General features: G+C 70.0%; 52 protein-coding genes and 1 riboswitch (1 of these 53 only partly in view). Of the genes, 25 read left to right on the top strand and 27 right to left on the bottom strand.

Features of this window, described 5'->3' with window-relative positions:
* Window positions 1–87 carry the start of a cupredoxin domain-containing protein gene (locus BM013_RS30715; protein ID WP_093132178.1) on the bottom strand. The gene continues 393 nt to the left of window position 1, outside the view, so only the first 87 of its 480 coding nucleotides appear in the window; the start codon lies at window positions 85–87; its stop codon lies beyond the left edge, outside the window.
* A 186-nt stretch (window positions 88–273) separates the two neighbouring features.
* On the opposite strand from BM013_RS30715, the gene BM013_RS30710 reads away from it, so the two are divergent.
* Window positions 274–912: a hypothetical protein gene (locus tag BM013_RS30710; protein ID WP_093132176.1), complete on the top strand. Its 639-nt coding sequence runs from the start codon at window positions 274–276 to the stop codon at window positions 910–912.
* 42 nt (window positions 913–954) lie between these two features.
* On the opposite strand, the gene BM013_RS30705 is transcribed toward BM013_RS30710, so the two are convergent.
* A complete protein-coding gene (locus tag BM013_RS30705; RefSeq protein ID WP_093132173.1) occupies window positions 955–1,377 on the bottom strand; it encodes a cupin domain-containing protein in 423 nt (140 codons plus the stop codon).
* A gap of 388 nt (window positions 1,378–1,765) precedes the next feature.
* On the opposite strand from BM013_RS30705, the gene BM013_RS30700 reads away from it, so the two are divergent.
* From BM013_RS30700 to BM013_RS30685, 4 genes are all read left to right on the top strand, one after another.
* Complete coding sequence (locus BM013_RS30700) at window positions 1,766–2,011, top strand: hypothetical protein (protein WP_093132171.1); 246 nt, start codon at window positions 1,766–1,768, stop codon at window positions 2,009–2,011.
* A gap of 96 nt (window positions 2,012–2,107) precedes the next feature.
* A complete protein-coding gene (locus BM013_RS30695) occupies window positions 2,108–2,830 on the top strand; it encodes a helix-turn-helix transcriptional regulator (protein WP_093132169.1) in 723 nt (240 codons plus the stop codon).
* A gap of 34 nt (window positions 2,831–2,864) precedes the next feature.
* Complete coding sequence (locus BM013_RS30690) at window positions 2,865–3,236, top strand: VOC family protein (protein ID WP_093132167.1); 372 nt, start codon at window positions 2,865–2,867, stop codon at window positions 3,234–3,236.
* A 144-nt stretch (window positions 3,237–3,380) separates the two neighbouring features.
* On the top strand, window positions 3,381–3,767 hold the full coding sequence (locus tag BM013_RS30685; protein ID WP_093132165.1) for a hypothetical protein: 387 nt from the start codon (window positions 3,381–3,383) through the stop codon (window positions 3,765–3,767).
* A 66-nt stretch (window positions 3,768–3,833) separates the two neighbouring features.
* On the opposite strand, the gene BM013_RS30680 is transcribed toward BM013_RS30685, so the two are convergent.
* Genes BM013_RS30680 through BM013_RS30645 form a run of 8 tightly spaced genes read right to left on the bottom strand, consistent with a single transcriptional unit; the run spans window position 3,834 to window position 11,858 of the window.
* Window positions 3,834–4,625, bottom strand: a complete 792-nt coding sequence (locus tag BM013_RS30680) for a crotonase/enoyl-CoA hydratase family protein (protein WP_093132163.1) — start codon at window positions 4,623–4,625, stop codon at window positions 3,834–3,836.
* A 12-nt stretch (window positions 4,626–4,637) separates the two neighbouring features.
* A complete protein-coding gene (locus BM013_RS30675; protein ID WP_093132161.1) occupies window positions 4,638–5,621 on the bottom strand; it encodes an acyl-CoA dehydrogenase family protein in 984 nt (327 codons plus the stop codon).
* 14 nt (window positions 5,622–5,635) lie between these two features.
* Window positions 5,636–6,793, bottom strand: coding sequence for an acyl-CoA dehydrogenase family protein (locus tag BM013_RS30670; RefSeq protein ID WP_093132159.1), 1,158 nt, complete (start codon window positions 6,791–6,793; stop codon window positions 5,636–5,638).
* The gene (locus BM013_RS30665) at window positions 6,790–8,028 is read right to left on the bottom strand and encodes a CaiB/BaiF CoA transferase family protein (RefSeq protein ID WP_093132158.1); all 1,239 of its coding nucleotides are present in this window, start codon (window positions 8,026–8,028) and stop codon (window positions 6,790–6,792) included. The genes BM013_RS30670 and BM013_RS30665 overlap by 4 nt, the downstream gene beginning before the upstream one ends.
* Before the next feature lie 23 nt (window positions 8,029–8,051).
* Window positions 8,052–9,032 carry a Bug family tripartite tricarboxylate transporter substrate binding protein gene (locus BM013_RS30660; protein WP_371281236.1) on the bottom strand — a complete coding sequence of 327 codons (981 nt, stop codon included), beginning with the start codon at window positions 9,030–9,032 and terminating at the stop codon, window positions 8,052–8,054.
* Window positions 9,033–9,045: 13 nt separating this feature from the next.
* Entirely contained in the window at window positions 9,046–10,092 is a 1,047-nt protein-coding gene (locus tag BM013_RS30655; protein WP_093132154.1) for a tripartite tricarboxylate transporter substrate binding protein, read from the bottom strand.
* A gap of 51 nt (window positions 10,093–10,143) precedes the next feature.
* Complete coding sequence (locus tag BM013_RS30650) at window positions 10,144–10,644, bottom strand: MaoC family dehydratase (RefSeq protein WP_093132152.1); 501 nt, start codon at window positions 10,642–10,644, stop codon at window positions 10,144–10,146.
* Window positions 10,641–11,858 (bottom strand): CaiB/BaiF CoA transferase family protein, encoded by a 1,218-nt coding sequence (locus BM013_RS30645; protein WP_093132150.1) that lies wholly within the window; start codon window positions 11,856–11,858, stop codon window positions 10,641–10,643. Before BM013_RS30645 ends, BM013_RS30650 begins: the two co-directional genes overlap by 4 nt.
* An 89-nt stretch (window positions 11,859–11,947) precedes the next feature.
* Here BM013_RS30645 and BM013_RS30640 point away from each other — a divergent pair, with 89 nt between their 5' ends.
* From BM013_RS30640 to BM013_RS30620, 5 genes are all read left to right on the top strand, one after another.
* A complete protein-coding gene (locus BM013_RS30640) occupies window positions 11,948–12,823 on the top strand; it encodes a LysR family transcriptional regulator (protein ID WP_093132270.1) in 876 nt (291 codons plus the stop codon).
* A gap of 135 nt (window positions 12,824–12,958) precedes the next feature.
* Window positions 12,959–13,993 (top strand): L,D-transpeptidase family protein, encoded by a 1,035-nt coding sequence (locus BM013_RS30635; RefSeq protein WP_093132148.1) that lies wholly within the window; start codon window positions 12,959–12,961, stop codon window positions 13,991–13,993.
* Between the two features lie 11 nt (window positions 13,994–14,004).
* Entirely contained in the window at window positions 14,005–14,559 is a 555-nt protein-coding gene (locus tag BM013_RS30630; RefSeq protein WP_093132146.1) for a M23 family metallopeptidase, read from the top strand.
* Window positions 14,560–14,680: 121 nt separating this feature from the next.
* Entirely contained in the window at window positions 14,681–15,733 is a 1,053-nt protein-coding gene (locus BM013_RS30625; protein WP_093132144.1) for a sensor histidine kinase, read from the top strand.
* 18 nt (window positions 15,734–15,751) lie between these two features.
* Window positions 15,752–16,384 (top strand): response regulator, encoded by a 633-nt coding sequence (locus BM013_RS30620; RefSeq protein WP_093132142.1) that lies wholly within the window; start codon window positions 15,752–15,754, stop codon window positions 16,382–16,384.
* Window positions 16,385–16,439: 55 nt separating this feature from the next.
* Here BM013_RS30620 and BM013_RS30615 read toward each other — a convergent pair whose 3' ends face one another.
* Window positions 16,440–18,191, bottom strand: coding sequence for a carboxylesterase/lipase family protein (locus BM013_RS30615; protein WP_093132140.1), 1,752 nt, complete (start codon window positions 18,189–18,191; stop codon window positions 16,440–16,442).
* 196 nt (window positions 18,192–18,387) lie between these two features.
* Between BM013_RS30615 and BM013_RS30610 the strand changes: the two genes are divergently transcribed.
* The gene (locus tag BM013_RS30610) at window positions 18,388–18,744 is read left to right on the top strand and encodes a DUF2845 domain-containing protein (protein ID WP_093132137.1); all 357 of its coding nucleotides are present in this window, start codon (window positions 18,388–18,390) and stop codon (window positions 18,742–18,744) included.
* Between the two features lie 79 nt (window positions 18,745–18,823).
* Window positions 18,824–19,552 (top strand): DUF6882 domain-containing protein, encoded by a 729-nt coding sequence (locus BM013_RS30605; protein ID WP_218153703.1) that lies wholly within the window; start codon window positions 18,824–18,826, stop codon window positions 19,550–19,552.
* A 51-nt stretch (window positions 19,553–19,603) separates the two neighbouring features.
* On the opposite strand, the gene BM013_RS30600 is transcribed toward BM013_RS30605, so the two are convergent.
* On the bottom strand, window positions 19,604–20,332 hold the full coding sequence (locus tag BM013_RS30600) for an NAD-dependent epimerase/dehydratase family protein (RefSeq protein ID WP_093132133.1): 729 nt from the start codon (window positions 20,330–20,332) through the stop codon (window positions 19,604–19,606).
* 126 nt (window positions 20,333–20,458) lie between these two features.
* Window positions 20,459–21,550, bottom strand: coding sequence for a hypothetical protein (locus BM013_RS30595; protein ID WP_093132131.1), 1,092 nt, complete (start codon window positions 21,548–21,550; stop codon window positions 20,459–20,461).
* 192 nt (window positions 21,551–21,742) lie between these two features.
* On the opposite strand from BM013_RS30595, the gene BM013_RS30590 reads away from it, so the two are divergent.
* The 9 genes from BM013_RS30590 (at window position 21,743) to BM013_RS30550 (ending at window position 34,950) form a co-directional block, all read left to right on the top strand.
* Window positions 21,743–24,997, top strand: a complete 3,255-nt coding sequence (locus BM013_RS30590; RefSeq protein ID WP_093132129.1) for a HEAT repeat domain-containing protein — start codon at window positions 21,743–21,745, stop codon at window positions 24,995–24,997.
* Window positions 24,994–26,712 carry a hypothetical protein gene (locus BM013_RS30585; RefSeq protein ID WP_093132127.1) on the top strand — a complete coding sequence of 573 codons (1,719 nt, stop codon included), beginning with the start codon at window positions 24,994–24,996 and terminating at the stop codon, window positions 26,710–26,712. Before BM013_RS30590 ends, BM013_RS30585 begins: the two co-directional genes overlap by 4 nt.
* Window positions 26,713–27,001: 289 nt before the next feature.
* The gene (locus BM013_RS30580) at window positions 27,002–28,960 is read left to right on the top strand and encodes a reverse transcriptase family protein (RefSeq protein WP_256221784.1); all 1,959 of its coding nucleotides are present in this window, start codon (window positions 27,002–27,004) and stop codon (window positions 28,958–28,960) included.
* Window positions 28,961–29,336: 376 nt separating this feature from the next.
* Entirely contained in the window at window positions 29,337–30,440 is a 1,104-nt protein-coding gene (locus BM013_RS30575) for a GNAT family N-acetyltransferase (RefSeq protein ID WP_256221783.1), read from the top strand.
* Window positions 30,437–31,288 (top strand): PA4780 family RIO1-like protein kinase, encoded by an 852-nt coding sequence (locus BM013_RS30570; protein ID WP_093132121.1) that lies wholly within the window; start codon window positions 30,437–30,439, stop codon window positions 31,286–31,288. The genes BM013_RS30575 and BM013_RS30570 overlap by 4 nt, the downstream gene beginning before the upstream one ends.
* A gap of 23 nt (window positions 31,289–31,311) precedes the next feature.
* A complete protein-coding gene (locus tag BM013_RS30565; protein WP_093132119.1) occupies window positions 31,312–32,265 on the top strand; it encodes an ABC transporter substrate-binding protein in 954 nt (317 codons plus the stop codon).
* A gap of 53 nt (window positions 32,266–32,318) precedes the next feature.
* Window positions 32,319–33,569 carry a GAF domain-containing sensor histidine kinase gene (locus BM013_RS30560; RefSeq protein ID WP_093132117.1) on the top strand — a complete coding sequence of 417 codons (1,251 nt, stop codon included), beginning with the start codon at window positions 32,319–32,321 and terminating at the stop codon, window positions 33,567–33,569.
* Window positions 33,566–34,456, top strand: a complete 891-nt coding sequence (locus BM013_RS30555) for a GNAT family N-acetyltransferase (RefSeq protein WP_093132115.1) — start codon at window positions 33,566–33,568, stop codon at window positions 34,454–34,456. Before BM013_RS30560 ends, BM013_RS30555 begins: the two co-directional genes overlap by 4 nt.
* Entirely contained in the window at window positions 34,453–34,950 is a 498-nt protein-coding gene (locus BM013_RS30550; RefSeq protein ID WP_093132113.1) for an SET domain-containing protein, read from the top strand. Before BM013_RS30555 ends, BM013_RS30550 begins: the two co-directional genes overlap by 4 nt.
* A 16-nt stretch (window positions 34,951–34,966) precedes the next feature.
* Here the strand turns inward: BM013_RS30550 and BM013_RS30545 are convergent, their stop codons facing one another.
* The 9 genes from BM013_RS30545 to BM013_RS30505 form a co-directional block, all read right to left on the bottom strand.
* Entirely contained in the window at window positions 34,967–35,326 is a 360-nt protein-coding gene (locus BM013_RS30545) for a DUF1090 family protein (protein WP_093132111.1), read from the bottom strand.
* Between the two features lie 133 nt (window positions 35,327–35,459).
* On the bottom strand, window positions 35,460–35,969 hold the full coding sequence (locus BM013_RS30540; RefSeq protein ID WP_256219989.1) for a vWA domain-containing protein: 510 nt from the start codon (window positions 35,967–35,969) through the stop codon (window positions 35,460–35,462).
* A 140-nt stretch (window positions 35,970–36,109) separates the two neighbouring features.
* Entirely contained in the window at window positions 36,110–37,180 is a 1,071-nt protein-coding gene (locus BM013_RS30535; RefSeq protein WP_093132107.1) for a magnesium chelatase ATPase subunit I, read from the bottom strand.
* Window positions 37,177–41,004, bottom strand: coding sequence for a cobaltochelatase subunit CobN (gene cobN / locus BM013_RS30530; RefSeq protein WP_093132105.1), 3,828 nt, complete (start codon window positions 41,002–41,004; stop codon window positions 37,177–37,179). The genes BM013_RS30535 and cobN overlap by 4 nt, the downstream gene beginning before the upstream one ends.
* Window positions 41,005–41,016: 12 nt before the next feature.
* Window positions 41,017–42,084 carry a cobalamin biosynthesis protein CobW gene (gene cobW, locus BM013_RS30525; RefSeq protein ID WP_093132103.1) on the bottom strand — a complete coding sequence of 356 codons (1,068 nt, stop codon included), beginning with the start codon at window positions 42,082–42,084 and terminating at the stop codon, window positions 41,017–41,019.
* 189 nt (window positions 42,085–42,273) lie between these two features.
* A complete protein-coding gene (locus BM013_RS30520; protein WP_093132101.1) occupies window positions 42,274–42,951 on the bottom strand; it encodes an energy-coupling factor ABC transporter permease in 678 nt (225 codons plus the stop codon).
* 73 nt (window positions 42,952–43,024) lie between these two features.
* The gene (locus BM013_RS30515; RefSeq protein ID WP_093132099.1) at window positions 43,025–44,569 is read right to left on the bottom strand and encodes a PepSY domain-containing protein; all 1,545 of its coding nucleotides are present in this window, start codon (window positions 44,567–44,569) and stop codon (window positions 43,025–43,027) included.
* An 18-nt stretch (window positions 44,570–44,587) separates the two neighbouring features.
* Window positions 44,588–46,582, bottom strand: coding sequence for a TonB-dependent receptor (locus tag BM013_RS30510; protein ID WP_256221782.1), 1,995 nt, complete (start codon window positions 46,580–46,582; stop codon window positions 44,588–44,590).
* A 355-nt stretch (window positions 46,583–46,937) separates the two neighbouring features.
* A riboswitch (cobalamin riboswitch) is annotated at window positions 46,938–47,215 on the bottom strand.
* A gap of 37 nt (window positions 47,216–47,252) precedes the next feature.
* Entirely contained in the window at window positions 47,253–47,555 is a 303-nt protein-coding gene (locus BM013_RS30505; protein ID WP_093132096.1) for a hypothetical protein, read from the bottom strand.
* Between the two features lie 150 nt (window positions 47,556–47,705).
* Here BM013_RS30505 and BM013_RS30500 point away from each other — a divergent pair, with 150 nt between their 5' ends.
* The gene (locus BM013_RS30500) at window positions 47,706–48,110 is read left to right on the top strand and encodes a hypothetical protein (protein ID WP_093132094.1); all 405 of its coding nucleotides are present in this window, start codon (window positions 47,706–47,708) and stop codon (window positions 48,108–48,110) included.
* A gap of 20 nt (window positions 48,111–48,130) precedes the next feature.
* Here the strand turns inward: BM013_RS30500 and ybaL are convergent, their stop codons facing one another.
* From ybaL to phbB, 3 genes are all read right to left on the bottom strand, one after another.
* Window positions 48,131–49,831, bottom strand: a complete 1,701-nt coding sequence (ybaL, locus tag BM013_RS30495) for a cation:proton antiporter domain-containing protein (protein WP_093132093.1) — start codon at window positions 49,829–49,831, stop codon at window positions 48,131–48,133.
* Between the two features lie 37 nt (window positions 49,832–49,868).
* Window positions 49,869–51,212 carry a dicarboxylate/amino acid:cation symporter gene (locus BM013_RS30490; protein WP_093132091.1) on the bottom strand — a complete coding sequence of 448 codons (1,344 nt, stop codon included), beginning with the start codon at window positions 51,210–51,212 and terminating at the stop codon, window positions 49,869–49,871.
* A 124-nt stretch (window positions 51,213–51,336) separates the two neighbouring features.
* Complete coding sequence (phbB, locus tag BM013_RS30485) at window positions 51,337–52,074, bottom strand: acetoacetyl-CoA reductase (RefSeq protein WP_093132090.1); 738 nt, start codon at window positions 52,072–52,074, stop codon at window positions 51,337–51,339.
* A 271-nt stretch (window positions 52,075–52,345) separates the two neighbouring features.
* On the opposite strand from phbB, the gene BM013_RS30480 reads away from it, so the two are divergent.
* Both BM013_RS30480 and BM013_RS30475 read left to right on the top strand, forming a co-directional pair.
* A complete protein-coding gene (locus BM013_RS30480; protein ID WP_093132088.1) occupies window positions 52,346–52,996 on the top strand; it encodes a DJ-1/PfpI family protein in 651 nt (216 codons plus the stop codon).
* A complete protein-coding gene (locus BM013_RS30475) occupies window positions 52,993–53,520 on the top strand; it encodes a CinA family protein (RefSeq protein WP_093132086.1) in 528 nt (175 codons plus the stop codon). The genes BM013_RS30480 and BM013_RS30475 overlap by 4 nt, the downstream gene beginning before the upstream one ends.
* A gap of 82 nt (window positions 53,521–53,602) precedes the next feature.
* Here the strand turns inward: BM013_RS30475 and BM013_RS30470 are convergent, their stop codons facing one another.
* A complete protein-coding gene (locus tag BM013_RS30470) occupies window positions 53,603–54,082 on the bottom strand; it encodes an outer membrane protein assembly factor BamE (RefSeq protein ID WP_177225621.1) in 480 nt (159 codons plus the stop codon).
* Window positions 54,083–54,099: 17 nt separating this feature from the next.
* On the bottom strand, window positions 54,100–55,473 hold the full coding sequence (locus tag BM013_RS30465) for a YadA family autotransporter adhesin (RefSeq protein WP_256221781.1): 1,374 nt from the start codon (window positions 55,471–55,473) through the stop codon (window positions 54,100–54,102).
* On the opposite strand from BM013_RS30465, the gene BM013_RS41965 reads away from it, so the two are divergent.
* Window positions 55,460–55,860 (top strand): hypothetical protein (locus tag BM013_RS41965; protein WP_256221780.1); only part of this gene is annotated, 401 nt, incomplete at its 3' end. The genes BM013_RS30465 and BM013_RS41965 overlap by 14 nt on opposite strands.

Here is a 55,860-nt window from a genome sequence, read left to right as displayed (position 1 = left end):
GTCGGCATGCGAGCCCGATGCGGCGGCGCCGGCTGCGGCCATGGCGAGCAAGGTCGAGAGCGCGGAGGTGCGGAGTGCGTGTTTCATGGTGTTCCTGGTGAGCGGCAATGAATGCAAGGAGTGGGAAAGGAGCGAAAAGCAGCGGCACGCATCGCACTCTAGAAACCCAATCCACCGCTTGCCCGACAGCCAGATGACAAAGCTGTAATCGCCGCGCCCCGTCCGTAAGATCGCGCTCGCCCCCCGGTGGGCACACACAGAGGAGCGCAACGCATGTCACACCCTGTCTACCTGTCCAGCTCGGCCCTGCCCCGCATGCCCGAGGGCAGCCGCAACGAATGGCAAGGCTTCTTCGGCGACGGCACCGAGCTGGAGGCCAACGCCTTCTTCCCGCTGTTCTGGCGGGCCATGTTCAGCGAGAGCGACATTCGGCATGCGCGCTTCATCGACGGGTACGACATCGGCGACGGAGACGCCGCGGCCGATCGCGACGAATGCCTGGACGACTTCGGGCCCGACGCCACCTACCCCTACCTCGTCACGGACAACGCCAGCGCCGTGTCGCGCCTGGCGAGCCGGCGCGAGGCCGTGATCGCGGCCATCGGCGAGCGCTACCGCCCGATCTACGAAGCCTTCGAGGCGCTAGTCGCGCAGCGCTTTCCCGGCCACATCCTGCTGCGCACGCAGGGCCTGCCGGATGCGGCCGATGCCGAGCCTTGGCTGCGCAGCGACCTTGCCGAGACCGACCGGCTGAAAGACAGCAAGGCGCTCGCCAGCCTCATGCGCGACCTCGAACGGCGCGACGCGGACGCGGTGTGGACACTGGCAGGACTGAGCTCGTCGGCCGACGAGGCGTGGCCCACGCCGGCGCTGAGGGAGCGCTTTCCCGATCCGAGGCGGCGCCGGGCCTGAGCTTGCGTGACGCAGCGCCGATCGGCACCTCGTGCCGCGCACTCAAGGCCTGAAGACATCCACCGGCAGCAAAAGCACGGGCACCGTTCCCCGGTTCTCCCACCAATGCGACACATCGTGGGCGGCGCGAACCATTTCGCCCTGGTGATGCGCAATCTCCACGCCGTTGCGAATCTCGACGACGTCGCCTTGCACGACGTACTCCAACGTCGGGCGATCCGTGTGACTGTGGAACGCGGTGTGCCCGCCCGGTTCGATCGTCACGAGCCTCGCTCGAAGCTGACGCCCCAAGCCGCCCTCGAATTCCGCCGCGAGATCGATGCTTGCAAGCGCCGCCGTGCTCGATCCCTTGCCCTCGGAAGGCCCCTGGGTCTGCTGCGCATTCCCGATCGGCGCATGCACGAGGAGCGCAAAGCCGATGCCGGCGACGGCGGCCATGGGCAAGCAAAAAGTAGCGCTTTTCATCTGGCCTCCTGAGGACGGCACGGGCCGTCCGATGCGGCAGTGTCCCTACCTGCTGCTTACTTGCCACTGACCACCGGAAACGCCGGGCCTGCGATGGGGCACGGCGGCTGCCGCGGGCTGTCGGGATGCGAGACGGCTCATGACGGCTCTCCCCCCGCGCCAATACCGATCGCCCATCCACTTAAGTCTCCCCTAAGTTCCACAACAGACACTGTTCCCCGGCAGCCCGCTTTTCTTCTCCTCCTCCCTCCCTCGGGGGCTGTCATTGACCCGCTCCGGCGGGTTTTTCTTTGCCCGTTCGGGATGCTCGGTCGAAACGCCTGCTCGTGGCCGGCATCACGCCACGGGCGCGCGGATCAGTACCCTCCACCTTCCTGGCCTGACACCCATGGACAGCTTGCAGACACTGCAGTCGCTCGGCATCTCGCTCCCGAGCCCGGCGTACATCTTCGGGGCCGTCCTCTTCGGCCTCATCGGAATCGCCGTGTACCGCCGCGGAAAGCGCGCCGGCCGCCGGCGCAGCAGATGGCTCGGCGTCGCGCTGATGCTCTATCCCTATGCAGTTGCGCAGACCTGGTTGCTCTACGTCGCGGGCGTGGCGCTCTGCGTGGGGGTTTTCTTCGATCGCGGCTGAGCCGCAGTGACTGCGTCGCGCGCCATTGCTGTCGCCCGCCACGCCGACTGAAGTGCCTGAGAACGGACGCTTGTTCCACTGCCCTAACATCGCGCGATGTCGCGATCCGAACGTCTCTTGCAACTCATGCAGGTCCTGCGTCGCCAGCGCGGGCCCGTCAGCGGACAGGCGCTGGCGCGCGAGATGGACGTGAGCCTGCGAACGTTGTACCGGGACATCGCGAGCCTGAAGGCGCAAGGTGCCGAGATCGACGGGGAGCCGGGGTTCGGCTATGTGCTCAAGCCTGGCTTCGTGCTGCCGCCGCTCATGTTTCGCTCGGTCGAGATCGAGGCGCTGATGCTGGGCATGCGCTGGGTGGCCGAGCGCGGTGACCCGGCCCTTGCGGCGGGCGCACGCGACGCCGCGGCGCGCATCGCCGCCGTGCTTCCCCGCACCTTGCGGCGCGAGCTGGAAACCTCCGCGCTGCTCGTGGGCACCAGCCTGCGACAGGTGTCGACCGCCGCGGCGCTCGAGCCGATGCGCGCGGCGATACGTGACGGCCTCAAGCTGAAGCTCACCTACCGTGACAAGCAGGATGCGGTTTCGCACCGGGTGATCTGGCCATTCGCCGTGGTGTATTTCGAGCAGGCGCGGGTGTTGGCGGCCTGGTGCGAGCTGCGCGGCGACTTCCGGAATTTCCATGCCGACCGCATCGTTGAACTGGAGCCGCTGGACGAGCCTTCGCCGCGGCGGCGGGAGATTCTGCTGTACGAATGGCGCCGAACGCTCGCGGCCAGCGGGCTCACCATACTGCCGGAATCTGACAGCGTGCTTTTCTAGACTCGCGGCTCATTCCAACAGCGGGAGAACCCCCTTGAAATTTGCCTCGGTCCGCCTTGTGACGAACGACGTCGAACGTCTCGCCTCCTTCTACACCCGCCTGTCCGGCGTGCCCGCCATGCATCTTGCCGACGGCTTCTGCGAGTTGCGGTTGCCCGGCGCGACACTCGCGATCAGCGCGCAGCAACTGATCCAGCGCTTCAACGCGGGCGCGGCGCCCGCGGCAGCCAACCGCTCGGCAATTCTCGAATTCGAGGTCGAGGATGTGGATGCCTTGCTGCCGTCGCTGCCGACTTCCGCCGAGGTCGTTCAGGAACCCACGACGATGCCTTGGGGCAACCGCTCGCTGCTGCTGCGGGACCCGGACGGCAGCCTGGTGAACGTTTTTTCTCGCCCGCTGCCTTGATGCGAGCGCTGTGCACAGGCATGTGCTGCCTGGCTGCTTGCGGACATGGGCTGCGCGGTGAGCTGAGCAGTTCCAATGACGCGGCAGCGGCGAGGCCGGCGACTGCCGCGTAGAACTCGTCGGGGCATCAGGGAAAATCTGCGCATGACCCATCCACACCTCTTTGCCGCCGCCGTCCTTGCAATCACTCTCCTGACGACCGGAGCCGCCAACGCGGCGATCGCGCCCGGCGACGATGTCGTCGTGGGCATCGCAACCGATGACGACAGCTGCGACCGGTGGGTTGCTGCGCGGGCAGCTAACCGGGACGCCACCAGAAGAGTCGACGAATACCTCACCGTCACCTGGATGCAAGGCTATCTCTCGGGTGCGAACATGACCCACGCTTACGCCGACCCCAAGACGGCGGTGGCATTGCCGTCGGCCGTCAGGATTTCGGCCTGGCTGGACAAGGCTTGCAAGGACGAGCCTCGCACGCCGATGTTCTTCCTCGCCGACAAGCTGATGAAGGAACTGCAGAAGCGCCCCTGAAACCGGCTTCCCATCGGGAGCGCATCGCCCGAACCTCTGCGGCGCGCTGAAGGAAGAGCCGCCCCCTCACTCAAACCGCGGCGGCCGCTTCTCGACGAACGCACGCACAGCCTCGCGGTGATCGCCGGTCATGTGCGCGATCGCCTGGTAGCCCGCCGACATTTCAAGCAGCGATTCGAGCGTGCTGCGTTCGCCTTCGCGCAGCAGCCGCTTGGTCATGCGCAGCACGCCGCCCGGGTTGGCGGCAATGCGCGCCGCGAGCTTCAGGCTCTCTGCCATCAGCGCTTCATGCGGCACCACGCGCGACACCAGGCCGCAGGCCAGCGCCTCCTGCGCGTCGAGCGCGTCACCGGTGAACGCCATCTCCGAGGCCTTCGACATGCCCACCACGCGCGGCAGCAGCCACGCGCCGCCGTCGCCCGGCACGATGCCGACCTTGACGAAGCTCTCGGCGAAGGTCGCCCTCTCCGACGCGATGCGGATGTCGCACATGCAGGTCAGGTCCATGCCCGCGCCCACGGCGGGGCCGTTCACCGCTGCGATGACGGGCACGTCGAGGTTGTACAACGCCTTGGGCAGGCGCTGGATGCCGTTGCGGTACTCCTCGCGGATGACCTCGGGCGAGAGACCCTCTTTCTCGTAGCGCTGCATGTCCTTCACGTTGCCGCCCGAGCTGAACACGGGGCCGGCGCCGGTGAGCACCACCACGCGGATGCCGCGGTCCAGCGTGACTTGCGCGCAGGCCTGCACGATCTCGTCGACCGCGCTGTTGCCCGTGAGCGCGTTGCGGGTCTCGGGCTGGCTCATGGTCAGCGTGAGGATGGCGCCGTCGCGCTCGGTCTTCAGGAATGTGGTCATGGGTGTTCTCTTTCAGGCAAGGTCGGTGGTGTCGCGGACGAGGTCGAGCGCAAGGCCCTGGCGGCGGTCGACCAGCTCGCCGCCGACCACGTCGTGCCAGTACGACTCCGAGCCGCCGGCCTGGCGCCAGGTGTGCAGGCGGCGCGTGTACACCTGCAGGTCGAACTCCTCGGTGAAGCCGATGGCGCCGTGGATCGAATGGCTCAGCGCCGCCACCTCGAGCGCGGCCTCGCTGGTGCGGGCCTTGGCGATGGCCACGCGCAGGCGGTCGGTGCTGCAACCCATCTGCGCCGCCATGCGGGCAGCGAAGGCATGTTCCGAAATGACGCTGAGCTGGTGCTGGATGGCCTGGAACTTGCCGATGGGCCGGCCGAACTGGTTGCGGTCGTTGGCGTACTGCAGCGTGCGCGTGAACACGCTCATCAGCGCGCCCGCGAGCTGCGCGGCCAGCACGCAGGCCAGCGGCACGCGCACGTCGGCCACGCCCGGCACCGCTTGCGCCCCGGCCTGCGCCGATGCCGGCCACGCCAGCGTGGCGTCCAGCGCCGACACCGCAGCGGTGCGCGTGGCTGCGTCCGCCGGCAGCAGCAGGCAGGTCTTGCCCACGCCCGCGAGCACCCAGTCGGCCACGCGGCCGAAGCTCACGCGGTCGCACACCAGCGTGCCGTCGCCCTGCATGCGGCCTTGCGCCAGCGCAATGCTGCCGCCGGGCCGCGGCACGCCGGCCTGGGCCAGCAGCGCGCGCGCCAGCATGGTCTCGGCCAGCGGCACGGGCACCACGAAGGCACCGCAGAGCTCGAGCAAGGGAAACGCCTCGGCCAGCGAAAGGCCCGCGCCGCCCTCGGCCTCCGGCAGCAGCGCATCGGCGAAGCCCGATTCCTCGATCGCCTCCCACAGCGCCTCGGGCGATTGCCCGCCTTCGATGTCGCGCACGGCTTGCAGCGTGCAGCGGTCGCTCAGCACGCCACGCAGGGCGTCGATGTAGATCTCGTCCATCGTCCGGGTTCCTTTCAGCGCAGGCCGAGGCCGCGCGCAATCATTCCGCGCAGGATGTCGCGCGTGCCGCCGCGCAGCGAGAACGACGGCGCCACCTGCGTCACGTAGTCGAGCGTGCGCAGCAACTCGAGCGGTATGTCCTGCCCGTCTCGCGCATGGAGGTCGTCGGCAATGGCCGCGGGAATGAGCTGCTCCACGCCGGTGCCCAGGTCTTTCACGAGGGCCGCCTCGACGATGGGGCTCCCGCCCTGCGCCACCTTCTCGGTGACGGCCAGCGACATGGCGCGCAGCGGCGCGAGCTGGCTCAGGATCTTGCCCGCCAGCCGCACCGCAGCCGGCGTGCGGCCCGCCTCGGTGCGCACGAAGGCCAGCCATTCGTCGAACAGCACGATGCTGGAGAACAGGCGCTCGGGTCCGCTGCGCTCGAAGGCCAGTTCGGCCGTGACCTGCTCCCAGCCCTTGCCCTCCTCGCCGATGAGCGCGTCGGGTGCGAGCGCCACGTTGTCGAAGAACACCTCGCAGAAATGCGAGTCGCCCGACAGGTCGGTGATGGGCCGCACGGTGACGCCGGGCAGCGACAGGTCGACGATGACCTGCGACAGGCCCTTCTGCCGGTCCTGCGCGTCGCCGGAGGTGCGCACCAGCGCGATCATGTACTGGCAGTGGTGCGCGTTGGTGGTCCAGATCTTCTGGCCGTTCAGCGTGAAGCCCTCGGCCGTGCGCACGGCGCGGGTGCGCACGCTGGCCAGGTCGGAGCCGGCGTTGGGCTCGCTCATGCCGATGCAGAAGAAAGATTCGCCGCGGCAGATGGGCGGCAGGTAGAAGCGCTTCTGCGCCTCGGTGCCGTACTTCAGGATGAGCGGACCGCTCTGCCGGTCGGCGATCCAGTGCGAGCCCACGGGCGCGCCGAAGTTCAGGAACTCTTCCACCAGCACGTAGCGCGCGAAGGCGCTGCGGCCACCGCCGCCGTAGGCCTTGGGCAGCGTGATGCCGAGCCAGCCGCGCCGGCCCAGTTCACGGCTGAAGGCGCTGTCGTAGCCCGACCACGACTTGGCGCGCACATGCGCCGGCACATGGGCCAGCGCGTCGGACAGAAAGGCCCGCACGGGCGCGCGCAGCGCCTCGTCTTCGGGCGGAATCGCCGTCATCGACAGCGAGGTCAATGCACTCATTGCACCACTCCTTGTTGCATCAAATCGGCCACGGCCTCGGGCGTCATGCCCATCAGGTCGCGCAGCACGTCCTGCGTGTCCTGCCCCAGCAGCGGGGGCGCGTGGCGGTACTGCACCGGCGTCTGCGACATGCGCAGCGGGCTGGCCACCAGCGGGATCTTGCCGGCCACCGGGTGCGTCATGTGGATCTTCGTGCCGCGCGCCTTCACCTGCGGGTCTTCGAACACGTCGGCGATGGTGTTGATGGGACCGCAGGGCACGCCCACCTGTTCGAACAGCGCGATCCACTCGGCCGTGGTGCGCGTGACGGTGAGCGCGCGCATGAGCGCGATGAGCGCCACGCGGTTGGCGATGCGGTCGGCGTTGGTGCCGAAGCGCGCGTCCTCGGCCCATTCAGCGTGGCCGGCGGCGCGGCAGAAGTTGCCGAACTGGCCGTCGTTGCCGATGGCCAGGATCATGTGGCCGTCCTGCGTCGGAAAGTCCTGGTACGGCACGGTGTTGGGGTGCGCGTTGCCCATGCGCCGGGGCGAGCCGCCGTAGAGGTGGTTCATGCCCTGGTTGGCCAGGCATGCCACCTGCACGTCGAGCAGCGCCAGGTCGATGTGCTGGCCCACGCCCGTGAGGTCGCGCGACTGCAGCGCGGCCAGGATGGCGGTGCTCGCATACAGGCCGGTGAGGATGTCGGTGAGCGCCACGCCCACCTTCACCGGGCCCGCGCCCTCTTCGCCGTCGGCGCGGCCGGTGATGCTCATGAGCCCGCCCATGCCCTGCATGAGGAAGTCGTAGCCCGCGCGCTCGGCATACGGCCCGGTGTGGCCGAAGCCGGTGATGGAGCAGTACACCAGGCGCGGATTGACGGCGTGCAGCGACGCGTGGTCGAGCCCGTACTGCGCGAGGCCGCCGACCTTGAAGTTCTCGATGACCACGTCGCACCGCCTGGCCATGTCGCGCACCAGCGCCTGCCCCGCCGGCGTGGTGAAGTCGATGGCGACCGACTTCTTGTTGCGGTTGGCGCACAGGTAGTAGGCCGAGTCGCGCGTGTCGGCGCCCTCGCGGTCCTTCAGGAACGGCGGGCCCCACAGGCGCGTGTCGTCGCCGCGCCCGGGCCGCTCGACCTTGATGACCTCGGCACCCAGGTCGCCCAGCGTCTGGCTGGCCCAGGGGCCGGCCAGCACGCGCGACAGGTCGAGCACGCGAATGTGCGACAGCGCACCCGCGGCGGGCTGCTTCTTCATGGCTGGCTCCTCATGGCGCTCGCTCATTGCTGCTCGACGTTGGCCTTGACCGCGATGCGCTTCCACAGCTGGATCTCGGCGGCCTGGAAGGCGCGCATTTCCTCGGGGCCGCCGCGCATCACCTCGGCGCCGATGCGCTCGTAGAACTCGCGGGTCTCGGGCATCTGTTCGATCCTGGTGAGCAAGGCGGCCAGCTTGTCGGTCTCGGCCTTCGGCGTCTTCGAGGACACCATCGCACCGACCCAGGTGTAGGCCGCAAAGCCCGGCAGGCCGCCCTCGCTGGCCGTGGGCACCGAGGGCAGCGCGGGCACGCGCTTGTCGGCCGCCACGGCCAGCGCATGCACCTTGCCCGACTTGGCCAGTTCCTGCACGCTGGTGATCTCGGCAAAGGCCATGTTCACCGTGCCCGAGACCACCGCGATCGCCGCCTCGCCCGCGCCCTTGAACGGCACGTGGGCGGTGTGCACCTTGGCCGCGTCGTTGAAGAGCTCGGACATCAGCTGGTAGCCGGCCGAGCCCGCGCCGTAGTTGAGCGCGCCGGGCTTGGCCCTGGCGCCCGCAATGAGCTCGGGCAGCGTCTTGTACTCGGAGTTGCCGGGCACCACGAGCAGCGCGGGCGATCGCATCATCATCGTGAGCGGCGACAGGTCGGCCACCGGGTCGTAGGGCAGCGCCTTGAACAGCGCCACGTTCACCGCGAGCGTGGAGTTGCTGCCGACGAAAACGGTGTAGCCGTCGGCCGGTGCGGAGAGCACCGCCTTCACGGCGATGAAGCCGTTGGCGCCGGGCTTGTTCTCGACCACCACCGGCTGGCCCGTGAGCTCGGTGAGCTTGCGGCTGAAGTAGCGCGCCGAGGTGTCGGTGCCGCTGCCCGGCGGGAACGGCACGACGAACTTGATGGGCTTCGATGGGAAGTCGGACGCGGCCTGCGCCGCGGCGTGGCCGGTGCCGAACACGGCGGCCAGGGCCAGCAGGGGTGCGATGAATCGGGGCTTGAAGGACATGTGCATCTCTCCTTCAATCGAGCGTCACGCCCGTGGCCTTGACCACGCCGGCCCAGCGGGCCAGCTCCTTCTTCACGTAGTCGCCGTACTCCTGCGGCGAGGAACCCAGCGGCTCGGCACCCTGCAGCGCCAGGCGCTCGCGCACGTCGGGCGACTTCAGGGCCTTGACGATCTCGGCGTTGAGCTTCTCCACCACCGCCGGCGGCGTGCCCGCGGGCACCATCACGCCCTGCCATGCGCCCACCTCGAAACCGGGCATGCCCGACTCGGCCAGCGTGGGCACGCCGGGGAACAGCGACATGCGCTTGCCGGTGGTCACGGCCAGCATCTTCAGGCGCTTGTCGCGCACGAAGCCCATCACCGAGTTGACGGTGTCGGTCATGAACTGGATCTGGTTGCCCACCAGGTCGACGTCGGCCGGCGCACTGCCCTTGTAGGGCACGTGCGTGGCCTCAATGCCGTTGGCCTGCACGAACTGGAACGCGCCCAGGTGCGTGACGTTGCCGTTGCCCGCCGAGCCGTACGACAGCTTGCCCGGATGCGCCTTGGCGTAGGCCACGAACTCCTTGACGTTGTTGGCGGGCACCGACGGGTGCACCACCAGCGCGAGCGGCACCACGGCCACCAGCGCGACGGGGGCGAAGTCTTTCTGCACGTCGTAGGACACGCTCTTGTAGAGCGCCGGGCTCAGCGTGATCGACGAGGTGTTGTAGAGGATGGTGTAGCCGTCGGCCGGCGCCTTGGCCACCACCTGTGCGCCGATGTTGCCGTTGGCGCCACCGCGGTTGTCCACCAGGATGCTCTGGCCCATCTGCTCGCCGAGCTTCTGCGCGAGCACGCGCGCGACCAGGTCGGTCGGGCCGCCGGGCGGGAACGGCACGACCATGGTGATGGGCTTGACGGGGTAGGCAGCGGGGCCTTGCGCGAAGGCGGCCGGGCTCGCGAACGCGAAGCCGAGCAATGCGACGCCGGTGGCCAGCGTGAAGGTGCGCCGATGGGCAGCGCGTCGAATGGCCGAGTTGGCCGATGTAGCCGATGTAGCCGAGGTGGTGATCTGCATGTCTTCTTGTCTCCGTTGCTGTTTTTGAAATTCGTTCCGCGGTTGCCGGAATCAGGAAGCCGTGTCCGCGCGGCCCGCGAGCAGGCGGCGCGCGTCGTAGTGCATGACGCAGCGCCCGTGCTGGTTGAACACCTCGATGCGCGAATCGACGATGGCGCGGCCGCCTTTCGAGGTCGGGCGGATGCCGGTCACCTCGACCACGGCCTCGATGCTGTCGCCCACCCGCACCGGCGCGTGGATCTTCTGCACCAGCTCGAGCATGGCGAGCCCGGTGCCCTGGATCATGGTCTGCAGGATGAAGCCTTCGATCAGCGTGTAGGTGAGCGCGGCGGGCACCGGCCGGCCGGCGATGGCGCTGCCTTCGTAGCCGGCGTCGATGAAGATCGCCTCGAGCATGCCGGTCACGCCGATGAAGTTGACGAGGTCGGTCTCGGTGACGGTGCGGCGGAAGGTGCGCAGGCGCTGGCCCACGGCCAGGTCCTGCCAGACGAAGCCCTGCCCCAGGCGGGGCAGCGTGGCGAATTCGGGCGAGCGGTCTGCGGGTGCGTTCATCGTGTCGGTTCCGGGGTGGCGTTGAAAGAAGGAGCGCGCGCGGCGCCGTCGGTGATCAGCTGTTCGACCTGCGCGGCCGACAGGCCCGCGGCCTCGAGGCTCTGGCGCGTGTGCTCGCCCAGGCGCGGCGGCATGCCGACCGGCGCACGCGTGCCGTTGAACTTCACGGGCACGCCGGGGAAGCGCACGGTGCCCATGCGGGCGTCGTCGAGCTCGGTGAAGAAGCCGGTTGCCACCAGGTGCGGGTCGTCGGGCAGGTCGTCGAGCCGGCTGATGGGCGCGGCCGGAATCTCCAGCCGTTCGCAGGTGGCCAGCCACTGCGCGGTGGTGCCGCGCGCCACGAAGCGCCCGGCCAGCTCCAGCAGCTCGCCGATGTGCCGCGTGCGCGCCGCCATGTCGGCGAAGCGCGGGTCGCTCGCCACGGCCGGCTCGCCCACCTCGTTAAAGAAGCGCTGCCAGTGCTGCGTGGTGTACGGCATCATGCAGATGTGCCCGTCGGCCGTGCGCCACGGGCGGCGCCACGGCGTGAGCACGCGCGGGTAGCCGGCGGCGGCCAGCGGCGGCTCGAAGTGCCGGCCGTACAGGTGCTCCACGAGGTTGAAGGCCACCATGGTCTCGAACATCGGAATTTCCACGAAGCAGCCGCGCCCCGTGCGCTCGCGCTGGAACAGCGCCGCAAGAATGGCCTGCGCGCCGACCAGCGCACAGGTCTTGTCGGCCGCGATGGTGGGCAGGTAGCGCGCCTCGCCGCCTTGCTGCTCCATGAGCGCGGACAGGCCCGACATGCCCTGGATCACGTCGTCGTAAGCCGGCCGCCCCGCATACGGCCCGCCCTGCGCAAAGCCGTGCAGGCCGGCATACACCAGCCGCGGGAAGCGCTCGGTGAGCGTCTCGGGGTCGATGCCCAGCGGCGCGAGCTTCTGCGGCCGCATGCTGTGCATGAACACGTCGGCATCGGCCAGCAGCGCCATCAGCGCCTCGCGCGCCGCCGGGCGCTTGAGGTCGAGCACCACGCTCTTCTTGCTGTGGTTGCTGCCCAGGAACACGGCCGACATGCCGGCCTCGGCGGCCGGGCCGGTGTGGCGGGTGGAGTCGCCCTCGGGCGGCTCGATCTTGATCACCTCGGCACCGTAGTCGGCGAGCGTCTGGCTCGCCAACGGTCCGAACACCACGCTCGAGAGGTCGAGCACTTTCACACCCTGAAGGGGAAGCATCGTCTGGTTGTCTCCTGGCGCCCATTCTGAAAAAGTGCAGCGCTGCCGTCCAATATCAAATTTCCGCCCTGTGATACCTTTTGGAGATCATGGACACACGCCAACTTCGCCACTTCATCGCGCTGGCCGAGACGCTCAACTTCCACCGCGCGGCCGAGCGGCTGCACATGGCGCAGCCGCCGCTGTCGGCCTCGATACGGCGGCTCGAGGAGCAGGTGGGCGTGCCGCTGTTCCTGCGCAACCGGCGCGGCACCGAGCTCACGCCGGCCGGCGCGGCGGCGCTGGAGAACGCGCGGCGCGCCGTGTTCCACAGCGAGCAGTTCGCACTGGCGGCGCAGGCGGCGTCGCGCGGCGAGGCGGGCACGCTGCGCGTGGGCTTCGTGGGCTCGGCCACCTATGCGCTGATGCCGCGCGTGCTGCCGAGCTTTCGCGCGCGGTATCCGGGGGTGCACCTGCAGCTGGCCGAATCGACCACCGCGCGCATCGTCGGCATGGTGGAGAACGGCGACGTCGACGTGGGCCTCGTGCGCTTTCCCATCGGGCGGGCCTGCAAGGCGCGCATCTTTCCGGCGGAGCGCGACGTGTTCATGGCGGCGCTGTCGGTCGACCATCCGCTGGCGCGGCGCCGGCGGCTCACGCTGGCCGACCTGGCCGACGAGATCTTCGTGATGTACGGCGCCATGGAGGTGCCGGGCCTGCACGCCGCGGCGCTGCTGGCCTGCCAGCAGGCGGGCTTCATTCCCAACGTGCAGCAGGAGGCGGTGCAGGTGCAGACGCTCATCAGCCTGGTCGAGAGCGGCCTGGGCGTGGCGCTGGTGCCCTCGGTCGCGGCGCGGCATGTGGCGCGCAACATCGTCTTCAAGAAACTCTCAGGGCCGGGCGCGCAGACGGCCATCGGCATTGCGCTCGCGCTGCCGCCCGGCGGGCAGACCTCGGCGGCGCAGCGCTTCCAGGAGTGCATCTAGAAGCGCCCCTGAAGACGGCCGCACGGGCCCGCGAACCATGGGGTGTGAACCTAAGCCGCGAGCCGGCGCCAGACTACAAGGCGACGGGCGCCGCGTGGCTAGGTTGAAGCCTGGACTTCTTCCCATCGAGACCACATGCCGCATTCCACGCTTTCCCGCCGGTTCTTCCTGGCGAGCTCGGCCGCAACGGCCGCCTTGCTGACGCCCTGGGCCGCATGGGCTGCCCGGTCTGCGTCCGCTCCCGCTTCCACATCCGCCAGCGCCAGCATCGAGAAGCTCGAGGCCGCCAAGAGCACCCCGACGCTCGCCCAAGGCACGCGCGGCGCGGCGGTGGTCCGCGCGCAGATCCTGCTCGACCGCGCCTGGTTCTCCCCTGGCGAGATCGACGGTGGCTTCGGCGCCAACATGCGCCGCGTGGTCACGGCCTTCCAGGAAGCCAGCGGCATCGCGACCACGGGCAAGGTCGACGCGGCAACCTGGGACGCGCTGACGAAAGACAGCGCCCCGCTGTTCGTGGCCTACACCATCACCGAGAAAGACGCGGCAGGCCCGTTCACCGCCACGCCGAAGGACATGGCCGAACGCGCCAAGCTCAAGTCGCTCGACTACGAGAACATCCACGAGGCCCTGGCCGAGCGCAACCACATGTCGCCGCGCCTGCTCAAGGACCTGAACAAGGGCTCGGGCTTCACCGCCGGCGACACCATCGTCGTGGTCAACGCCACGACCGGCGCCGACGCCGGCGTGGTCTCGGCGGCCAAGTCGATCGAGATCGACAAGGGCAACCACATGCTCTTCGTGCTCGACCGCGCGGGCAAGCCGCTGGCCGGCTTTCCGATCAGCATCGGCGGGCCGCTCGACCCGTTGCCGCTCGGCAAGATGAAGATCACCAGCGAGGTGAAGAACCCCACCTTCACCTACAACCCCGCCCTTCTGAAGAAGGGCGTGCCGGCGAATGCGCAGAAGGTCGACGTGGCGGCGGGCCCGAACAACCCGGTGGGCGACATCTGGATGGGCCTGTCGAAGCCGCACTGGGGCATCCACGGGACGCCGGCGCCGGACCGCGTGGGCCACGAGGAAACCAATGGCTGCATCCACCTGACCAACTGGAACGCCGCGCGCGTGGCCCAACTGGCCAAGCCGGGGTTCGCGGTCGAGGTGAAGGCCTGAGCGCGCGGGCCATGCACGGCGCCATGTTCAGGCTGGCGGGCTGCGCGTTCGGCCTGGTCGTGTCGGCCTCGTGCGCCATGGCCCAGCCGGCGGCAACGCAAGACGCAACGGCGTTGCTCGATGCCCGCCCGCTCGCCATGCCCGTCGACGGCGTGCGCCCGCAGGCGCTGCGCGACACCTTCGCCGACGGCCGCTCGGGCGGGCCGCATGAAGCGCTAGACATCATGGCGCCGCGCGGCACGCCGGTGCGCGCGGCCGACGACGGTACGCTGGTCAAGCTGTTCAACAGCGTGCCCGGCGGCATCACGGTCTACCAGTTCGACCCCTCGGGCAAGCTGGCCTACTACTACGCGCACCTCGACCGGTATGCAGAAGGCATTCGCGAGGGCATGGCGTTGAAGCGGGGCGACCTCATCGGCTATGTCGGCAGCACGGGCAACGCGAGCGCGGATGCGCCGCACCTTCACTTCGCCGTGTTCGTGCTGGGGCCGGAAAAGCACTGGTGGCAAGGCGTTGCGATCAACCCCTACCCGGCGCTGCGGCGACTGCCCGACGCGCGGCCATAGGAATCTTCCGCCCTCTCCTCCAGACAAGCCCGCTGCTCGCAAACCCGCAACCGGCCGCCGCAGGCGCGCAGCGCCGCCCTATCATGCCCACGCCCCTCGCTACGCGCGCCTTGCGACAGACGTGACCGACCTCACCGATCCCGAACGCAGCAGCCTGCCCGACCTCTCCTTCCACACCCTCGTGGAGCAGATGGTCGCGGGCATCTACGTGATCCAGGACGACCGCTTCGTCTACAGCAACGCCACCTGGGCCGGCATTGCGGGCTACACGGCCGAAGAGGTCACGGGCATGTCGCTCGCGCAGATCGTGCCGCCCGACTTCCTGGAGGTGGTGCGCTCGCGCATCCGCGACCGGCTCGCGAGCTCGCCGCCGAGCATGCACTTCATCACGCGCGGCATGCACCGCGACGGCGGCGTGCGGCTGGTGGAGGTGCACGGCTCGCGCATCACCTACCGCGGCCGGCCGGCGGTGATGGGCGTGGGCGTGGACGTGACCGACCGCGTGCGCAACGAAGAAGAGTTGCGCCGCTCGCGCGAACAGCTGCAGGCGCTGGCCGCCTACACCGCCAACAAGCTCGAGGAGCAGCGCCTGGCCATGGCGCGCGACGTGCACGACGTGCTGGGCGGCATGCTCACCTCGATCAAGATGGACGCGACCCGCATCCAGCGCCGCGCGGAAAGCCCCGAGATGCAGGCGCTCACGCAAGGCCTGATCGCGCTCACGCAGCAGACCATCGACACCGTCAAGCAGATCTCCGAGGCGCTGCGCCCCAGCGCGCTCGACCATCTCGACCTGTCGGCGGCGCTGGCCAACGAGCTGCGCGAGTTCACGCGCCGCTCGGGCGTGCCGCACAGCCTCGACGCGCAAGCGGACACGCTGCGCCTGCTGCCGCGGCGCACGATGGCCGTGTACCGGATCTTCCAGGAGGGCCTGACCAACGTGTCGCGCCATTCGAAGGCACGCCACGTGGCCGTCACGCTGCGGGTGGCGAACGAACAACTGCACCTGGCGCTGCACGACGACGGTTGCGGCTTCGACACCGCCGCGCCCGGCGGCAGCGCGCTCGGGCTGCTGAGCATGAGCGAGCGGGCGCGCGAGATCGGCGGTGAGCTGCACATCGCTTCGGCGCTGGGCCAGGGCACGCGCCTGAGCCTGCGCGCGCCGCTGCTGTAGGCCATCGAAGGAAGCCGAATGATCGACATCCTCATGGTCGACGACCACACGATCTTTCGCTCGGGCCTGCAGCGCCTTCTGCTCGACGAGGCCGACATCCGCACCGCGGCCGAGGCCGCCAACGGCGCAGACGCGCTGGAGCACGTGCGCCACCGGCGCTTCGACGTCGTGCTGCTCGACATCAACATGGAAGGCCGCAACGGCCTGGAGGTGCTGGCGTCGATCCGTGCGGTGCAGCCCGCGCTGCCGGTGCTGATGCTGTCGATGTACGCCGAGGAGCAGTACGCGCTGGTCGCCATCCAGGGCGGCGCGCGCGGCTACATCGCCAAGGACGCGGAGCCCGCCGAGCTGGTGCGCGCCATTCGCCGCGTGGCCGGCGGCGGCCAGTACCTGAGCGCGCGCGCCGCGCCGCTGGTGAGCGGCCAGCTCGAAGGCCGCGACGACCGCCCCGCGCACCAGCGCCTCACGGTGCGCGAGCACCAGATCATGCTGATGATGCTCAAGGGCCTGTCGCTCACCGTCATCGGCGAGGAGATGCTGATCAGCGTGAAGACCGTGAGCACGCACCGCACCCACATCCTCGACAAGCTGGGCGTGGCCAGCACCGCCGAGCTGGTGCTCTACGCGGTGCGCCACGGCCTGGTGCAATAGCCGGAGTGTTCGATGCCGCCCGCCACACGGTGGACGGTGAACGGCCGGGGTGTGTTCAGCGCGGCCCGCTGCGCAGCGGGTCGACCGACTCGGGCAGCGCGTTGAAGTCGACCTGCTGGAGCACGAAGTCGCGCTGCTGCGGCGACAGCAGCGTGTAGCGCGGCCAGAAGAACAGGTAGTCGTCGGGCGACATGGCCGACTGGTTGTCGAACACCATCCGCTTGCTGCACAGCAGGCAGACGAAGTTGGTCCAGTTGTTCCACGGCGTCTTGCCGTCGAACAGCCGGCTCGGTGCGCCGTAGCGCGCGAAGCTGGCCGTGTAGTCGATGAACTTGTCCGACAGCGCCTTGCGGCTGGTGGCGTTCGCCGGGCTCCAGGCAAAGCGCATGAAGTTGGGCTGGTCGGTCACGAAGTTGCCGAACAGCGCGGCCACGTCGATGGCGTGGAACGCGCCGAAGGTGTCCTTCCAGGGCTGCGGCGTGTCGTCCCAGTTGTAGTTGTAGCGGTAGATGTCGCCGTTCTGCAGCCGCAGCACGCGAATGACGTTGTCGATCACGTTGTCGATGGCATAGGTCAGCACCTCGTGCGTCTGCGTGTACACCGGGCGCCACTCGGGCTTGATGAGCTGGTCGAAGGTCACGGCGCCGGGCGGCGCGAAGTTGCCGAGGTTCCAGAACTCCTGCTGCGTGGGCTGGCCCATGCCGAAGAGGAACGCGAAGTACGAGCCCTCGTCGTGCGTGGAGCCGATCATCAGCGGCATCTTGTTGTAGTTGCCCAGCAGCAGCCCCGGCAGCCCGGCCGCACGGATCACGGTGCCGTCGGTGAAGTGGCCGGGCACCACGGGGCTGGGCGTGAACTTCATGATCTGCGCGGCGCTGGCGTTGCGCAGCAGCGCGGCGGTGTCGCCCTGGCCCATGCCGGCGCGCTGCGCGGCCGCCTGCGCCAGCGTGGAGGCGCGGCCGGTGTCGACCAGCAGGTTGTCGATGAGCGACTCGGCCGCCAGCGTGCCCACCACCGGCGGGTACGCATTGGGAATGCCCGACATGCACACCGCGCGGTGGAACTTGCCCTCGGCCAGCGGCGACTGCAGCAGGCCCCAGGTGTTGATGCAGCCGGCCGACTGGCCCGCCACCGTCACCTGCTGCGGGTTGCCGCCGAAGGCACGCGCGTTGGCCTTGACCCAGTCGAGCGCGCGCACCAGGTCCAGCGTGGTGAAGTTGCCCGAGTCGTCCAGCGCGTTGCCTGTCTTCAGCGCCGGATGGTTGAGCCAGCCGAGCATGCCCATGCGGTACTGCACGGTCACCACCACCATGTTGGCCTTCTGCGCGAGGTAGGCACCGTCGTAAGTCGGGTCCTTGGCCGAGCCCTTGGTGTTGCTGCCGCCGTGGATCCAGAAGAACACCGGCAGGTTGTCGGCGCTGGAGTTCGGCCGCCACACGTTGAGGTACAGGCAGTCTTCGCTGCCCACGGGCAGGCCGAAGGTGGCGGGGTCGGGCTCGCCGAAGGGGTTGCCGACCTGCGCGCACATGCCGGCCAGCGTGGTGGCCGCGCGCGAGCCGCTCCACGGCGCGGGCGGCTGCGGCGCGCGCCAGCGCAGGTTGCCCACCGGCGGCTGCGCGAACGGAATGCCGAGGAAGGCCTGCGTGTTGTTGGCGGCGGCCTTGCCGTAGATCTGGCCGGCGTCGAGCGTGCGCGTGAGGCTCTGGTTGTAGGCGGCAAGTGCGGGGAAGGCACAGAGCGTGGAAGCCGCAAGGGCCCACAAGGCCACGCCGCGCAGCACGCGCAGCCACTGGTGCAGGGAATTCATGTTGTTTGTCTCCTGGTGAATGCCTCGGGCTCTGGGGCACGGGTCATCGCAGGATTTTGCGGACTGCAGGCGCCCGGCGGGCTCGGTGTCATCGCAGGGGGCGGGCAAGAATTCTCCGATTGACACGGGGGCCGGCAAGGGCCATGAACGCGCGCCCGGCTAAAGTCGTGAACTGTTCACGAAGCAACGCCCGCCCATGCACACCTTCGCTACAAGCGCCCTCCTGCTGCTGGCCGCCGCCACGTTCGGCGCCGGCGCGTCGGCCCAGTCGCTGAGCTGCGGCGGCCGGCTCTCGGGCGTGGGCGACTCCAGGTTCTCGGTGGTGCAGAGATGCGGCGAACCGGTGTCGCGAGACTTCGTCTGCGTGCCGCGCCCGCAGGTCGTGTGGATACCTTCGCAGTACCCGGGCGGCCCGCCACAGCAGGTGGTCACGCAGCAATGCGTGCCGATGGAAGACTGGACGTACGACCGCGGCGAAGGGAACTTCCTGGGCATCGTGCGGTTCTTCAACGGGGCGGTGGAGTCAGTGCGCGACGGGGAGAAGGTGCGGTAGGCCGCCGCACTCCGCCACGCGCCGCACTGTGCCGTACCGTGCCGCACCACGAAAAAACCGATATCAGGGAAAGATCGACATGAGCACATTGCAGGACCACTTCGCGGACCACGCAGCTTCCTCGCTCGCCAGGCAAATGGCCTTGGGCGATGTGATCGGTGAGCGCGCCTGGGGCCTCGACATCCAGAAGGGCTTGCTGCGCTTCGGCAACGACCTGGAATACCGCGTCCAATTGCTGGGCTCGCATGCCTTCGAGCCCGGCACGTGGCTCTGGATCTGGGCCAATGCGCAAAGCAATATTCCGCCGCAGTACACCGAGGCGGCCGTGCGCATGCGGCAGCGTGGCGAGACCGAGGGCATCGCCGCTTTCACCGAAGCGACGGTCCCGCTGGGCACGGTCACCGATCACATGATCGCCATGACCTGCAGCGGCCTCGAGGGCGGGCGCTGTTACTACCGCGCCCCCTACGACGGCGGCGCGCTCTTCATGCTGCTCGACGACGTGCCCGCGCAGGTGCTGGCGCCCGTGCCGCTGGCGCGTGTCGGCACGGTGCTGATGGAAGTGATTTCGCAATTCGAGATCGACCATCGCCGGTTGGTGACGGGCTTCTTCGAACAGCAGGGGTTCGACGCGACCGCGACCGGCACGGGTGCCATCCGCGCCACGAGGGCGGGCGAAGGGCATGTCGACATCAGCTTCGACGAACTCGGCCGCATTTCGAACATCGCCGGCAAGCTGACACCGGCCGTGACGCCAGCGAACGAGCCGGCCGTGCCGAAGAAGCCGCGGTGGCAGTTCTGGAAATGACCCGCAACCGAGCCCCCGGCGCATTCGCCTGAGACCGGCGCCGGTTCAGGTTCAGGGCCGCGATGCGTTGGCGGCCCAGCGCCAGGCACGCTTGGCCTTCTCGCTGCTGACTTCCGCGCCGTCTTCGGCGATGTTGAAGACACCGCCCGTCGTGTGCTGCAACGCGAGCAACGCCGCCCGCGCCGCCGCCTCGACATGCAGCGGCATCGCGCCCTTGGGCTCGGCCGTCGACGTGCCGGGCCCGTAGAGCTGTCCATAGCGCAGCACCGTGCCCACCAGGCCTTGCGCGCCGAGCACGGCCTGCTCCAGCGCCGCGACGCCCCCCACGCTCACGCGGCGCGGGCCTTGGGCATCGATGTCGAGCGGCTGGTCTTCCGTGAAGGGCCTGGGGCCGGGCGCATAGGCCCACGCGATGCTTTGCGCGATGAGGCGCTTCGCACCCGCGGCCTGTGCGGCGGCCACGAGGTTGCGCGTGCCTTCGGTGCGCACGCGCGCGTTGAGCGCCGCCGCCTCGGCCATGCGCGCCGGGTCGAGGTCCTTGGGCAGGTCGGTGAGCTGGTGCACCACGGCCCACGGCGCAATGCGCACCAGCGCGGCGCGCAAGGCCTCGGCATCGAACACGTCGACCACCACCGGGTGCACGCCCTGCGCTTCCAGCGCCGCCGCGCGGCCGGCGCGCCGCGTGCTGCCGTAGACGGTGTAGCCCGCGCCGGTCAGCAAGGGGATCAGCGCCGTTCCCACCGCGCCGGTGGCGCCCGCCAAAAACACGATTTCACTCATCGCTCGTCCTGCAAGATGTTCATGCGGGACAGCTTAGGCCGGCGGCGGAGCCGCGGACAGGGCCAAGAATGGCGAAGGCGACTGGGCCATGCGCGGCGGCCCGCGCTTCGAGCCCCTCAGAGCTTTTCAGGCCTCTTCGTCTTCCGGCACGGCGCTGCGGTCCTTGATGCGCGTGACCTGCGACAGCACCGCGTCGGCCGGCGTCATGTCGGGCCGCTGCCCCTTGTAGACCGGCTGCTCGAACTTGCCGCCCGCGTAGCGATACAGGTAGCGCACCTCGACCAGCGTGCCCGCCGGCGGCAGCACCTCGTTGGGCGGCACGGTCACGTTGCCCAGGTCGATCATGGTCCCCGCCTCGTCGCGCAGGCCCACGGCCACCGAGCGCTGGGCGTTGACGCGGATCACCTCGCAGGTCGCGCTCTGGTTGAACTTGAACTTCAGGCTGCTGGTGCTGCGGCCCGCGCTGAACGGCGCGTCCAGCGCCTTCAGCACATAGCCTTCGCCGTGCACGGCCAGCAGCTGCGCGGCGCGGTTGCGCTTGCCCTCGGCGCTGAGCTCGAGCGCGAGCACCGCCATCCACGGCACCCGCGCGGCGGTTTTCTGCAGGTGCCCGAAGCGCTCGATGAACGGCGCGCCGCGCAGGTCCTGCCCGTCGAGCTCCAGCAGGTCGAAGGCCAGGAAGGCTTCGCCCACGTGCTCGCCGGCAATCACGGTGCGGCCCGCGGGCACTTGCGCGCCGCCGGCCCAGGCCTGCGGAATGTCGACGAACAGGCCGCGGCGGTTGGTGCCGCGCACGCTCTCGCCTTCGATCAGCAGGATGCGGTTCTCGCCATCGGCCTTTTCCTGCAGGCCCCAGCCCGGGTCGTCGAAGTAGCGCGCCACCTGCTCCTCGAGGATCAGCGTGGGCAGTTGCGGCAGCTCGCCGCTCATGCGGCCGGCCAGGTCGCTCGAGGTGTAGAGCGCGCCGGACTGGTCGGGCGTGTAGCCCTTGGAGGTCTTCTCCTTCACGACCTTCTCGTAGATCTTCAGCGCGGCCTCGAAGGCGACCGGGCTGCTGGTCTTGGTGCCGGTGGCCAGCGTGCCGCCGCGCCGGCCGTTGCCGTAGTCGACCACCCAGCCTTCGTCCTTGGGGCGCAGGTGCACCTGGTAGACCTTGTCCGAGCCCTGGCCCGTGAAGTAGAGAAAGCTCGACTGGGAGACCTGTTCCGTGTTCGCCATGTGCGGGTGTGAAGACAAGATTAAGAAGAATCTCTACGCGCGATCGGATGAATGCGGGCACTCGTGCGAGGCATTCATGCGGCGTGGATGCGAGCCGGCGATGCTACACACGCATGCCCGCCATCAACCGCCGCTAAGATGCGCGGCGATACAAAAAAACAAGCACCCAACCGAAGGCAGGGAGGCCTCCGCGTGAAGCGCATTCGCTCCGAGATATTGATCCGCATGAAGCCGGGCGCCCTCGGCGCCACGGGTTTCTGCACCGTGGAACTGTTCGCCCTGCCGGAAGCACCGGGCCCCGCACTGCATGTGGTGCACCTGAGCATCAGCACCGACGGCAAGCAGTGGAAGGAAACGGTCTACACGCCCTCCCCGCTGCCGCTGGAGCCGGCCTCCGCCGCGTTCGAGCGCGCCGTGGCGGCACACATGGCGCAGGGCTATGCGATCGAGGGCACGCCGCTGCCGTCCGCCGCCGCAATGGCCATGGCGGCAGCGCCTGCCGCACCACACGTGGCACACCCCGGCGACGCGGTGCTGCTCGCCGCCCTCGCGCCCGACACCTGGCGCCTGTTGCCGCCGGTGCGCCAGAGCCGCGTGGTGTGGCGCATCGGCGAGCGCCGGCTGGCTGCGGCGGTGCCGCGGCTCGTCGAGCTGCTGGAAACCGGCGAGCCGATGCTCGACTACTGCATTGCCTGGGCCATCGGCCGCTGCGGCGACGCGGGCGCGTTCGAGGCGATGCGCGAGCTGTCGCAGCGCGGCCGCACGCCGGTGGTGACGCGTGCCGCGCGCTGGGCGGCGCTGAACCTCTGGCCGGCCGGCACGCGCGCGAGCGAATCCGCGCGCATCGTCGACGACTGGCCCGCCGCGCTGCGCCGCGCCTGGGCCGGCATGCAGGAACTGCCCGTCGAAGAGGCCCTGCCGCGGCTGCAGCAGCACCTGGGCGACCCGGCGCTGTGGAACGGCCTGAAGTACGCGGCGTGGGTCGAGCAGCTGTTCGACCTGTCGCTGCTCGAGGGCCAGGGCGCGGGTGCCGACGGCCTCGCGCACAAGGCGCTGCTGGAAATCGCGCCCACGCTGCAGCTCGCGGCCGGCAGCTTCCGTGCCTGGCGCCGGCTCTACAAGGGTGCCGAGTTCGCGGGCGACTACGTGCTGCTCGGCGTGCTGCACCAGCGCCTGGAAACGCAGCGCGCGGCCTACCGCGCCGGCGGGCGCTGGGCGCAGGCCAACGGCCGCTACCTCGAGATCGCCAAGGAAGTCGTGCGGCCCGACAGCCGCCTGGCCTACAGCCAGCGCACGCGCGACTACCTGCGCCGGCGCACCTGGCGCAACCTGCGCCGGCTCGCCATGGCGGGCACCGCCGACGAGCCGAGCTGGCTGCAGCTGGCCATGGGCGTGCTGCTCGCGGCCGACGACGCCGACGCGGGCACCGCCGGCCAGCAACGCGAATCGCGCTGGACCGAGGAACCCCGCAGCTGGCACACCGGCCCCTACAGTCGCTGGCTGGTGCTGATGCAGCTGCTGCACCGCCACGACGCCGAATGGGAAGCCCAGCGCGGCGGCCTGCGCTGGCGCCGCCACACGCCGCTGCCCGAGCGGCGCACCGAGCGCACCGAAGCCTGGCCCGAGCGCTGGGACCGCCACCCGCAAGCGCTGCTGCAGCTCATGCAGCAGGGCCGCTGCGCCGCGGTGCATGCCTTTGCGGCGCGCGCGCTGCAGGACAACAAGCCCTTCTGCGAAGCCCTCGAGACGCCCGAGGTCGCGCGCCTGCTGGCCAGCCCCTGGGACGACACCGCGCGCTTCGCGCTTGCGCTGGCCAAGGCACGCATCGCGGCCGGCGCGCCGGCCTTGCCCTGGCTGCCCGCGCTGCTGGGTTCGCCGCTGGCCGAGGCGCGCACGCTCGCGCTCGAATGCATCGCGCGAGACCCCGGCCTGTACAGCCAGCAGGTCGACCTGCTGCTGACGCTGCTGACCTCGGCCGATGCCGAAGTGCGCCGCGCCTCGCGCCTGCTGCTGCAGGCCGCCGCGGCGAACCTCTCGGTGCTCGATGCGCTGTGCGTCGAGCTGCAGCCCTGGCTCGAGGCACGCGATTCCGAGGCGCCGGAACTCGGCGCCATCTGCGAGAACGTGCAGTGGGCGCTGCAAGGCCCGCTGCGCAGCGCGGCCGCGAAGGCGCCGTTGCCCGAGCTGCTCGCGCTGTTCGAACACCCGGCCGCCGACGTGGTGGCCACGGCCGCCGAATGGCTGCTGCTGCACCCGGCCTCGGTGCACGGCCTGCCGGTGGAGGTGCTCACGCGCCTGCTGCAGTCGGACGACGCGCGCCTGCGCGGCGCCGGCGTGCGGCTCTTCACCGCCCTGCCCGACGCCACGCTGGTCGCGCAGCCCGCACTCTTCGCCGCCTTCTGCAGCAGCCCGATGCCCAGTGTGCGCGCGGCCGTCGCGCCCAAGCTCGCGCAGCTGCTGCCCGAGCACCCGGCTTTCGGTGCCGCGCTGATGCCGATGCTGCGCGACGAACTGTTCCGCGCCGAAGCCGCCGAGGGCGTGTTCGACGCGCTGCTGCAATGGCTGTGCGGCCCGCTGGCCGCGCGCACGCGCGCAGGCGAGCCGGCCGTCACGCTGCGCCTGCTCGAGGCGCGCAGCAAGGGCGCGCAGCGCCTGGGCGCATGGCTGCTGCCGCAGCAAGATGCGCAAGGCTTCAGCGTGCTGGAGACCGCCAGCATGGGCCTGGTCGACACCGCCGCCGCGCGCCGCTGGGCCATGGAGCAGCTCGGCGCGCAGCCGCAGCGCACGCTGGCGCAACTGGGCGACGCGCTGCGCATGTTCGACAGCCGCTGGGACGACGCGCGCGACTGGGCCCGCCAGTGGTTCGCCGCGCAAGGCGGCGCCGAGCAATGGACGCCCTCGCTGCTGGTGCGCCTGTGCGACCACAAGGACCCGGGCGCGCAGCGCCTGGGCCGCGAGCTGCTCACCACCCACTTCGACGTGACCGACGTCACCACCTACATGCTGCAACTGAGCCAGCACCCCTCGCCCGGCATGCAGCTGTTCGTGACCAACTGGCTGGCCTCGGCCGCCGGGCAGAAGCCCGAGGTGCTCGCGCGGCTGGAGCCCTACTTCCTCAGCGTGCTGTCGCAGGCCAACCGCGGCCGGCTGGCCAAGGCGCGCGTGATGCAGTTCCTGGCCGCGCAGGCGGCGCACTCAGAAGACATCGCACGCATCGTGGCGCGCGTGTTCGCGCGGCAGGTGGTGACCGGCGCGATCACCGAGCGCGCGCAGTACGTGGCGGGGCTGCGCAGCATCCAGGAAGCCTTCCCCGATCTCGACAACCCGCTGCAGACCGCGCCGGTGCGCAGCGTGGCGCCGCGCCGCGCACCCGCACCCGCAGCGGCATCGGCATCGGCATCGGCACCCCCAGCCACATCGGCACCCGCCGGAGGCAACGCCGCATGAGATTCCAGTACCGCTACTTCGGCCACTCCGGCGCGCAGCACACGGCCGACAGCACCGCGCTGCAGTTCGCACCCGACACGCTGCGCGCGCCGGTGCATTTCGTGGCCGACGTCAACCGCCACCTGCCGTTTCGCGAAGGCATGTCCGCGCTGCACGACGTGGTGGTGGGCGACCTGCGCTTCCAGCCGCGCGACAAGAGCGCCTACCTCGAATGGCTGGCCGGGCAGGAGAGCGAGCTGCTCGCGCAGTTCATGGCGCGCAGCGACTCGCTGAAGGCGCAGATGGCGCCAATCCGCGAGGAACTGGGCGAGCTGCGCAAGCGCAAGCAGGCCGTGCTGCAGCCCTTCATGGGCGCGCAGAAGCGCTACTTCGACCACATCTACAAGGTCAACCGCGAAGCGTGGTTCGTGCTCGACCCCGTCATCACGGTGCACCCCGACCGCGTGTTCTTCGAGTGCTTCAGCCAGGACGAGTCGAGCTACGGCATGTTCTCGTGCAGCCACGAGGCCTTCGACCGGGTGAGCGACCACGCCTTCGGCACCACCAACGTGGACTACTCCGAATCGCTGTACGACGAGTTCCAGAAGATCCGCGACTACAAGGCCACGCGCCTGGCCATCGACCCCGGCGGCTTCCAGGTGCAGAGCGACAACGACCCGGCCTTCCACGAGCCGAAGATCGACGTGCCCGACAGCTGGGTGCGCGGCTTCCTGCAGGTCAGCAGCGCGACGCTGCTGCCCGCGCAACGACTGCAGCTGCACCCGATGGACATCCACAACATCTGCCTGGTGCTGCGCCGGCGCAAGGAGCGCGTGGGGCCGCGCTCGCTGCGCTTCATCCTGCGGCCGGGGCAGCCGGTGCGCATCCTGTTCGAGCCCTGGGGCCACGAGCTGGTGTGCCCGCGCTCCACGCACAGCGCCACGTCGGACACCGACATCCGCGTGTGGGGCCGGCGCCGGCTGCTGCAACTGGAGCGGCTGGTGCCGGTGGCGCAAGGCTTCACCGTGCACCTGCTGGGCACCGGCATGCCGAGCTTCTGGGTGGCGCAGCTGCCCGACATGGAATTCACGCTCGGCCTCTCGGGCTGGACCGCCAACGACTGGTCGCGCAACAGCCACTTCGAGCTGCTGCAGCCGCGCCACACGGTCGACCAGGACAGCCAGCTGCGCGTGTTCGCGGCGCTGGGCGAACGCTGGCGCGCGACCACGGCCGAACTTGCGGCGGCCACCGGCCTGTCGACGCTCACGGTCGACGCCGCGCTCGGCGGCTACGTGCAGGCCGGGCGCGTGGTGTACGACCTGGCGCACGGCGTGTGGCGCCTGCGCGAGCTGAGCCGCGAGCCGCTGCCCATGGACCAGCTGCGCTACGCCAGCCCCGAGGAAGAAGCCGCCGCCGCGCTGGTGCAGGCGCGCCGCATCGCCAACGTGAAGACGCAGGCGCGCGCCGACGGCGGCCTGGCGCTCAGCGGCAAGTGCAAGGGCGCCTCGGGCGAGCGCGAATACCTGGTGGGCCTGCAGCTGGACACAGACCAGCGCGTGGCCTCGGGCGACTGCCAGTGCAGCCACTTCGTGCGCCACCGCATGACCAAGGGGCCGTGCGAACACATGCTGGCGCTGCGCCTCGCGGCCACGCCCGACATGCAGGGCATGCTGGACATGGCAGGCGCCGCAACGAAAACGACGACAGATCAGGAAAGGACCGCACGCATCGGCTGATACACTGCTTTTTGCGAACGGAGCGGGAAGGCTCTTGCAATCCGGGTGGCGTATCGCCACCCTCGCACACAGCACTTCCCAAGCGTCACTGGACGTCTCTTCACTGTGCCGTACACGCATGGTGACGCGACAACAGTGCGGCTTCCTCGAAACTCATCGGCGTCACCATGCGTGTACGGCGTCGAGTGGAGCCCTCCAGTCCCGAGGCTCTTCGACGAGATTCCCGCTTCGTTCGCAATTTTTTCCAGCAGTGCATCGGCCGGTGGCGCAGCGCCATGACCCCATGACCATGCAGTCTCCCCCCGCCTCTTCCATTCCCGACTCGGCCCTCACGCGCGAGCAGCTGTACGAGCGCATCCGCAAGGGTTCGAAGCAGGAAGTCATCCTCGAGGAAATGCAGCGCCTGGGCTTCTGGCCGCAGGACGCGGCGCAGCCCTCGGTCGAGGTGCAGCTGATCCGCCGCGAGAGCGAACTGCAAGGCGCGCTGACGCAGCTCGGCGACGAGCTGCGCGGCATCGAGGACCGCGACCGCGCGCTGAAGATGATGCGCAAGGAGCGCATGGCCAAGGCCCGCGAGCGCCGCGAGGAAACCCGCCAGCGCCTGGCGCAGGGCCGCCATGCGCGCGCCGTGGCCTGGCACGACCGGCGCCAGCGCGAGCTGCTCTATGTGGGCGACGGCGTGTCGGGCGGCCTCAACGAAGCGCACAGCGACAGCCAGGCGCTGGCGCGCAACGCGCTGCCCGCCATGGACGTGGCGAGCGATCTTGCGCAGGCCATGGGCATCGGCCTGGGCGAGCTGCGCTTCCTGGCCTGGCACCGCGAGGTGGCCAGCGTGAGCCACTACCAGCGCTTCACCATCGCCAAGAAGAGCGGCGGCGAGCGCCACATCTCCGCGCCCATGCCGCGCATGAAGCGCGCGCAGTACTGGGTGCTCGACAACATCCTGGCGAAGATGCCGGTGCACGAGGCGGTGCACGGCTTCCTGCCGGGCCGCTCGATCCTCAGCAACGCGGCGCCGCACGTGGGGCAGGACGTGGTGATCAACCTCGACCTGAAGGACTTCTTTCCGTCGATCGGCATGCGCCGCGTGCGCGGCGTGTTCCGCCAGCTCGGCTACTCCTCGCAGGTAGCGAGCCTGCTGGCGCTGGTGTGCACCGAGGCGCCGACCGACGAGGTGCAGCTGGACGGCCGGCGCTACTTCGTCGCGCGCGGCGAACGCGTGCTGCCGCAGGGCGCGCCCACGAGCCCGATGCTCACCAACCTGCTGTGCCGCCGGCTCGACGCGCGGCTGGCCGCGAGCGCGGCGAAGCTGGGTTTTCGCTACACCCGCTATGCCGACGACCTGACCTTCTCGGCCGACCCCGCGCACAGCCGCGACGCCGGCAAGCTGCTGTGGCGCGTGAAGCAGATCGTGGCGAGCGAAGGCCTCACGGTGCACCCCGACAAGCAGCAGGTGATGCGCCGGCACCGCCAGCAGCACGTGACGGGCATCGTGGTGAACGACAAGCTCTCGACCGACCGCGACACGCTGCGGCGCTTTCGCGCGGTGCTGCACCAGGCCGAACGCCACGGGCCGCAGGGCCTGCAATGGAACGGCAACACCGACGTGATCGGCGCGCTGCGCGGCTATGCGAACTTCATCGCGATGGCCGACCCGGCGCGCGGCGCGCCCTATCTGCAGCGCGTGCGTACGCTGGCCGACAGGCACAAGGGCGGCGCAGCGGCAACCGCACCTGCGGCGGCACCGGCCGCGCAGCCGCCCGCACAGCGCAAGCTCCCCGCGGGCCATTTCCGCGCACAGTCCGCCGCGGGCCAGGCACCCTGGCCGGCATGGTGGCAGCCCGCGCAAGCGGGCGCGCCGGTGCTGGAGAAAACCGCCGAGCAGATCGCCGAGGAAAAGAAGGCGCAGCGCGAAGCCGCGCGGGCACAGGCCGCCGCGGCGGCGGCGCCACCGGCGTCCGCAAGGCCAGCCGCGCCGACCTCCTCTGCACCTGCTGCACCTGCTGTGCCCGGCGCACCCGCCGCGCCAGGCCCCACCTCCCACATCGCCTGGATCTTCAGCATGATGGTGCAGGCGCTCTACGTGGTCTCGGTGTTCCTTTCAGGATCGAGCCCGTTGATCTGGCTGCTCACGGGCGGCGTGTTCGTCGGCAACTTCCTGCGGCGCAAGACCGGCTGGGGCAACTTCATCGCGGCGGTGGTGGTGTCTTCGGCGCTGGCCGCGCTCGTGCACGGCATGAAGAACTGAAGGCATGCCGACGGTGCCGGGCTGCGCCAAAAACCACACGCCGCTTCACAGCGCAGGGCAAGGCCGCTACATTCGTCGCTTCGACAACCACACAGAAAGCGGAGGTGCGCAATGGAAGACACTGCAATTCAAGCCCCTACCAACGTGCGGTTTGTCGGGCCTGTGCTGAACTGACTCCGAACCTGTAGTTCGCGCGTTCGTCGCGTCGTCGGTCTGCCCCGCGGAGCCTTTCGGCCTTCGCGAGCACCTCGCCCCAAGCCGCTCCTTTTCAAAAAAAACGCCGCCGCCCGCACGCATGTGCCGGCGGTGCCCCGTTCATTTTGTCGAGCCAAGGCCCACCATGCTTGAAACCCGTGCCGCACATGCGCGGCATACCGTGACCGCTGTTTTCGATCCCCAGCGCGCGAGCGAAGCCGACTGGGGCCGCGCCCTCGCGTACTGGCGCCTGCGCCATGAGGAAGACCATCCGGGCGAGCCCGTGCCCAACGATGCCGACACCCGGCACAACGTGCTCAGGGCAGACCCGCTGTACGTTTCCCACCGCATGCTGGCCGTCGGCCCGCACGGTGAATTGATGGGCAGCCTGAATGCGAGCTTTCGCCGCGAAGGCACGCCCGACTGCGAAGCCTTCGCGCCCTTCATCGACGCATGGGGCGGCGTGCTGCGCGCGCACCAGCGGCGCGGCGTGGCCACCGCCCTGCTGCATGCGTTGCTGGCGTTGATGGATGCGCACGGCAAGCGCGTGGCAACGCTGCGAACGCACCTGCCCGAAGGCCATGCCTTCCTGCAGGCCATCGGCGCCACGCAGAAGTACCGCAGCGTGGAGAACCGCATGGCCTTTGCCGGGCTCGACTGGCAGGCGCTCGCCCGCTGGCGCGCCGAAGGCTTCGCGCCCGCGCACGGCCTGCGCGCCGAGGTGCACGCAGGCCGCGTGCCCTTCGAGCGGCTGGCCGCGCTGATGGCGCCGCTGTCCGCGCTGCTGGACGACGCGCCCACCGGCAACCTCGAGCGGCCGCCGCTGCGCTACGACCTGGAGGGCTACCACACCTGGTATGCCGACCTGGACCAGCGCGGCGGCGACCACCTGCTCGTGCTGCTGCTCGACGGCAACGACGAAGTGGCCGCCGTGTGCGACGCCAACTGGAGCCCGCGCTTCCCCGAGCGCATGTACCAGAACCTCACCGCCGTGGCGCGCCGCTGGCGCGGCAAGGGACTGGCCAAGGGCGTGAAGGCCGCGATGCTGCAGCTCGTGCGCGAGCGCCACCCGCAGGTGACGCTGGCCGTGAGCAGCAACGCCGAGGTCAATGCGCCCATGCTCGCCATCAACCGGCAATTGGGCTTTGCACCGCACAGGCATGATGGGGCGTACCAGGTCGGCAGGGAGCGCCTGAGCGCATTCCTCTCGACCCGCCAGGCCAGCCCGACCCGGCCGGCAAACCCCATGGCAACCCAACAAGAAACACAGGAGGAACGCCCATGAAAGCGCCCCAACGACTGCAGGCATTGATCGACGAAGGACTCATCGACACCGTCGTGCGCCAGCTCATGAGCGGCAAGGAGGCCATGGTCTACGTGGTGCGCTGCGGCGAGGAGACGCGCTGCGCCAAGGTCTACAAGGAGGCCGACAAGCGCAGCTTCCGCCAGGCCGTCGACTACACCGAGAACCGCCGCGTGAAGAACACCCGCGAGGCGCGCGCCATGGCCAAGGGCACCAAGTTCGGCCGCCAGGTGACCGAGGCCATCTGGCAGAGCGCCGAGGTCGATGCGCTCTACCGGCTGGCCGCCGCCGGCGTGCGCGTGCCCACGCCGCACAACTTCCTCGAAGGCGTGCTGCTGATGGACCTGGTGACCGACGCCAACGGCGATGCCGCCCCGCGCCTGAACGACGTGGCGTTCTCGCCCGAAGACGCGCTGCGCCACCACGCCAGCCTGCTGCGCGAGGTGATGCGCATGCTGTGCGCGGGCGTGGTGCACGGCGACCTCTCGGAGTTCAACGTGCTGCTGGCCGAGGACGGCCCCGTCATCATCGACCTGCCGCAGGCCGTGGACGCCGCGGGCAACAACCACGCCCGGCGCATGCTGCTGCGCGACGTGGAGAACCTGCGCAACTTCTTCGGCCAGTACGAACCCGCGCTGCTGCGCACGCACTACGGCGACGAGATCTGGCAGCTGTACGAGCGCGGCCTGCTGCGCCCCGAGACCGAGCTCACGGGCACCTTCGTGCGCGAGAGCGGCCCGGTCGACCTGGGCAACGTGCTGCGCGAGGTGGAAGACGCGCGCATGGAAGAAGCGGCGCGCCTGCTGCGGATGCAGACGCCGCGACAATAGCGCGGCCCTCTTTCCTGCCGCCGATGACCTCCGCCGCCCTGCCGAACCCCGCCCCGAACTGGCGCCAGCCGCTGTCCGCCACCGCCCGCCGGGTTGCGAAGGCAGCGGCCTTCGTCGCCTTCCTGGCGCCAGGCCTGGGGCCGGCGGCGCAGGCCGCACCCGGCATCCGCCTGGAGGACGACCGCGGCACCACGGTCGAGCTGCAGGGGCCGGCGCGGCGCATCGTGTCGCTGATGCCTTCGCTGACCGAGACCGTCTGCGCGCTGGACGCCTGCGACCGGCTGGTGGGCATCGACCGCCACGCCAACTGGCCGGCCTCGGTGAAGGGCCTGCCGCAGGTGGGCGGCATCGACGACGCCAACATCGAGCGCATCGTCGCGCTCAAGCCCGACCTGGTGCTGCTGCGCCCGCGCAGCCGCGCCGCCGAGCCGCTGGAGCGCTTGGGGCTGAAGGTGCTGGCGCTCGACGCCAAGACCCATGCCGACATGCGCCGCGTGATGGAGACCGTGGCCCGCGCCACTGGCCGCCCCGGCGCGGGCGAGGCCTTCTGGCGCAAGCTCGACGCCGGGCTGGACGCCGCGCGCGCCCGCGTGCCGGCCGGCTGGCAGGGCCGGCGCGTGTACTTCGAGGTGCACGGCGGCATGGCGGCGGCCAGCGAAAGCTCGTTCATCGGCGAGACCCTGGCGCGCCTGGGCCTGGGCAATGCGGTGCCGGGCACGCTCGGCCCCTTCCCCAAGATGAGCCCCGAGTTCGTGGTGCGCGCCAACCCCGACGTGCTGATGGTGTCGGCACTGGGCGAGATCTCGGCCATGGCCGGGCGCCCCGGCTGGTCGGCCATGTCGGCCATCCAGCGCGGGCGGGTCTGCAGCTTCGCCTCGGCGCGCTTCGACCTGATGATGCGTCCCGGCCCGAGGCTGGACGAGGCGGCCGACGCCATCGTGGCTTGCCTGGCCTCGCTGGGCGATGGCAAGCCCTGAGCGCCCTGGCACGGCCCCACAGGCTGCGGGCCCTGTCGTACCATTGACTTACCTTGACGCCCAGCTCCGCCCCTTCCGACCGCCCCGACCACTCCGACCGTCCCGGCCTTGTTGAACTCGTCGACTCCGCCGAAGCCATCGCGCGGGACGTGGCGGCCATCGGGCGCATCAGCGCGGTGCCCTCGCTGCTGAAGATCATCTGCCAGAACACCGGCATGGGCTTTGCCGCCGTGGCCCGCGTGACCGACGGCACCTGGACCGCCTGCGCGGTGGAAGACAACATCCAGTTCGGGCTGCTGCCCGGCGGCCAGCTGAAGGTGGAGACCACGCTGTGCAGCGAGTCGCGCGCAGCGCGCGAGCCGGTGGTGATCGACCGCGCCAGCACCGACCCGGTGTACTTCGACCACCACACGCCGCGCATGTACAACATCGAGAGCTACATCTCGGTGCCCATCATCCACAGCAACGGCGACTACTTCGGCAATCTGTGCGCCATCGACCCGCGCCCGGCGGTGCTGTCCGACGCGCGCGTGGTGTCGATGTTCACCGCCTTCGCCGACCTCATCGCGCGCCAGCTCGAGAACGAAGACCGCCAGGAGCGCACCGAGAGCGCGCTGCGATCCGAGCGCACCACGGCCGAGTTGCGCGAGCAGTTCATCGCCGTGCTGGGCCACGACCTGCGCAACCCGCTGTCGGCGGTGGGCGCCACGGCCGAGCTGCTGGTGCGCCGCGAGTCGGAGCCCGAGCTGGTGAAGCTCGGCACCCGGCTCAAGGCCAGCACGCGGCGCATGTCGGGGCTGATCGACGACGTGCTCGACTTCGCGCGCGTGCGCCTGGGCTCGGGCATGGGCCTGAGCCTGCGCGAGGCCGACTTCCTGGCCTCGGGCCTGAAGGACGTGGTCGACGAGGTGCGCGCGGCCAACCCACAGCTCGACATCCGCGACGACATCGCCATCAACGGCGCGGTGCGCTGCGACCAGGGGCGCATCCAGCAGGTGCTGTCCAACCTCATCGGCAATGCGGTGACGCACGGCGCGCCCGACCGGCCGATTGCGGTGCGCGCCGCCATCGAGGGCGACAAGCTCGTGCTCTCGGTCACCAACGGCGGCACGCCGATCCCGCCGGACGACCTGGCCAAGATCTTCCAGCCCTACTGGCGCCCCGCGCACAGCAAGCCCGGCGGCGGGCTCGGGCTGGGCCTGTACATCGCATCGGAAATCGTCGCCGGCCATGGCGGCACGCTGCAGGTCACGTCCTGCGCGGACCAGGGCACACGGTTCCTCGTGACGATCCCGGCGGCATGACGGTGGCGGGCACTGCGGCGGTTCCCGCGTCGGACTTCGGGCGGGACGAACTCACCGAACTCTGGAACCGCGCCTACGAAGGCTATTTCGTGCCGATCGCGTTCGACGCGCAGCGCTTCGAGCGCCACCTGCGGCGCGCCGGCGTCGAGCTGGCGCTGTCGCGCGTGCTGGTGGCGGCCGATGGCCAGGCTTGCGGCATCTCGCTGGCCGGGCGCCGCGGGGAGCGCGGGTACCTCGCGGGCTTCGGCATCGCCGGCTCGCACCGGCGGCAAGGGCTCGGCCAGCAGCTGATCGGCGCGCAGGTCGCGGCCTTCTCGCAGGCCCGCATCCGGCAGGCCTTGCTCGAGGTGATCGAGCAGAACCCGGCCCGCGCGCTGTACCGGCAGGCCGGCTTCGAGGCGCTCCGCACGCTCGAGGTGCTCGAGTGGACCGCCGAACCCCGCGCCCCGGCACCCGCGACCGCCCATGCGCTCGACGCCGCCACGCTGGCCGCCGTGCACCACGCCTGCAGCGCCCTGTGCCGCCCGACGTGGCGCCGCGAGCTGCCCACCGTGCAGGACGCCATCGCCCGCGAAGGCGCGCTGGCGCTCGGCGTGCGGCAAGGCGCGGCCACGCTGGCCTATGCCGTCCTGCCGCGCCCGGAAGACCCGCAGGGCGTGCTGCTCGACGCGGCCGCCGTCGGCGAAGACGCGGCCCACCGGCTGCTCGACATGCTGGCCCTCGCGCGCCCCGGCGTGCGCTGGCGGCTGGTCGACGAGCCCTGCGGCAGTCCTTTTTTTCGTGCTGTTACCGCGCGCGGCGCGGCGCCGGTCATCCGCCAGGTCGAAATGGCGTTGACACTTCAGGCTGCGCCCGACGCCCCCACCGTTTTCCCTCTTTCCCCATGAAGCATCACAAGCGAACCTCGTCCACCCCTTTCGTGCGGGTGGGCCCCAGCGGCGTGCACGGCCTCGGCGCCTTCGCCACGCGCGACCTGCCGGCCGAGGCCTTCCTGGGCCTCTACGAAGGCCGCCGCTACACCAAGGCCGAGATCGCCACCAAGGTGTGGGACGACCAGCTCACCTACCTGTTCACGCTGACGAACCAGGAAACCATCGACGGCGCCAAGGGCGGCAACGCCACGCGGCACCTGAACCATTCGTGCGAGCCGAACTGCGAGGCGGTCGAGGAATACGACGAAAGCGGCGAGCTGGTGCTGAGGTTCCAGACGCTGATGGAAGTGGACGCGGGCGACGAGCTGTTCATCGACTACTCCCTGACGGCCGACGACGGCTCGCCGCCGTCGAAGTACCCCTGCCATTGCGGCGCGCCGGGCTGCCGCGGAACGATGCTGGCGCCGGCCGACACCGTGGCGGAGGAAGCCGGACCGACCGCGTCCTGACGCTCCGGCGGGGCCGTCAGCGCGGTTCGGCGCGCAGCGTGCGCAATTGCGCTTCCGCCTGCTCGAGCTCCGAGCGCAGCATGCGGATGTCCTGCTCCAGCCGTTCGATGCGCGCTTCGCGGCCCTGCGCCACGGCCGGCAGCTTGCACTGCGCCTGCAGCGTGCCCAATGCATCGGCCAGCTCGCGGCGGCGCAGCATCTGGCCCCGGGAGCGGGCCAGGTCCATGTCGCGCTCGAGCAAGGCCTCCTGCGCCTTGCAGTCCTCCCCTTGCAACGACGGCGCGGGCAATGCGCGTGGCGCGGATGGCCCCGGCTGTGCGAAGGCAGGCGCGGCCAGGGTCAACGCAAGGGCCAGGAAGCAGGGTTTCAAAAGCATGCCGCACGGTACCCGAACTTTCCCGCTCCAGCGCCGTACAGCCCTCGGGCAGCACCGGCCATGCATTTCGTCTCGGGCCACCCGTCCGCACACGCCCGAGCGGGCGGCCTGAAGCAGCGCTGGGGCCCGCGCCTCAGGCCGCCGAATCCGGCGTGAGGTAGCGCGCGTCCCAGCGCTCGGCAAGCTGCCTCGCACGGTGCAGCGGCACGCGCGCCGCCTCGAAGTCCACCACGCAGGCCACGTCGGCCGCTTCGGGCCGCGCGGGGCTTTCGCCGGTGCGGCCGTCGGTCAGGAGCCACAGCCAGCGCTGGCGCGACTCGCTCTTCGCCAGCAGTTGCTCGGCGCGCAGCACCCCCAGCGCCAGCGGCGTGCCGCCGCCCGCCGCAATGGGCGCGACCCAGTCGTCGTTCCAGGCGCTGGCGCGGCGCGGCGGCAGGCGCAGCTCGACCACCTCGCCGGCAAAGCACAGCAGCGCCACATGGTCGCGGCGCTGGTAGGCCTCCTGCATCAGCGCGAGCAGCAGGCCCTTGGCGCGCGCGAGGTTGCCGTCGTCGCGCATCGAGGCCGAGCAGTCGAGCAGGAAGCAATGCAGCGCACCGCTGCGCGCCTCCCGCGGGCGATGGCGCAGGTGCTCGGCGCGCAGCGCGCCGGCGCCGCGGGCCGCGAAGGTGCGCGGCCAGTCGAAGGCCGTGCCTTGCGGCGCGGCCCCGTGCCATGCGTCCCTTTGCGTGCCCTGCCTCCGTTCACCCTGGCGCGCGCCAGCGGGTGCGGTGTCCCGGAGGCTCAGGCTTTTTTTGGGGCGGCCTGCTGCTGCGCGGAAATCAGCGGACGCAGCGGCTTCACGCGCTCGATGCCGACGGGCTCGGGCGGCATGGCGCCCCAGTCTTCATCAGCGGCGCCGGTCGAGCCCTTCGGCGGCGCATTGCGCGGCGCCGCCGAAGGCGCGGACATGGGCGCAGCCGCCGGCGGTGCGCTGGCCGATCCGGGCTTGCGGCGATGCAGCAGCACCGCCTCGGCCGCGCGTTGCACATGGTCGACGGCGATGGCCGCCGCCTCTTCCCATGCCGCGAGCGCGCGCGCCGAGCGCAGCATGACCAGGTCGGCGCGCAGCCCGTCGACACCGGCCTCGATGCACAGCGCGCCGACCGCCTCGTGCACCGCATCGCCGTAAGGCAGCGCGGACGCATCGGCCAGCCGCGCACGGGCACGAACCAGCGCGTCGGCCAGCTCGGCTTCTTCCTGCGCATGCTTCGCACGGAAGCCCTGCGGGTCGGCATCGAAGGCCAGCCGCGCGCGCACGATGGCCTTGCGCTCGGCCGCGTCCTCGATGTTGCGCAGCTGCACGCACAGCCCGAAGCGGTCGAGCAACTGCGGGCGCAGCGTGCCCTCCTCCGGGTTCATGGTGCCCACCAGCACGAAGCGCGCGGCATGCCGGTGCGAGATGCCGTCGCGCTCCACCACGTTCACGCCGCTGGCGGCCGCGTCGAGCAGCGAATCGATCAGCGCGTCGGGCAGCAGGTTGATCTCGTCCACGTACAGCACGCCGCCGTGCGCGCGCGCCAGCAGGCCGGGCGCGAACTTCAGTTCGTGCCCCGCCAGCGCCTGCCCCAGGTCGAGCGTGCCGACCAGGCTTTCGAGGCTCGCGCCCAGCGGCAGCGTGACGAAGGGCGCACCGGGCAGCAGCTCGGCCAGCGCACGCGCGGCCGTGGTCTTGGCGGTGCCGCGCGGGCCTTCGATCAGCACGCCGCCCAGTGCGGGATCGACCGCCGCCAGCAGCAGCGCCTGGCGCAGCCGCGGCTGGCCCGCGATCGCGGAAAAAGGGAACGGCACCGGCATCGGGGCGGCAGTGGTCATCGGGGGCTTCCTTCCATCTGTTGCTCCTGGTTGAGCAGCAGATTTTCCAATTGGTCTTTGTAGTCGCCGGGCTCCTGCCACAGGCCGCGCTGCATGGCTTCGAGCAGGCGGCTGAGCATGTCGTGCAGCGCGCGCGGATTGTGCTCGCGCACGAAGTCGCGCGTGGCGTCGTCGAGCACGTAGGCGTCGGCCACCATGGCGTACTGGTGGTCGCCGACCACGCGCGCGGTGGCGTCGAAGCCGAACAGGTAGTCCACCGTGGCGGCCATCTCGAAGGCGCCCTTGTAGCCGTGGCGCTTCACGCCGTCGATCCACTTCGGGTTGACCACGCGCGAGCGGATCACGCGGCTGATTTCTTCCTTCAGCGTGCGCACGCGCGGCGCCTGCGGGTTGCCGTGGTCGCCGTGGTACATGGCCGGCTGCCGGCCGCTCAGGTGGCGCACGGCAGCGGCCATGCCGCCCTGGAACTGGTAGTAGTCGTTGGAGTCGAGCAGGTCGTGCTCGCGGCTGTCCTGGTTCTGCATGACCACGTTCATGGCGCGCAGGCGGCGCACCAGCGCGTCGGTGGCCGGCACGCCGTCGCTGCCCTGCCCGTAGGCATGCGCGCTGCCGCCGACGTAGGCCTTCGACAGGTCGTCGTCGGTCTGCCAGGTGCCGTGGTCGAACAGCGGCTGCAGGCCCGAGCCGTAGCTGCCGGGCGCGGAGCCGAACACGCGCCAGCCGGCCTGCAGGCGGGCGGCTTCGGGTGCCACGCCCTGCGCCTGCAGCGCGGCGGCTTCGCGCAGGATGCGCGCGCGGATCGGGTTGCGCTCGGCGTCCTCGTCTTCCTGCGCGGCCACGGCCTGCACGGCGGCGTCGAACATCTGCACGGCGTTGGGAAAGGCGTCGCGGAAGAAGCCCGAGATGCGCAGCGTGACGTCGATGCGCGGGCGGCCGATGCCGACCGTGGGCAGCACCTCGAAGTCGACCACGCGCTGGCTGCCCGGCGCCCACTTGGGCCGCACGCCGATCAGCGCGAAGGCCTGCGCCAGGTCGTCGCCGCCGGTGCGCATGGTGGCCGTGCCCCACACCGACAGGCCCATGGCCACCGGGTAGTCGCCATGCTCCTGCAGGTGGCGCTCGACCAGCTGCGCGGCCGACTTGAGGCCCAGCATCCAGGCGGTGGGCGTGGGAATGGCGCGGGTGTCGACCGCGTAGAAATTGCGCCCGGTGGGCAGCACGTCGGGCCGGCCGCGCGAGGGCGAGCCGCTCGGCCCGGGCGGCACGAAGCGGCCTTGCAGCGCGCGCGAGAGCTGCAGCAGCTCCTGCGCGCCGCAGGCGTCGAGCGCGGGCGCCAGGCTGTGCGCGACGCGGCCCATCACGGCCGCCGTGCGCGGCAGGTCCGGCGGGCACGCGCCCTCTTCCAGCAACCGTTGCGCGAGCAGCTCCAGCCGTTCGCGCGTGTCGCCGTGGTGCCGCCATGCATCGACGCTGACCGATTGCAGCAGCGCGGGGCGCGCGCCCTGCCACGGCTTTGCCGCGTCGATGTCGAGCGGGTCGAAGTGCTCGCCCGGCAGCAGGTCGTGCGACAGCGCACCCAGCAGCCCGGCGTTCGCGCCCGCGCCGTCCAGCGCCGGGAAGCGGGCCAGCGCCAGCAGCGTGTCGCGCCGCAGGCGTTGTTGCGGCGACGCGCCGAACACATGCAGGCCGTCGCGAATCTGCGTTTCCTTCAGCTCGCACAGGTAGGCATCCACGCGCGCGAGCACGGCGTCGTCTTCCGCGCCGGGCATGCCCAGTTCCTCGACCAGGTGCTGCGCGCGAACCGCCGCCAGGATCTGCGCGCGCAGCACCTTGGCGCGGCGCGCGTCGACCAGCAGCGCGTCGTAGTACTCGTCGACCTGGCGCTCCAGGTCCTGCAGCGGCCCGTGGTTCTCGGCGCGCGTGAGCGGCGGCATCAGGTGGTCGACGATGACCGCCTGCGTGCGCCGCTTGGCCTGCGCGCCTTCGCCCGGGTCGTTCACGATGAAGGGGTACACGTTGGGCAGCGGCCCGAGGATGGCGTCGGGCCAGCAGGCCTGCGACAGCGCCAGGCTCTTGCCCGGCAGCCATTCGAGGTTGCCGTGCTTGCCGACGTGCACCACCGCGTCGATGGCGAACACTTCGCGCAGCCAGAAATAGAACGCGAGGTAGCTGTGCGGGGGCACCAGCTCGGCGTCGTGGTAGCTCGCGTAGTCGGCTGCGCCCTGCGCGCCGATCGCGCCCAATGAGCGCGCGGGCTGGATGCCGACGAACACGCGGCCCAGCCGCAGCCCGGCGATCATGAAGCGGCCCTGGCGCACCATCGGGTCCTGCTCGGGCATGCCCCAGCGCGCGTCGATGGCGTCGGCCATGCCTTCGGGCAAGGCCGCCAGGCGCGCGCGGTAGTCGGCGAGCGTGTAGCTCTGCCACGCGGGCCGCGAAGCCCATTGCGCGGGGTCGTTGGCAATGCCTTGCTGCAGCTTGCGCATGAGCGCGTCGCCGTCTTCCGGCATTGCATCGGCCTCGCCCAGCACATAGCCCTCGCAGCGCATCGCGCGCAGGATGGCGATGACCGAGGCCGGCGTGTCCAGCCCCACGCCGCTGCCGATGCGGCCTTCGCTGCCCGGGTAGTTCGCCAGGATCAGCGCGACGCGCTTGTCTTCGGCGCCAAGGCTGCGCAGGCGGCACCAGCGCCGCGCCAGCTCGGCCACGAAGGCCACGCGGTCGGGCTCGGGCTGGTAGTTGACCACCTCGGTCTGCGTGAGTTCGCAGCGGTGCGACAGGCCCTTGAAGCTCACGGCCCGCGTGACGATGCGGCCGTCCATCTCGGGCAGCGCGATCTGCATGGCGATGTCGCGCGGACGCAGGCCCTGGCTGTCGGCCAGCCAGTCCTCGCGGTTGCCGCCGCTCACGATGACCTGCAGCACGGGCGCGTCGCCGGCCAGCGCGAGGCCTTCGCCTTGTTCGTCTTTCGCGCCCTGGCCCAGCGCGGCGAACGCGGTGGTGTTGAGCACCACCTGCACGTCATGCGCGGTGCACAGTTCGCGCAGCACGGACAGGCACAGCGGGTCTTTCAGCGAATCGAGCGCGACCGGCAGCGGGTTGAGCCCTTCGGCGCTCAACGCCGCGGCCATCGCGTCGAAGGCCACGGTGTTGCCCGACTGCAGGTGCGAGCGGTAGAACACCAGCGCCACCACCGGCGCACCCGCGTGCCACCCGGCGCGCAGGTCGTCGATGCCCCCCACCGTGTGCGCGGCGGCCATGCCGCCCGGCACATGCAACGCCACCTGCGGCAGGCTGCGCGGCGGCAGCGGCGCCTCGCCATGGCCCAGGCCATGGAAAGCCACCGAGCGCAAAAACTGCATCGCATTGCCCGCGCCGCCGCTGCGCATGTACTGCCACAGCTGGCGGCTCACCGCGCGCGGCACGGTGCCGCGCGCGAGCAGGTCTTCGTCTTCCTGCAGGTCGCCCGAGAACATGGCGAGCTGCTGGCCCTTGCGCTTGGCGAGCTTCTCGAGTTGCTGCAGCCCGTAGGCCCAGGCCGATTCCGCCCCGAGGTGGTCGACCACCACCACGCGCGCATGCTGCAGCACCTCGTCGATGTACAGGTCGAGCGAGGCCGGCTGGCGCAGGTACATGAGGTTGGCCAGCCGCAGCGACGGGTAGCCCGGGTCGGTGGCCGCCAGCGACGTGCGCGCCGCGGCAAGCAGCGCGAGCGTGGTGTCGGCCGAGCTGAGCACCACGATGTCGCCCGGCGTCTGGTCGAGCCGGGTGACGACGCTGTCGTCCTCGACGAAGCGGCCGGGTTGGGTGCTCAGCAGGTGCATCGATCAGGCGCGTCAGGCCGCGACCGCGCTCGCCTCGTCCAGCGCCTTGCGCAGCGCGGCCTCGTCCAGGTCTTCGCCGATGAACACGAGCCGCGTGCGCTGCGCCTCGCCGTCGCGCCAGCGGCGGTCGAAGTGGTGATCGAAGCGGCGGCCCACGCCCTGCACCAGCAGGCGCATCGGCTTGCCCGGAACGGCCACGAAACCCTTCACGCGGTAGATGGTGTGCTGCTCGACCAGCCTGGCGAGCACGGCCAGCAGGCTGTCGCGGTCCACGGGCGGCAGCTCGATCACGAGCGAGTCGAACTCGTCGTGGTCATGGTCTTCCTCGTGGTCGTGGTGGCTTTCGCGCAGGTGGATGGTGGCCTCGGCCGCGCGGCCCTGGCCCAGCAGCAGCGCGAGCGGCAGCTTGCCTTCGGTGGCGGCGACGATCTTCACCTCGGGCGGCAGCTCTTCGCGCACCAGTGCCTCGACCTGCGCGCGCGTGGCGTCGTCCATCAGGTCGGTCTTGTTGAGCACCACCAGGTCGGCGGCCGAGAGCTGGTCTTCGAACAGCTCGTGCAGCGGCGACTCGTGGTCGAGGTTGGGGTCGGCGCGGCGGGCTTCGTCCACCGCTTCGGGGTTCGCGGCGAACTGGCCCGAGGCTGCGGCCGGGCCGTCGACCACCGTCACCACCGAGTCGACGGTGAAGATGTTCGCGATGTCCGGCCACTGGAAGGCCTGCACCAGCGGCTTGGGCAGCGCGAGGCCCGAGGTCTCGATGAGCACCGCGTCGATGTCGCCGCGGCGCTCGGCCAGCTGCAGCATCACGGGCAGGAACTCTTCCTGCACGGTGCAGCACACGCAGCCGTTGGCCAGCTCGTACAGCGCGCCCGCGCGCTCGTTGCCGTCGTCGTCGCAGCCGATGCCGCAGCCGCGAAGAATCTCGCCGTCGATGCCGAGCTCGCCGAACTCGTTGACGATCACCGCGATGCGGCGGCCCTCTGCGTTACCGAGGATGTGGCGCAGCAGCGTGGTCTTGCCGCTGCCCAGGAAGCCCGTGACGATGGTGACGGGGATCTTGGCGTTGCTTGCTTGGGTCATGGAGGTGTTCTTTCAGGCGCCGGGGGCCCAGGGCCGATGGCCGATGGCCGATGGGAAACAGGCGGGAGATGGTGAGCAGGAGATGCGGGGAGCAGGAGCCGGTCGCCCAACGGCGCGCCAGCTTCGGATTTTTCCAGAGATGCGCCGCGCCGCCCGGGCCATGCCCGAGAGACCGGCGACGGCCGCGGGTCAGGTGCTGCCGTACAGGCGGCGCTCGACGAAGACCGAGCCCTGCAGGCGGCGCCAGCCCTTGGCGGCGGCCAGCACGCCCAGGTCGACCAGCGGCTCGACCAGCACGACCGTCATGTAGGCCGCGCCGAAGCTGGCGATCTGGCTCAGGTTTTCGAGCCCCGTGCCGCGCCCGAAGAGCGCCCAGAAGCCGACCCACACCACGATGCCGCCCTGGTAGGCCACCGACAGCTTGAAGGCCTGCTGGTAGCTCAGGTCCACATAGGCCACGTTCTTGGGAATGATCCGCTGCGCCAGCGCGGCCGTGGCGAACAGCGGCACCAGCAGGGTGGTGACGTTCATGCCGTACTGCGGAATGTCCTGCGGCTCGAAGAACAGGCCCTGGATGAGCAGCCCGCCCGCCAGCCCGATGGCCGCGGGCGCCAGGCCGAACACCAGCAGCAGCGTGGTGCCCAGGATCAGGTGCACCTCGGACACGCCCACGGGGTGATGCGGCAGCACCTCGAAGAAGCAGAACACCAGTGCCACGGCAATGGCCGAGCGCAGCACCAGGGCGGCGGGCCCGTCCTTCATGAGGCTGTCGAAGGCCACCTTGCCCGTGTACGCGAGCGCGGCGGCCGCCGTGGCGTAGCTGAGGAATATCTTGGATCCGTCGACGAGACCGGGTTCGATGTGCATCTGGCACCTCCTGTGTTGCACCGCAGTGCGAAAGTTGATTGTTGGTGGATGGGCTTGCTCGCGCAAGCCCCTGTCATGAGCGCTGGGGCAAGCCCCGCGTTCTCGCTTGCGTTCTCGGGGCGGCCGTCGGCCGGGGCCGCAGCCGGCGCCAGCCGATCACCACGCCGCTGGCCGATGCCACGGCGCCGACGATCGACAGCAGCCACACCACGAGGTCCCAGGCCGGCCGGTACTGGATGAGCCAGGGAAAGTCGAGGCTGTGCGCCGCATTGAAGAGCCAGCGGCGCAGGCGCGTGTTGCGGTCGTTGCTGCCGGCGACCTGGCCGCTCGCGGGGTCGATGTAGACCCGGCTGCGCGCCGGGTCGTCGAACTCCACGCGCCAGATGGGCACGATGCGCTCGCGGTGGTGGCCATACCAGTGGAAGTCTTCGCGGGTCTGCAGCGTGGCCTCGGTGATGGCGGCGCCGGGGCGCAGGCGCGAGGCGGCGCGAACGATGTCGTCCTTGGCGATGGACGCGGGCGCTCCAGTCGCGGCATCGACCACGCGCACGCGCGCCTTGGCGTCGCGCAGCTGCAGCAGCGGCCGGCCGTCGAACCACAGCAGCACGGCCTCGCGCGGCGCGGCATCGCCCTCCCCGGCCGGCCATGCAGCGGGCGGCCACGGAAACGGCGACGCGCCGGCGCCGGTGTAGCTCGCCATGGCGGCCGCATCGCCCGGCCCGCGCTGGAACCAGCCGTTGGGGTTCATCGACAGCCAGCCGCTGACGATCCAGGTCAGCACGAAGAAGCCGCCGACGAGCCCGGCAATGTGGTGCCACGCCATCCACCCGGTGTAGGGCGTGACCGCGCCGTTGCGGAACCTGCGCCGCAGGCGCACCCGAAGGATGCCGATGACGATGCCCGTGACGGCCGAGACGATGCACGCCGCCGACAGCCACACCACCACCTCATGCCACAGCGGCGGGTCGGCGCGCAGCGGGGTGAAGTAGATCCAGTGCGGCACGGAACCCAGCCAGTTCCACAAGCGCTCCGAGCGCGTGGTGTCGCGCACCACCTCGCCGTTGCGCTGTGACACGTACAGCTCGGTGCCGGCGGCGTCGCCGACCTCGATGCGGTGCAGCGGGCGCAGCGGGTTCAGGCCCTGCGGCACGGTCCACTGGTCGCGCTCGAGCGTCTCGGCCCAGCGCGCGCCGGGCCGGCCCGAGAAGGCGCGCGCAATGGCTTCGGCCTGCGCGGCATCGACCGGGCCGGGCACGCGGCCGTCGCGCGCCGACAGGGTGTGCCGCCCGCCGCGCGCATCGACGATGCGCCAGACCGGTTGCGGGTCGGTGCCGCCCTGCGTCTCCAGCCCCATGCGCCGCGGCGGCAGCCCGCGCAGGTCTTCCGGCAGCGCATGGAGCGCGGCCGCGGGCGAGACCTGCGCCTGCTCGAAGCGCAGCGGCGCGAGCCCGGCCAGCCGCTCTTCGTCCGTGAGGTTGGGATAGCCCACGTACATCATCACCACGCCCGAGACGAACCACATGACGAACAACAGGCAGCCGCCGATGCCCAGCCACCGGTGCGTCCAGTAGAGCCAGTGCCGGATGCGCGGCCAGGCGCGGCGCCATGCGGAGGTCATGCGAAAGTCCCGTCCCGCTCAGAAGTTGACCAGCGCCGACAGCTCGAACGAGCGCGGACGGCCCAGCAGCCACTGGTTGCCGCTGTTCGAGAACGACACCGGGTACTTGCGGTCGGCCAGGTTGTAGGCGCGCAGCGCCAGCTTCAGCGACGGGCTGGCCTGCCAGCTCACCGAGGCGTCGGCCACGGTGTACGAGCCGATCTTGCGGGTGTTGGCCGTGTCGACCTGGCGCGGGCCGACGTAGCGCACGCCAAAGGCGGCTTCCCATTGCGGCAGGAAGCGCCAGTTGAGCCACAGGTTGGCCGCTTCCTCGGGCACGCCGGTGGGCGTGTTGCCCGCGCGCGAGACCAGCTTGCCGCTCACCACCTCGTCGAAGTCGTCATAGCGCGCGCGCAGCTTGGCCACGTTGGCCTCCAGGTTCAGCGTGGACGTGAGCGCCAGGTCGAGCGTGGCCTCGACGCCTTCGGACGACTGCTGGCCGATCTGCTGCGTCTTGTTGGGGTCGCTGGCGTCGCGCGACAGCAGCTTGTTCTTCTCGATGCGGTAGGCCGCCACCGTCCAGGCGCCGCGGTTGCCGGCCAGCTGGCGCTTGTAGCCGACCTCGACCTGCTTGCCGGTGCTGAGCTCGAACGGCGCCTGCGTGGAGGACGTGCTCACGAGCGAGGTCAACGGATCGGCCGCGCGCGCCACCTGCGCATAGAACGACTGCGACGCGTCGGGCGCGTACACCACGCCCAGGCGGCCGGTGCCGTAGACGAAGGTCTTGTCCAGGTTGTTGGCCGCGTTCTGCAGGTCGCTGCGTGCGATCTTCGCGTGGTCCCAGCGCAGGCTGCCCACCACCGACCACCGGTCGTTGAAGGCCAGCTTGTCTTCGGTGAAGAAGGCGTAGGTGTCGGTCTTCGTCCTGTAGCGCGGCGTGTAGGCCACGGGCGACGCGTAGTTTCCGGGGGTGAACACGAACGGGTCGACCACCGAACGGCCGCCGTAGGGCGAGTCGTTGGAGTGCGTGAAGTCGATGCGGTTCACGTCGAAGCCCACCAGCACCTGGTTGGCCAGGCCGAACAGCTTGTGCCTGAAGGTGGCGTCGGTGCGGCTGCCGATCTGCTCCTGGTCGTGGCCGATTTCCAGGTAGTCGCCGCGCGTCACGCGGCGCGTGGTGGCATTGAAGGTGTAGGTCTCGCTGTTGCGCCAGTGGCGCTTGCTCTCCAACCGGTAGAGCTGGTTGCGCACGGTGACGGCGGCGTTGGGCGTCCATTGCGCGTCGAGCCGGGTCCACTTGTCGCGGTACTTGATTTCCGAGTCGTCCAGGTCGTAGTTCTGGCGCAGGGTCTGGCTGCTCAGGCGGCCGTCGATCAGCGGCACGCCGTAGTAGCGCTGCGGCGACTGCCGGCCTTCGTCGTGCGAGAGCGTGAACTGCAGCTGCGGCGACACATCGAGCCGCACGGCCGCGCTCACGGCCAGGCTCTCGGCCTCGCCGCGCTGCATGAAGCCGTCGCTCTGGCGGTGGCTGATGTCGAAGCGGTAGGACAGCTTGTCGTCGATCGCCCCGCCGCTGCCGAAGGCCACCTGGCGGGTGGCGTCGGAGCCCAGCGTGAGCAGCGCCTCGTTCTGGATCGGGCCGCGCGTAGGCTTCCTGGGCACCACGTTGATGGCACCGCCGATGGCGCCTTCGCCGTACATGACCGAGGCCGCGCCGCGCAGCACCTCGATGCGCTCGACCGACCAGGTGTCGAAGGGGAAGGTGACCGTGCCCGCGGCCGCGTACATGCGCGTGCCGTCGAACAGCTGCATCACCGAGCCGTGGCCCAGGAAGCCGCGCGCCGCCATCGCGGTGCCGCCGTTGCCCGGCCCGGGCGAGCCGGTGATGCCGGTGGCGCGGGTGGCCGCGTCGATCACCGACACGTCGCCGCGCGCGCGGATGGTGTCGCCCGTCAGCACCTCGATGCTGGCCGGTGTTTCCAGCGGCGTGAGGCCCAGGCGGCTGCCGGTGAACGAAGGCTCGTCGATGGCCATCGGCGTGCGTCGCTCGGCCTCGACCTGCACCGGCTTGAGGCTCTGGCCTCCTCCCGCTTCACCCGGTTGCGCGAAGGCGGCGGAAGGCCCGAAAGCCAGGCCCAGTCCGAGCGAAAGACCTGAAAGGCCTGACAGACCCGAAAAGCCCGAAAGACGTGCCCGATGCCGCGGTGCGCGCGTACCCAAGCGCGCGCGATGGCGCGCGGCTGCAGATGCCTGACCCATGAGATGTCCCCTCCGGCCTGCGTCCCCGCAGGCTCCCGACCGATGAAGGACGAAGCGGGAGAGGCGAAGGGACTGCGGCGGTCCGCGCAAGCGCGAAAGGCGGCAGGCCCGGACACGCACTCCCGCAGCGTCCGAAGGCGGTTGCGAAGGCCGGTATCCGGGCTTGCGGAGCGCCGCGGCGCGCACTGAGGCAGTGCGCGCCGCGGCAGAAACCCTCGCCTTCCCACGCCGAAGCGCAGTGGCTGCCGGCCTCCCCGAGGAGGCGCTGGCTGGAGGATTTCCGATCCGCTGACCGTTGCGGGGGCAGCGCAGGAATGACCGCATCGGCAATGACGCGGCGCACCTGCTTCCCGTTTAACCCCGGCGCCATGGGATGGCGGGCGGGGCACCTTCGAACCGTTTGGATCGGTGCCGCCGGAAGAACCGGCACACCGAACCGGCGAAATTATAGGGAGCCGGCCTTGGCACCGTCGGTGCCGAAGAGCCGCCGCATCACGGCGACGCCGGCCACCAGCGCGTTCGAGTAGGTGGCGTAGGGCTCGTGGGCGGCTTCCAGCGGCACGTACACGTGGGAGGTTTCGCCGGGCGTGCCGGTGGTGCCTGCGGCAGCGCCGGCAGTGGCGGCAGCGTCGGCATGGGGCGAATCGGGCATGTCCGGCCGGTCGTCCACCGCTTCCATGATCACCCAATAGAACTCACCCGCCTCCAGTTCATGGACGGTGAGCGCGACGTTTCTCGGTGTGGCCATGGGATTGAAGATGGGGTGGTGATAGGTGAATGGGTAGAGGACGCGTCCGGTTGACAGCTTCCGGGCTTCTCCTACAGAGCCTGCCCGCGGCACGACCTAATGTTGATTTCAGGGACCGTCAGAGAACCTTTTCAGGACACAGGAGGCCATATGAAGCAATTCACTCTGGAACCCCGCATGCGGGCGACCATCGGTGGAGCCTTTTATCCCACCGGCTACTCGATCGTCATGTTTCCGGACCCGGGCGATGCCGACCGCATCGGCCACCAGCTGATCGAGAAAGGAATGAGCGGCGACGAGGTCTACCTGCTGCCCCCGCAGACGGTGCTGGCCGAGATCTCGCCGACGGTGAAGACCTCCGACGACCCGCTGCCCTCCGCCGGCACCGATGCGGCCACGGTACGCGCCTATACCAAGCTGGCCCGCGAAGGCCATGCCGGCCTGCTGGTGAAGACCAGGGACGGCGCGGCGGCCGAACGGCTGATGGAGCTGGTTCGCACCGTGCCCTATTCCATTGCGCAGCGCTACCGCACCCTGGTGATCGAAGACCTCTGAAAACGAAGAGGCCGGCGTCTTCAAGCCGGCACGGCCATGGAAACGGCGCGCTGCACCACGTCGCGCGCCATGGCTTGCGCGAGTTCATGCTCGCCCAGGAACACGGTGGCCGAAGTCTCCTGCGTGAGCAGCTTCGCCTCGTGTTCGTTGTGGCTGCGAATCACCGTCTGGATGGTGGGGTTGAGCGTACGCGCGGTTTCCATCATCTGGCGCACGTTCATGGCGTCGGGCGTGGCCACCACCAGCACGCGGGCGCGCGCAACGTGTGCCTGGATCAGCACGGCCGGGTCGGCCGCGTCGCCCCATACGGCCGGCGTGCCCGCCTCGCGCAGCTTCTCGACCAGCTCGCGGTTCTGCTCGGCCACCACGTAGGGAATGTCGTGCGCGTCGAGTTCGGCCGCAATGCGCCGGCCGACCCGGCCGTAGCCCACCAGCACCACCTGGCGCGACAGGTACCTGGCCTCGGTGGTCGTGGGCAGCTCGGCCAGCGGATCGTCGCGCGACTCCAGCCCCCGCGCGAACGACGAATGCGCGTGCAGCCATTTCTGCATCGGCCCGATCAGGCTGAACCACAGCGGGTTGGTGGCGATCGAAATGAGCGCGCCGGCCAGCACCAGGCTCTGCCCTTCCACCGGCAGCAGCCCGAGCGACACGCCCAGGCCGGCCAGGATGAACGAGAACTCGCCGATCTGTGCCAGGCTGGCGCTCACCGTGAGCGCCGTGCCCAGCGGGTAGCGGAACACCAGCACCAGCGCGCAGGCCGCGAGCGACTTGCCCAGCACGATCACCAGCACCACCGCCAGCACCTGCAGCGGCCGCTCGATGAGCACCGACGGGTCGAACAGCATGCCGACCGACACGAAGAACAGCACCGCGAAAGCGTCGCGCAACGGCAGCGACTCCTGCGCGGCGCGGTGGCTGAACTGCGACTCGCGCATGACCATGCCGGCGAAGAACGCGCCCAGCGCGAACGACACGCCGAACAGCGCCGCCGAGGCGAAGGCGATGCTCACCGCCGCGGCCACCACGCACAGCGTGAACAGCTCGCGCGAACCGGTGCGCGTGACCTGCCAGAGGATCCAGGGGAACACGCGGCGTCCCACCACCAGCATGAGCGCCACGAAGCCGCCGACCTGCAGCAGCGTGAGGCCCAGCGTCTGCCACAGCGGATCGGCCGGGCCGGACTGCGTGCCGCCCAGCGTGCCCGCCAGCGGCGGCATCAGCACGAGCACCAGCACCATGGCCAGGTCCTCGACCACCAGCCAGCCGATGGCGATGCGGCCGGTGAACGAATCGAGGATGCCCAGGCTCTCGAGCGCGCGCAGCAGCACGACCGTGCTGGCCACCGAGAGCGCCAGCCCGAACACCAGCGCCGCGCCGGGGCTCCAGCCCCACCACATGGCCAGGCCGCCGCCGAGCAGCGTGGCCACGCCGATCTGCGCCAGCGCGCCGGGCAGCGCGATCTTGCGCACGGCCAGCAGGTCGTCGAGCGAGAAATGAAGGCCGACGCCGAACATCAGCAGCATCACGCCGATTTCGGCGAGCTGGGCGGCAATGCCCGCGTCGGCCACGAAGCCCGGGGTGAACGGGCCGATGATCACGCCGGCCAGCAGGTAGCCGACCAGCGCCGGCAACCGCAACTTGGTCGCCAGGAATCCGAACACCAGCGCCAGCCCCAGGCCGGCGGCGATCGTGTTGATGAGGGAAACGCTGTGGGGCATCGCCGCATTTTGCAGGAACGATGCCTACCCCTTCATGTCAGCCGGCCATCTTGCTGCTGCGCGCCGCGTCCAGCGCCTCGGGCTCCTGCGCCTCGACCCAGGTCTCGTTGTTCAGCGCGGCCTGCAGCCGGTTCTCGTCGAGCTCGTTGGTCCACTTGGCCACCACGATCGTGGCCACGCCGTTGCCGATCAGGTTGGTCAGCGCGCGCGCTTCCGACATGAAGCGGTCGATGCCCAGGATCAGCGCCAGCCCCGCCACCGGCACGTGGCCCACCGCCGACAGCGTGGCCGCCAGCACGATGAAGCCGCTGCCCGTGACGCCCGCGGCGCCCTTCGAGGTGAGCAGCAGCACGGCCAGCAGCGTGATCTGCTGCGTGAGGGTCATGTGGGTGTTGGTGGCCTGCGCGATGAACACCGCCGCCATCGTCAGGTAGATCGAGGTGCCGTCGAGGTTGAACGAGTAGCCCGTGGGAATCACCAGGCCCACGCAGGTCTTGTTGGCGCCCAGGTTCTCCATCTTCTCCATCATGCGCGGCAGCACCGACTCGCTGGACGAGGTGCCCAGCACGATCAGCAGCTCTTCCTTGATGTACTTGATGAACTTCCAGATGCTGAAGCCGTGGAAGCGCGCGATGAGCCCCAGCACCACGAAGATGAACAGCAGGCAGGTCAGGTAGAACGTGCCCATCAGCTTGCCCAGCGAGAACAGGCTGCCCAGGCCGTACTTGCCGATGGTGAAGGCCATGGCGCCGAAGGCACCGATGGGCGCCAGCTTCATGATGTAGTTGACGATGCCGAAGAGCACGTGCGAGCCCTTCTCGATCACGTCGAACACCAGCGTGCCGCGTCCGCCGAAACGGTGCAGCGCAAAGCCGAACAGCACCGCGATCAGCAGCACCTGCAGGATCTCGCCCTTGGCGAAGGCGTCGACCAGCGTGTTGGGAATGATGTTCAGGATGAAGTCGACCGTGCCGGTCATCTTGCCCGGGCCGGTGTACGAGGCGATGGCCTTGGTGTCGAGCGTGGCCGGGTCGACGTTCATGCCGGCGCCGGGCTGCAGCACGTTGACCAGCACCAGGCCGACCAGCAGCGCGATGCTGCTCACGATCTCGAAGTACAGCAGCGCCAGCCCGCCGGTCTTGCCGACCTTCTTCATGTCTTCCATGCCGGCGATGCCCACCACCACCGTGCAGAAGATGATCGGCGCGATGATCATCTTGATCAGCTTGATGAAGCCGTCGCCCAGCGGCTTCATGGCCTCGCCGGCCGCCGGATAGAAATGGCCGAGCAGCACGCCGATGATCACCGCGGTGATCACCTGCACGTAGAGGGAGCGGTAGATCGGGAGCTTCTTGGCAGGTGTGTTTGTTGTGTGTTCCATGGTGCCTCCGGAAGGATTGAAAAATTCAAGCCGGCATCGCCTTCTCTCCATTCGTACCGGCTGCGTTTCGGGCGCAAAAAAACCCGCCAGGGCGGGTTTCTTGTTCAGGTGCGGGTCAGCATCCTCAGTGCATGTGCAAGCCGCCGTTGACCGAGAAGTCGGCCCCCGTGCTGTAGCCGCCTTCGTCGGTGGCGAGCCAAGAGATGATGGAAGCGATTTCGCTCGGCTCGCCCAGGCGCTTGACCGGGATCGTGGCCACGATCTTGTCGAGCACTTCCTGGCGGATGGCCTTGACCATGTCGGTGCCGATGTAGCCCGGGCTCACGGTGTTCACCGTCACGCCCTTGTTCGCGAGCTCCTGCGCCAGCGCCATGGTGAAGCCGTGCATGCCGGCCTTGGCCGCGGAGTAGTTGGTCTGGCCGGCCTGGCCCTTGGCGCCGTTCACCGAGCTGATGTTGATGATGCGGCCCCAGCCCTTTTCGACCATGTCGCCCACCACCTGCTTGGTGACGTTGAACATGCTGTTCAGGTTGGTCTCGATCACCGCGCTCCAGTCCTCGGGCGTCATCTTGAGGAACATGCGGTCCCGCGTGATGCCGGCGTTGTTCACCAGCACGTCGATGGCGCCGTGCGCGGCCTTGGCGGCGGAGAACGCTTCGACGGTGGATTGCCAGTCGCCGACATTGCCGACCGACGCGTGGAAATCGAAGCCTTCGGCTTTCTGTTCGGCGAGCCACTTGGCGTAGTCGCGCGTAGGGCCGCAACCGGCGATCACGGTGAACCCGTCCCTGTGCAGGCGTTGGCAGATGGCTGTTCCGATGCCACCCATGCCCCCGGTGACATATGCAACTTTCTTGCTCATGAGATTTCCTTTATGTACGTAGCAAAAGCCTGAACGGCCGCCTTCACTCTAGCGAGTTTCAGGCCATGGCCCTCTGAGGAAAACACTGAGCCAAGCTTGCAACCAGCTGTCACGAAGCGGCCCCGTGTCCGGCCTCTGTCCACCCGTTTGTACTCGCACTGCCGCGTTGGTTCCACCTCGCGTGTACGCTCTTGCGCGGGCGTCGCCGAAACGGCTGCTCGCACGGCCATGCATCGGCCACGCACCGGTCTTTACCAAGGAGTTCGAAAGTATGAGTTTCGGAATCATCGTCTTCCCCGACGTCGAGGAACTCGACTTCGTCGGCCCCTGGGAAATGCTGACCATGTGGAGCAAGCTGGCCGGCGGCCCGGCGCACTGCCTCATCGTGGCCGAGAAGCGCGAGCCGGTGGTCTGCGCCAAGGGCCTGTCGGTCAACCCGCACGTATCGTTCGGCGAATGCCCGCCGCTGGACTACCTGCTCGTGCCCGGCGGCATGGGCACGCGCCGCGAGGTCGACAACCCGGCCATGACACGCTTCCTGGCCGACCAGGCACCTGGCTGCAAGGCGCTGCTGTCGGTATGCACAGGCGCCTTCGTGCTGCACGCGGCCGGCCTGCTCTCGGGCCGCACCGCGACCACCCACTGGGGGTCGCTCGACCGGCTGCGCGCGCTGGGCGACGTGAAAGTGGTCGAGCAGCGCTTCGTGCAGGACGGCAACGTCTGGACCTCGGCGGGGGTATCGGCCGGTACCGACCTGATGCTGGCCTTCATCGCGCACACCGCGGGCGAGGAAGCCGCGGCCAAGGTGCAGCTGCAGGCCGAGTACTACCCGGCCGACACGGTATACGGCAGTACCGCGAGCCACGAGCGCGCGCCGGCCTATGTGAAGCGCCCCGGCAAACCCTTCGGCAAGACCGCATGAACACCACCCCGTTGCCCGTTCCCCTGCTTGAACCCCTGGCCGTTCTCGCCGCGCGCGTGGGCGAGACGCTGCGCGCGCGCGGGCAGACCGTGTCGGTGGTCGAGTCCTCGGCCGGCGGGCTGGTGTCGGCCGCCCTGCTCGCCGTGCCGGGCGCGTCGGCCTACTTCCGCGGCGGCGCGGTCGTCTATTCGCGGCGCGCCGGCCGCGCGCTGCTCGGCCTGACCGCCGAGGACATGACCGGCCTGCGCGGAGAAACCGAACCCTATGCGCGCCTGGTCGCGGGCCGGGTGCGCGACACCCACCACACGAGCTGGGGCATCAGCGAAAGCGGCGCGGCCGGCCCGGCGGGCAGCCCGTACGGCGACGCGCCGGGGCACGTGTGCCTGGCCATCGTCGGCGCGGTCACGGTGAGCCGCACCATCGAGAACGGCGGCACCGACCGGCCAAAGAACATGGAGGTGTTCGCGCGGCAGCTGCTTGCGTTGTTCGACGAAACGCTGCGGGCGCAAGAGACCTCCGCCTGAGCCGCCGCGCCGGTGGCGCCGGGCACGAACTTGCGGGCGGGCGCCGCCACCGGGACCGGCACGGTCCGCGCGGCACAGACGCTCACCTGGGCGGACCGGCCCGCTCCCTGGCCAGCAGGTCGGCGCATGCCGCGGGCTTCCAGTGGAAGCTCCGCGCCAGAGACGCCCGATCGAAGACAACCTTGTACTGGCACTTCGCGGCAGCGCCGTCGCGCGTGCGAAGCTCGAAGAGGTAGTCCCATTCGCGCACACCGCCCAGGCCTTCGCCGAAATGCGGCGCGCCTGCGAGGCCCCGAAGCTGTTCCTTTGTCAGGCCGGGTCCGATGGCTCGCAGGTCGTCCGTGTTCACGAACGCCCCCTCCTTCATCCAGGCGTCCCTGGCCGGGTCCGGGAAGACAGCCTGCCGCACCTGGCCCTCGTCGCCGATGTCCTTGCTCGGGTTCGACATGCAGGCTTGCAGGGCCATGAACGCCACCGCGCTCGCCGCCAGTGCCGCGAGGCGGCCCGGAGTCGTTGTTTTCGTCATATTCGGGTTCGGGTGATGTGGTGTGTCGATGGCCATGAGGGTTCGATCGCCGTTCATTCCCACACGCCGGTGATGCCGACGCGAAAGCCGATCGTTCCGGCCGTTGCCGCGGAAACACCGCCGGTGACGCTCCAGCGACCGTTCTCCGCCGTCTTGCGCACCGACACGCCGATGGCCGACTGGCCGCTGTAGGTGCCCATGGCGGCCGAGTAGGTGAACTTGCCCGCGATGTAGGGCGCGCTTTCCATTGCCATCGCCGAGGCAACGCCGGCGTAGGAGCGCTTGGCCACGTTCTGCACCGCCTGCCCGACCCGGTTGACGCGCGCGTCGGTGTAGGCCGCGCCGGCCATCGCCGCGCCCGCCAGCTGGTTCATGTTCACCGCGTCGGTGCCCTGCACGCCGGGCGCCACGTTGCCGATGCGCGTGCCGTCCGGCGCCTGAGCGTTGCCCAGCGTGACCTGGCTGTAGTCGGGGCTGCCGTCGGGGTTCTGCGCGTACTGCACGCTGCCGGCCTTGACCGCGCTCGCCGACGCCCTGAGTTGCGCCACGTTGGTCGCGTCGCTGTCCGCCGTCCCCGCCGCCACGCCGGTGATCTGGCGGTACTGGCCCTTGGCCGCATCGCCCACCGACACCGCGGCCAGGGTGCTCGTGGTGGCCTTGACCGCCGCCACCTGCCCGGCGCTGGCGCCTGGCGGCACGTAGCCCGCCACGCCAGCGGCCGTGGACGCCACCGAGCCCGAGCCCAACGCCACGCCGCCGGTGTGTTGCACCACGGCGTTGAACCCGATGGCCGTGCCTCTGGAGACGTTCGGGGCCTGGCTCAGCGGCGTGCCGCCCGCATCGGCGCCGTCGCCCAGCGCGGCGCCGCCGCCGCCCGCACGGGCGTTGGCACCGATGGCTTGCGAGTCCGCCGCGGCCAACGCGCCGGTGCCGACGGCGATGGCGTTCGCCTCGATGGCCTTCGCACCGAAACCCATCGCCACGGCTGCGTGGGCCGCCGCGTTGGCGCCTTTGCCGACGGCCAACGCGTTGTCGCCGCTGGCGCTCGACAGCGGGCCGATCGCAACGGCCTCCTGCCCGCTGGCCACGGCACCCGGTGCCGTCGCGTTGGCCTGGAAGTACTTGGTGCCGGCGTTGTAGATGGTGTTGACCGCCGTGCTCAGGCTGCCGACATTGCTGCCGGTGGTGCTCAGGCCGGTCGAAAGACTGCCGATGCCGCTGATCGCGCCGACCAGGCCGGTGGACAGGCTGGAGATGCCGCTGGTTGCCGTGCTGAGGCCGCTCGAGGTCGAGGTCGACAGACCGTTGATGCTGCTCGCGGCAGTGCTCAGACCTGACGATGTCGAGGCCGACAGGCTCCTGACGCTGCTGTCCGTCGTGCTCAGGCCGGTAGACAAGCTCGAGATGCCGCTCGTGGCGGTGCTCAAACCTGACGATGTCGAGGTCGACAGGCTGGCCAGGCTGCTGTCCGTGCTGCTGAGACCCGTCGACAAGCTTGCGATGCCACTGGTCGCAGTGCTCAAGCCCGAGGACGTCGAGGTCGACAGGCTGGCCAAGCTGCTGTCCGTGGTGCTCAGGCCCGTGGACAGGCTCGAGATGCCACTGGTCGCAGTGCTCAAGCCGCTCGACGTCGAAGTCGAGAGGCTGTTGATACCGCTCGTGGCAGTGCTCAAGCCCGACGATGTCGAAGTCGACAGACTGGCCAAGCTGCTGTCCGTGGTGCTGAGACCCGTCGACAAGCTCGAGATGCCGCTGGTCGCCGTGCTCAGTCCGCTCGAGGTCGAAGTCGAGAGGCTGTTGATGCCGCTAGCGGC

The sequence above is a fragment of the Variovorax sp. OK605 genome (assembly GCF_900115445.1).
Lineage (GTDB): Bacteria > Pseudomonadota > Gammaproteobacteria > Burkholderiales > Burkholderiaceae_C > Variovorax.
Note: the sequence above shows the minus strand (reverse complement) of the source record. Positions and strands in the feature narration are given on the sequence as shown.

Coding starts and splice junctions, on each gene's coding strand:
- BM013_RS30710 (WP_093132176.1), top strand. CDS start 274: ATGTCACACCCTGTCTACCTGTCCAGCTCGGCCCTGCCCCGCATGCCC.
- BM013_RS30705 (WP_093132173.1), bottom strand. CDS start 1,377: ATGAAAAGCGCTACTTTTTGCTTGCCCATGGCCGCCGTCGCCGGCATC.
- BM013_RS30700 (WP_093132171.1), top strand. CDS start 1,766: ATGGACAGCTTGCAGACACTGCAGTCGCTCGGCATCTCGCTCCCGAGC.
- BM013_RS30695 (WP_093132169.1), top strand. CDS start 2,108: ATGTCGCGATCCGAACGTCTCTTGCAACTCATGCAGGTCCTGCGTCGC.
- BM013_RS30685 (WP_093132165.1), top strand. CDS start 3,381: ATGACCCATCCACACCTCTTTGCCGCCGCCGTCCTTGCAATCACTCTC.
- BM013_RS30680 (WP_093132163.1), bottom strand. CDS start 4,625: ATGACCACATTCCTGAAGACCGAGCGCGACGGCGCCATCCTCACGCTG.
- BM013_RS30675 (WP_093132161.1), bottom strand. CDS start 5,621: ATGGACGAGATCTACATCGACGCCCTGCGTGGCGTGCTGAGCGACCGC.
- BM013_RS30670 (WP_093132159.1), bottom strand. CDS start 6,793: ATGAGTGCATTGACCTCGCTGTCGATGACGGCGATTCCGCCCGAAGAC.
- BM013_RS30665 (WP_093132158.1), bottom strand. CDS start 8,028: ATGAAGAAGCAGCCCGCCGCGGGTGCGCTGTCGCACATTCGCGTGCTC.
- BM013_RS30660 (WP_371281236.1), bottom strand. CDS start 9,032: ATGTCCTTCAAGCCCCGATTCATCGCACCCCTGCTGGCCCTGGCCGCC.
- BM013_RS30655 (WP_093132154.1), bottom strand. CDS start 10,092: ATGCAGATCACCACCTCGGCTACATCGGCTACATCGGCCAACTCGGCC.
- BM013_RS30650 (WP_093132152.1), bottom strand. CDS start 10,644: ATGAACGCACCCGCAGACCGCTCGCCCGAATTCGCCACGCTGCCCCGC.
- BM013_RS30645 (WP_093132150.1), bottom strand. CDS start 11,858: ATGCTTCCCCTTCAGGGTGTGAAAGTGCTCGACCTCTCGAGCGTGGTG.
- BM013_RS30640 (WP_093132270.1), top strand. CDS start 11,948: ATGGACACACGCCAACTTCGCCACTTCATCGCGCTGGCCGAGACGCTC.
- BM013_RS30635 (WP_093132148.1), top strand. CDS start 12,959: ATGCCGCATTCCACGCTTTCCCGCCGGTTCTTCCTGGCGAGCTCGGCC.
- BM013_RS30630 (WP_093132146.1), top strand. CDS start 14,005: ATGCACGGCGCCATGTTCAGGCTGGCGGGCTGCGCGTTCGGCCTGGTC.
- BM013_RS30620 (WP_093132142.1), top strand. CDS start 15,752: ATGATCGACATCCTCATGGTCGACGACCACACGATCTTTCGCTCGGGC.
- BM013_RS30615 (WP_093132140.1), bottom strand. CDS start 18,191: ATGAATTCCCTGCACCAGTGGCTGCGCGTGCTGCGCGGCGTGGCCTTG.
- BM013_RS30610 (WP_093132137.1), top strand. CDS start 18,388: ATGCACACCTTCGCTACAAGCGCCCTCCTGCTGCTGGCCGCCGCCACG.
- BM013_RS30605 (WP_218153703.1), top strand. CDS start 18,824: ATGAGCACATTGCAGGACCACTTCGCGGACCACGCAGCTTCCTCGCTC.
- BM013_RS30600 (WP_093132133.1), bottom strand. CDS start 20,332: ATGAGTGAAATCGTGTTTTTGGCGGGCGCCACCGGCGCGGTGGGAACG.
- BM013_RS30595 (WP_093132131.1), bottom strand. CDS start 21,550: ATGGCGAACACGGAACAGGTCTCCCAGTCGAGCTTTCTCTACTTCACG.
- BM013_RS30585 (WP_093132127.1), top strand. CDS start 24,994: ATGAGATTCCAGTACCGCTACTTCGGCCACTCCGGCGCGCAGCACACG.
- BM013_RS30580 (WP_256221784.1), top strand. CDS start 27,002: ATGCAGTCTCCCCCCGCCTCTTCCATTCCCGACTCGGCCCTCACGCGC.
- BM013_RS30570 (WP_093132121.1), top strand. CDS start 30,437: ATGAAAGCGCCCCAACGACTGCAGGCATTGATCGACGAAGGACTCATC.
- BM013_RS30565 (WP_093132119.1), top strand. CDS start 31,312: ATGACCTCCGCCGCCCTGCCGAACCCCGCCCCGAACTGGCGCCAGCCG.
- BM013_RS30555 (WP_093132115.1), top strand. CDS start 33,566: ATGACGGTGGCGGGCACTGCGGCGGTTCCCGCGTCGGACTTCGGGCGG.
- BM013_RS30550 (WP_093132113.1), top strand. CDS start 34,453: ATGAAGCATCACAAGCGAACCTCGTCCACCCCTTTCGTGCGGGTGGGC.
- BM013_RS30545 (WP_093132111.1), bottom strand. CDS start 35,326: ATGCTTTTGAAACCCTGCTTCCTGGCCCTTGCGTTGACCCTGGCCGCG.
- BM013_RS30535 (WP_093132107.1), bottom strand. CDS start 37,180: ATGACCACTGCCGCCCCGATGCCGGTGCCGTTCCCTTTTTCCGCGATC.
- cobN (WP_093132105.1), bottom strand. CDS start 41,004: ATGCACCTGCTGAGCACCCAACCCGGCCGCTTCGTCGAGGACGACAGC.
- cobW (WP_093132103.1), bottom strand. CDS start 42,084: ATGACCCAAGCAAGCAACGCCAAGATCCCCGTCACCATCGTCACGGGC.
- BM013_RS30520 (WP_093132101.1), bottom strand. CDS start 42,951: ATGCACATCGAACCCGGTCTCGTCGACGGATCCAAGATATTCCTCAGC.
- BM013_RS30515 (WP_093132099.1), bottom strand. CDS start 44,569: ATGACCTCCGCATGGCGCCGCGCCTGGCCGCGCATCCGGCACTGGCTC.
- BM013_RS30510 (WP_256221782.1), bottom strand. CDS start 46,582: ATGGCCATCGACGAGCCTTCGTTCACCGGCAGCCGCCTGGGCCTCACG.
- BM013_RS30505 (WP_093132096.1), bottom strand. CDS start 47,555: ATGGCCACACCGAGAAACGTCGCGCTCACCGTCCATGAACTGGAGGCG.
- BM013_RS30500 (WP_093132094.1), top strand. CDS start 47,706: ATGAAGCAATTCACTCTGGAACCCCGCATGCGGGCGACCATCGGTGGA.
- ybaL (WP_093132093.1), bottom strand. CDS start 49,831: ATGCCCCACAGCGTTTCCCTCATCAACACGATCGCCGCCGGCCTGGGG.
- BM013_RS30490 (WP_093132091.1), bottom strand. CDS start 51,212: ATGGAACACACAACAAACACACCTGCCAAGAAGCTCCCGATCTACCGC.
- phbB (WP_093132090.1), bottom strand. CDS start 52,074: ATGAGCAAGAAAGTTGCATATGTCACCGGGGGCATGGGTGGCATCGGA.
- BM013_RS30480 (WP_093132088.1), top strand. CDS start 52,346: ATGAGTTTCGGAATCATCGTCTTCCCCGACGTCGAGGAACTCGACTTC.
- BM013_RS30475 (WP_093132086.1), top strand. CDS start 52,993: ATGAACACCACCCCGTTGCCCGTTCCCCTGCTTGAACCCCTGGCCGTT.
- BM013_RS30470 (WP_177225621.1), bottom strand. CDS start 54,082: ATGGCCATCGACACACCACATCACCCGAACCCGAATATGACGAAAACA.